The following is a 57,671-nucleotide window of genomic DNA, read 5'->3' as shown; positions in this document are numbered from 1 at the left end:
ACACGCAGCCGGGAGATGGCCGACAAGGCGGTTCATTAAGTCTTCGCTGCGCCCCGAACCAGAGGGAAGGAACCTCCATGAGCCGGCCGGACCGGTAAGTCATTTCGCGTCAGCGCAGGCGCGCCCGCGGGCTGGATTCCATCCCTGGTTGCCATGTTAACGCGACTAAGCGCAATTGCAAGAAAATTCAGACGCGACGCTGTCGATGTGCATCCCGCCCCGCCGCCAACACATCGCGACGATCGGCGGCTAGGGCGCCCTGATAACGCTGAAGCAACGCCGCTCCTTCGAAAAGCGGAACACACAATCCGCTGACAGCATCCGATTGCTGCCTCGTTCTTTGCCCTCAGAGCATCCCAGATTCAGACGCAAGGCCGCTCTCGTCCATTGATGCCGCTCTCCCGCGGCAGGCCCTTGGAACGGAGCCGGACGCGGCTAGGAAGCAACTTGCACGGCCACCGGCCGTTGGCGGCTTCGCGCTTGCTGTGATAGCCTTGGCTGGTACCAAATGGCGGCCCGGCGGAGCTCGCCGTTCGCCGCCAATAGCACGCAGGGGAGGCTCGGGGATGACGGCAACGGAGGCTCCGGTGCTGGTTGTGGGCGGGCGGACCACCGGCCTGATGATGGCCGCGGAACTCGCACGGCACGGCGCGCCGGTGCGCATCATCGACAAGTCGCCAGGCATTGACCCTCACTCGCGGGCGACCTACCTGCACTCGCGCACGCTCGAGATCCTCCACACCCTCGGCATCGCCGACGAGATCGTCGACCGGGGTCAGCCGCTCAAGGCGGTTAGCATCCACGCCAACGGGCGTCATGTAGTCACGACACCCGACCTGCCCGTCGACTCGCCCTTCCCGTGGGGAGCGGCGTTCGCGCAGTGCAAGACCGAAGCGATCCTCGAACGCCACCTCAACAACCTGGGCATCGAGGTCGAACGCAGCGTCGAGCTGCAGGCCTTCGAGCAATCGCCCGAGGGCGTGCGGGCCATGATCAGAGGCCAGGGCGGCGCCGAAGAGGTTGTCGACGCGTCGTACCTCATCGGCTGCGACGGCGCGCACAGCACGGTCCGGCGTGGTGTCGACGAAGCGTTCCCGGGCGCCGCCGATCCGATCCCGTACCAGACCGCCGATGTCCTGATCGACGGGCCGATCAAGCCCGAGGTCGCGTACCTCTGCTTGCACGATCAGGGGGACGTGTTCATCTTCCTGCTGGACGAGGGCCGGAGGCAGGTCATCGCGACGCTGCCCAAGGACAGCCCCCGCACCGAGCCGCCCACGCTTGAAGAGATGCAGCGCATCATCGATGAGCGGGGCTTCCCCGGCCTCCGCCTGTCCGACGCCCGCTGGCTCGCTATCTACCACACGCACTACCGGCTGGCGCCGCGGTACCGGCGGGGCCGCGTGTTCCTGGCCGGCGACGCCGCGCACATCCACAGCGTGATCGGCGGGCAGGGCATGAACACCGGCATCCAGGACGCCCACAACCTGGCCTGGAAGCTGGCCCTGGTGATGCGGGGCGTTACGCCATCGTGGTGGCTCGACACCTACGAGAGCGAGCGCCGCGGCGTCGCCGCCGACGTGATCGCCTGGACAAAGCGGGCGAATGACAGCCTGACCAGCTTCGCCGAGCTCAGCCCGGCGGAACGCGAACGGTTGCTCAAACACATGGTCGTGCCAGAGAGCGACCGCCTACAAGTCCGCGCCCACCAGGAGGAGATCGACCTCGACTACCGTTCCAGCCGGCTGTGCGTGGCTTCCTCTGACAATGACCCCGGGCCCGCGCCGGGAGCGAGGGCGCCGGACGCGGGACCGATCGTTGTCAACGGCGAGTCAACGACGCTGCTCAAGCGGCTCGGCGCGCCGCTCCACCAGCTGCTGCTCTTCGGACCGCCCGACGCAGGCGCGGGGCAACCTGAGCTCGCGGCCGCCCGGCGAGCGGTCGACGCCCACGGCGACTGGCTGCGTGTGCTGCTGGTCGACGCCAACCACGCACCGGCGCCCAACGGCGTCGTGTACGTGAGTGACGCAGCGGGCGCGCTGCGGCGGGCCTACGCGGGCGACGCGGTGCGGCTGTACCTGATCCGCCCCGACGGCTACATCGCCTACCGGAGCCGGTCGGTTGACCGGTTGGATGACTACGTTGAGCAGGTGCTGAACTGATGCATCGGGGCCGGTGGGGCTCCGGTCTCGGGCCTAGCCGCCACGCATTGCGGAAAATCCCGCCCGATTCTGGGCAACCAGAAGGTAGACGAATCCGCACCTGATGGCGAAAATATAAAAGAAGTTTAGCTGCCCGGCCTTTATCCCTGACGCGCCGGCGGCTGCCTCTCCTCTCGCGGGGCGTCTGCAGGCCGCTGGCTGCAACCCCACCTCCGTCCCGCGAAGACTTCGGAACCAGGCACAGATGAACTACCGGATTCTTGCTCCTTGCGTTGCGCTTTGCTGCGCTGCACTCGCGTGCGGCCGCGCCGACGCCCAGCTTACATTCTCGCTCGCCTGGGGCTGGCAGGGCGACGCCCGGCAGGACGCGGCGTGGACGGCGATGAACAACATCGTCAACCGCTACAACGCCTACGGCGACTTCACCGGCGGCAACGGCAGCCACGTCCAGGCGGCGTACAACCCCGGCGTGCCGACGGCGCAGGCCGGCTACGGCGGGTGGGGCGGCATCATCGAGTACGGCGGCACCTGGCCCAACGACCGCGTCACCATGCACGAGCTGGACCACTGGCTCGGCACCGGCACGTACTCCAACGCCCAGGGCCGGTCGTGGGACGGCCAGCGCGCTGTCAGCATCCTCGAGCAATTCGACGGCGTGGGCGCACGCGTCGGCACCGACGGCGTGCACTTCTGGCCGTACGGCATGAACTACGACAACGAGTGGAGCGAGCTCAACGCGCGGCGGAACGTGGCCCTGGTGTACGCGCTGCGCGCCGACTGGGGCATCGGCTCGACCGCCAACCCCACGGCGTGGAACGCCACCAGCGTCTCGCTGGCCGGCTCCGACCCGGTGGGCCGCTCCGGCTTCAACCACTACAGCTCCTGGAGCGACGGCGAGTTCGCCCACCCCAACGCCGACTACTCCACCGGCGCCCACGACCTCCGCACGCCCAACGGCTACCCCAGCTGGACCTTCGCGGGCCGGTCGCTGACGGTCAACCCGGGCGGGCGGCTGCTGTACAACGGCTGGGGCCACGACGGCCGCGTCACCTTCAAGAACCTGATTGTCGACAACGCCACCGTGCGGCACGACCAGTACGACCTCGACACGTTCCGCCTGGCGGGCGCCGTCACGCTGACGGGCGACGCGACCTTCGACGCGGGGCAGGGCGACATCTTCATCGAGGCCGCGGTCACCGGCGCCGGGTCGCTGGTCAAGACCGGCGCCCACGACCTCACGCTCCAGGCCTCCAACGACTACGCCGGCGCCACCACCATCAGCCGGGGCACGCTGCGGCTGGCGCCCACCAGGCTCGTCGCCGAGTACACGTTCGACAACGTGCGCGGCGACTCGGTGGTCAACCTCGGCGCCGGCGGCGCGCCGATGAACGGCGTGCTCGCCAACGGCGCGACCATCGTCCCCGCCGGCGGCGGCCGCGAGGGCAGCGCCGTCAGCCTGGCCAACGGCGCCTCGGTGAACATCAACAACGGCGTCACGGACCTGGCGCCCGACGGCAACTGGGCCGTCTCGACGTGGATCAAAACCGCCAGCGCCGGCGGCGCCCTCCTCAGCAAGACCAACGGCGGGTGGGAGTACGGCAACACCGCCTTCTTCCTGGGCGACGGCCTCGGCGCCGGCAGCGGCGGCCAGCCCGCCGGCGTCCGCTGGGCGGGCGGGTTCCTCCAGACCCGCGCCCGCGGCACGATCGTCACCGACGACCAGTGGCGCCAGGTGACCTACGTCAACAACGGCGGCGTCTACACCATCTACATCGACGGCGAGCCGCTGATGGCCACCAGGACCGACAGCGGCTTCAGCAATGCCGACATCGGTTCGATGGTGCAGCTGGGCGTGGCCAACAACCCCGGCGACGGCGCTCTGAACTTCAACGGGCTGATGGACTCGGTGCAGATCTATGGTCAGTCCCTCTCGGCCGCACAGGCGATGGCCCTGTACGAGGGGCAGCGGCTCGGCACGCTGCCCTCGACCACGACGGTTTCGGTCGCCAGCGGCGCGACGCTGGACGTCAACGGCGTGACGCAGGAGATCGCCGGCCTCGACGGCGCCGCCGGCTCGAGCGTGCTGCTGGGCAACCGCGGCCACCTGATCGTCAACAGCGCGGCCGACGCCGCCTTCGCCGGCGTGATCAGCGGCAGCGGCGCGGTCACCAAGTCGGGCGCCGGCACGCTGACCCTCGCTGGCGCCAACACCCTGAGCGGCATCACCACCGTGGCCGCCGGCGTGCTGGAGCTCGACGGTCGGATTGGTCCGACGAAGGTGGACGCCGGCGCCACGCTCCGCGGCGACGGCCAGGTCGTCGGCGGCCTGACCCTGGCGGCCGGGTCCACGCTGGCGGTCGACGTCGCCGCCAGTACCGACCTGCTCGCCGTGACCGGCGCCGCCACGCTCGACGGCGTGCTGGACGTCACCCTCGACGCCGGCTTCACGCCCACCCTGAACGACACCTTCACCGTGCTGACGGCGGCCAGCCTGGTCAACAACCTCACCCTCGGCGGGCCCGACGCGTCGCTCTTCAGCTTGATGGCGAGCACCGCCACCGAAGTGATCCTGACGGCCGTCAGCGGCCTGCCGGGCGACTACAACAACGACGGCCTGGTCGACGCCGCCGACTACACCGTGTGGCGCGACAACCAGGGCGCGGCCGAGTGGTCGCTGCCCAACGACTTCAACGGCGGGCCGATCGGCGCCGAGCAGTACGCCGCCTGGCGGTCCAACTTCGGCGCGAACGCCGCGTTCGATGCCGCCGCGGCTAGCGTGCCCGAGCCCACGGCGGCCGTCGCCGCGGCGCTCCTCGCGTGGCCACCCCGCCGGCGTCGCCCACACGCGACCTAGGCAACCGGTGCACTGCCGTTCGCCCTACAGCACACCCGCTCAGCACCTGTGCCGCCGCCAGGCCGATTGTCCCAATCGATTTGTCCAAAAACACGAGCGGAGGGGACAAAACCCAGGGCCTACCTCACCCTACGGTCGCCGTAAGTCCTTTCGCTTCCAACCATTGCGATAAAACCCTCCTGAAAGGCGGGCGGGGTTTTGTCCGATCGGGGGCGCCACAGCGGACCAAACGGACAAAACCTCTGCGGGGCCCGTCGAGCGCGCCACCCGCGCAGCAGCCACCGACCGCGCAGCGCTTCCGCGACGCGTCTGTAGAGGCTCACCGCTACCATTGGAGCACACCAGGTGGCCGGTTTCTACGAAGAACTGGCGAGCAGGCACCGAGCGCAGCGTTCCCGACAGGGCCCCAACCGGCCGTCACCGTAGCGGCCATCACCGGGCGACCAGCTCATCGATGACGCCGTAGCCCATCTCCATCGCCGCGGTCATGCCGGTCGCCAGGGCGGCGTCGCGTTCCTGTGGGGAGGCGTACTCGATCAACGTCACGACGTTGGTCCGCCCGTCCTGCTCTTCGAACGTGAGGGTGACGACCGACTCCCTGACCTCGTTGTCGTCGGGGACGGCGAGCGTGTGCCGCTCGTCCTGAACGATCCTGGCCAGCGGCTCGATCTCACGGAACTCGCCGAACAGCCCGAACTCCATCCCGTCCTCCTCGTTCCGGAACCGGTTCTCGTACCTGCCGCCAACGCGGAAGTCGAACTCGCAAACCGGCATCGACCAGCCGGGGGGTCCCAGCATCCAACGACAAACCATGTCGGGCTCGGTGAACGTCTTCCAAACCGACTCGACGGGCGCGTCGAAGCTGCGGGCGACCTCGACCGTTGTGCTGGAGGGGGTGTTCACGGCGGCGGGCTTCATGGCTTGCTCCTTGTGGTTCCTGCACGCGGACGCGTGCGGTGGTTGTTTCGATCAGCCGGGCGGCTCCGGACGCGCTGCGCTTACCGCTACGCCGCGGGCCGACCTAGAACACGAACTTTACAGGGGCCTCCTGACAGCGTATTGTCAGGAGGCTGTCAGGAATCGCCGCCCCCCCGCCACCACCGTCCGCTGGCACGCCTTATGCGCCGGGCCGACCGCCTGTTCCGAGTTGTCGAGTACTTCAAGGCGCGCCGCGAGGCGGTGACCGGCGAGGAGCTCGCCGCCGAGATGGAGATCGGCGTACGCACCATCTACCGCGACATCGCGGACCTGCGCTCTTCCGGCGTCCCCATCGTTGGCGAGGCGGGCGTCGGCTACCTGCTCAGCCGCGACTACCTGGTCAAGCCGCTCATGTTCGCTGTCGAGGAGCTCGACGCGTTGTCCCTCGGCGCCCAGATGGTCGAGAGCTGGGGCGATCCGGCCCTCGCCCGTTCGGCCCGGCAGGCGATCGACAAGATCGCGGCCGTGCTGCCGGAACAGCTGGCCACCGACGCGAGCCGTTCGGCGGCCTACGCGTGCGCCAGCCGGCGCAAGCCGCCGATCGGCATCGACCTCGCATCCCTGCGGCGGGCGATCCGCAGCAAGCACCGGGCGGAGATCCTCTACGCCGACGAGTCGGGCAAGCAGACCCAACGCCGCATCCGCCCGTTGTGCCTGGTCTTCATCGCGCCGGTCTGGCTGGTCGCCGCGTGGTGCGAGAACCGCCGCGACTTCCGCGAGTTCCGCGTGGACCGCATCCAGCGTTTGGAGATCACCGACGAGCGGTTCCGCGACGAAGCGGGCAAGACCCTCAACGACCTGCAGGAGCGGCGGCGGAAGCAAAGTCGTTAGCCGGGCGCGATGTCGCATTGCCGGCAAGCATGGCTAGCCGTTGTCGCGGGAAGACATGACGCCCGCCAACTAACCTGTGCTGGACGATGAAGTCGACGTGGCTTGGGCAGACGGCCTTCGGTGCCAAGGATGGTCACTCACTTGCACTTTCGAACAGGTTGAAACTGGGATGGGAAGTAGCGTGCAGCGGGGTGGTACAATGCAGGTCCGCGAGTAGAGGTCACCACCTACGCAGATCCGAATGGTACCACTAAGGCCAATGGACGACTTTGACGCCTTTATCGAGCTCGTTAATGACGTTTGTCGCCGTCCACGCATGTTGACCCTGAACGGGACCTTCGGCGAAGTCGCAGCGTTATTCACCGGAATCGAGATTGCCTCTCAAGCCTCTTCAGATGGCGACATCGAGAAACGAGCCATAAACGACTTCATCACTGCGAGGCTCTTGGTGCCATCCAAGCTTTGGTGGCCTGGTGCCGTCCGCATGGTCGCAGCAGATGACGAGGAAGCAATAGAGAAGGTTCGCGAACTTCTGACAGAGTTTGCGAACCTACGGAAATCTAAGTCGCGAAAGGAAGTAGTCGAAGAGGCTCAACTCGCAGCATCGAAGTACGTCGAACCTGAACCAGCGAAGGTCTGGAGGCGTTTTCTCGCCGCACGGTACACTGCCAATCAAGCAGAGATTGAACCACTCATAGTGCCGCACCCTAAAGCGAACGTATTCTGGGAGCGAGATGCCACTCCAGCTGATATAGCTGCTCAGCTGAACCTAATGTCGGACGCCTACATCGTTTCCGTATCCAGCGGTTCCGTCGAGTCAGGCCACGTGACGCTGATTACCGAGCTTGGGAAGTTCGATGCGTACTTGGTTGATAATGCCTGGCGAATTAATGCTGAGCCGTTGATTGAGAACGACAGAAAGAACCGCGAGCCGGGACCTCAGTAGCGGTGGGAGGCGGCATCGTTCTCAGGACGCAACGGTCGGCCTCCCGATTCACCAACCTGCACAGGTGGCGTCGACCCAAGCATTAAGGGGTTGGTGTCAAGAATGCCTCCGCCGGGCGCCACTGCCAGCTCGTCTGGCAGTGCGAAGTGGGGGCCTGGTTTCCACTGCCGGACAAGCCGGACAGTGGCGCACTTCCATCGTCGCTAGCGATCGGAATCTTTGTCGCTGGATTCTGCATCGGATTGAAACGCCGACGCGGGGCGCTATGCTCACACGCCGTAGCAGGTGAGCATGCTTTGCGTTGCATCGCCGCCACGCATGCCGAGCCGTTGTCGCGGGGAGACAAGACGTCCGCCACCCTAACCTGCGCTGGACGATAAATCCTGCGCACTTTCGATGATCCTGAAATTGACCGAGGTTGTGACAACCTCAGCGGGTTCGCTGCCGCCCTCCGGCGCCGTGGACGACGCAACCTCGCTCAGTTGTTCGATCCCCAAGAAATTGGCTCTGCTCTCGGACATGCGTCTTGCTAACGCCGCAAACACGCAAAGTCGACCAATCGCTTTCCAATCAAAAGCACCGGTATGAGGGAGAACTCTATCAGTGGCGTTGGAGACCCATGCGGGTACGCTCGTCGCGAAACCCCTGTTGTGGGCAAGATATCAAGTAGAATAGTGCGTGGCTGCGAGTGTCACGGTCCACAAGAGAAGCGTTTTGTGGGCGCGATCGCCCTCTCGCACAGCAATTGGTTTCTCGGGTCGTCTTAGTTCCCTACTGTGAGCGAGTTCAACATGCTCTACCTACGCGCCGTACTCGTTGTGGCGATTGTGACGCTGCTGACGCGCACCGCTTTATGCCTTCCACCTGAGGTCGGCGCTCAGGATACCAACGCTGAACGCATGTCTTGGTGGCTGGACGCGAAGTTTGGCATGTTCATTCACTGGGGCGTCTACTCTCAAGCGGGTGGCGAGTGGAACGGCGAGACCGGTCACCACGAATGGCTGCAGCTCACGGCAAAAATCCCGTTGGCGGAGTACACAGAGTTCGCAAGCTCGTTCAATCCTTCGAAGTTCGACGCCAACGAGTGGGTTACGATTGCCAAGCAAGCGGGGATGAAATACCTGGTGGTCACGGCGAAGCACCACGATGGGTTCGCGATGTACGACTCCCCGTCAAACGATCACAACATCGTCAAAGGAACCTCCTACGGCCGTGACCCGCTGAAGGACCTGGCGGAGGCGTGCCACAAGCACGGCGTCCGCTTCTGCGTCTACTATTCCCTGGGCCGCGATTGGGAGGACCCCGATGTGCCTACTGGATGGGGTGACCGACTCGGATGGCGAAGCAACCTCATCGACTATCCAGACGAGGAGAGCAAGGTCTTCCAGCGGTATTTCGACCGCAAAGTCAAGCCGCAGGTTCGCGAACTGCTCACCCAGTACGGGCCTATCGGCGTGATGTGGTTTGACACCTTCGAGCAGATCGAGCCGCACCAGAGCAAAGAGCTGATTGCGATGATCCGAGAGTTGCAGCCCAATTGCATCATTAACGACCGCGTCGGCCGGGGGCTGGGCGACTACAAGACGGCTGAGCAAGAGATCCCGTCCCGTTCTTCGAACATGCCGTGGGAAACGTGCATGACGATTAACGATCACTGGGGCTACAACAAGGCTGATGAGAATTGGAAGAGCGCCGAGAAGCTGCTTCGGAACATGATCGACGTCGTCAGCAAAGGAGGCAACTACCTACTCAATGTCGGCCCTACAGGAGAAGGCGTCATCCCCGAATCGAGCGTCGAGCGTCTCAGTGAAATGGGACGCTGGCTCGGAGTGAACGGTGAAGCGATCTACGGATGCGGCCCAACGCCGTTCGGTGAGGAGATCGCCTCATTCCAAGAACGCGTGAAGAACGAACGCGGCAAGCCACAGTCCAGAACTGGATGGCAGTGGCGAGCGACCACCAAACCGGGCAAACTCTACGTGCATGTATTTGAGTGGCCGATCGGTGTGATGAACCTCCCTGCAATCGACGAGAACGTGACGCGAACCTACCTGCTTGCCGATCCCAACGAGACAGCCCTTGCTTTCAAGCAATCTGCGAGCGGCGTCTCGATCACACTGCCCGAAACACCGCCGGACCAAATCGCAAGCGTGATATGCTTAGAGCTTGAGTGATCTGGTGCGATCTCTTGGCAGAACAAGAGGCTTGTCGAACCAATCTGTATCGGGGTCTTCTATGACGCGACTATTCCTGGTGGCCGGAGGCTTCCGCATTACGCGTTGAGTGACGCATAGTGAAATCCTGCCTCGCTCCATGTCGATTGGACGCCGCTGAGGAACAGCGGTGCTTACGCCCGCCAAGAGTCCCGAGAGGATCAAGTCTGCCGAGGTTGGACCAACCGCCCGGAGTTGCGCCCGGGGCTAATGCGCCGCGATGTGCTCAACCTCTGTCACCAGAGCGATCCTCTAGCTGCGGTCGGTGTACATCACCTCAGCGAGTTGAGCCGAACCCTCTTGACCACCGGCGTGAAACACCGACGCAGCTCCGATCGAACGTGCGACTAGGCTTCGGGCGCCATGCTCCTATTGCATCGCCGAGCCGCCCAGATGGTTCGCACCACCGCACTTACCCGCTTCGAGTTCCGGCATGGGTACGACCTTTGTAACGATCGACCAGTCAAGCGGCTTCTGGATGCAGGACAGCGTCCTCGAACTGTGGCTGCGACTGCTCGCTCTGAATGTCGAAGAATCGCCAGACGACGAATCCATCGGCCGCCGAATCCGAGACCAGTGGCTTCTTGCATCCAAAGGGTTTTTCGGTGGCCACGTCCCGCACGGCCTCGAATCGTTCGCAAGCACGGAGGACGGCCGCTGGGTTATTCGCGTCGCGATTGAATCGTTGATGTCCAGGCTGAGAGATGCCCCCCGAGAGCTCAACGGACCAACGCTGGACTTGCTCGGAGTTGACGGCGCGAGCTTTGTCGACCCGATTGAAACCCGGCGACTCGTCGAGGTGGGCAACGCGTTCCTACAGCTCATGGACGGCAAGATCACGTCCGATGCCAGCTCGACCGAGTTCATGCCGGGCTCTTCGAGGCATGAGGCTTAGCCGTTAACACACCATCCGAAGCGAGGAACCGGGGGCGAGTCACCACCATTTCGGGTAGTTGCGAAGCTGACGATACATATGCACGAGCTCAAGTGTGTAGGTGTTCATCGTGAACCGCAGTTTGCCCAGTTTGGTCGTGTCGGTGGCCGTGAAAATCAAAATGACGTTATCGCCATCAAGCGAAACTTCAAGTACGGGGTGATCGCTCATGTTCTTCAGTGATGCGAATCCGTGTGTCGAGTTCAACAGAGTTCCGAGCTGCGTTTCAAAAGCACGTAGTGATTGATTGAGAAACCAACACTTGCGGATTGCGAAGCGATGCTGCTGGAACGGCATGTTCCACACGAAGGAAATGTCAAATGCCACGGATTCGGGTGTATCTGCGGCGTCAACCGGATCGAGTTGGAGTTCTGCCTGACCGTCTTGGATTAGCGTCAGAGTCGAAGTACTTGTAGGTTCCTGGGGCATAGACAGCCGCCTGACTTTACTCTTGTGGACACGAGTCGGCATCGGCAAACGCTTGTGGTCTCAACTCAAGAGGATCGTATCACACAGACGCTTCGGACCCGTCTCACGTGTCTTTAGCGTCTCTGTCCTCCACGCCTCCCAAACCACCCTTCAAACGGTTCAATCTCTGCCCAAATTCAGATCTTGACTGTAAACCGCCACAGACAGCCCGCTTGGTTACTATCGGCGCTCCGCCCCAGCCCGGATTGATGCCCCGCAATCGTCACGGCTGTTTCGCAAAACCGCTCCGGCGTGAAACGCCGACGCAGCTCCAACTCAAGGTGCGAGTCGATGCCCCACCAACAAACAAGGCCCCGTGGAAACCACGGGGCCTTGGTGAGCATCGGTGTTCGCCGGCGGCGGGTTAGATCTCCAGCGAGATCTTCTCCTCCTTGGCCGCGGCGCGGAGCTTGTTGAGCGCCCGCACCTCGATCTGGCGGATCCGCTCCTTGGTGACGCCCATCTCGGCGCCGACCTCTTTGAGGGTGAGCGGCTCCTTCGAATGATCCAGGCCGAACCGCGAGCTGACGATCTGCTGCTCCCGCTCGTCCAGCTTCCGCAGCAGCCGCGTGATCTTGGCTTCCCGGTCCTTCTGGGCCGACTCGTGGATCAGCGGGTTGTCGCGCCGCTCCTCGGTAGCCGCGAACAGCTCGTCGTGGCTGGTGCGGAACCGGTCGCGGTGCTTGAACTCGCCAGGAATCGTGCGGGCGAAGTTCTTCATGATCGCCCAGCTGGCGTACGTGCTGAACTTGTTGCCGCGGGCGAAGTCGAACTTCTCGATCGCGCGAAGCAGTGACATGTTGCCGTCGGACACCAGCTCGAAGAAGTTCTGGTCCGCCGACACGTGCCGCTTGGCGATCGACACCACCAGCCGCAGGTTGCAGCGGGCGATCTGGTTCTTGACCTCCACCGCCTGCTCGGACATCTGCTCGATCTCGTCCATCAGGGCCGACTTGGGCCGCTCGACGTCCAGCTCCTCGCGGAGCTTGGCCGCCTTGTGCTTCAGGTAGTTGTACTTGCGGAACAGGTGGCCCTCCTGCTCGCGGGTCAGCAGCGGCATCTCGTACAGGCTGGCCAGGTACGGCGGCAGGTCCGAGGGCCGACGCACCTTCTTGGCGGGCTGGTCGGACTCGGGCATCTCGCCCAGGCACGCGTTGTCGGCGCCCTTGCGGGTGAACCGCGGGTTGGGGATGTAGTCGAGGTCGAGCTCCATGATCCGCTGCGCGCGGACCTCGTTGATCACCCGGTAGATGGTGGTCTTGGTGCGGCCGTACCGCTTGGTGAGCTTGTCGACCGACACGCCCCGCCGCGAGTCGCGGTAGATCTTCGCGCGCTGCGAGTCCTTCAGCGGGCCCTTCACGTCGGGGAAGATCGCCAGGTCGGGGTGCTTCTGGTCGAACTGCTTGAGCGCGGCGCGGATGGTCTCGACGCTGCGGCCGGAGCGCTTGGCGAGCTGGCGGGAGACCTCGGCCTGGCAGCTGCCGTCGCTGGCGAGCCGGCGGGCCTGCTCGAGCAGCTCGTTGCGCTGCTCGTCGGTCAGCTGGCTGAAGCGGGCGCCGCGTTCGACGCGGTCGCGGTTGGACTGCACAAAGCGGTCGACGCTGCTCCGCAGGAAGCCGACCCGCTTGCGGCCGTCGAACACGAACCGGCGGCTCACCAGGCCCTGCTCGCGCCAGCGGCTGATGGTCTTGGTCGAGACGTTGAACTGCTCGGCCAGCTGGTCCACGGTCAGCACCGGCTCGCCCATGGCGTCGGCCGGCAGGTCGGTGGCGTCGGACAGGTCCTCGATGAACAGCCGCAGGTCGTGCAGCAGGTCCTCGCCCTGGATCTTGAACAGGCTGTCCTCGGCGGGGCGGTAGCCGGTGATCCGGAAGAAGACGAAGTCGAACGGGTACTTCTTGTCGGGGTCGATCTCGGCGACCAGGCGCTCGGCGGCCTCGATCTGCTCGAGCCGCTTCTCGCGGGGCGCGTACCGCACCTGCTGGTCGCGGAATTGGTCCAGGATGGAATGGGTGTATGCGCGTTGCATGGCGTGGGCCTTCTCCTCTCCCTCAAGCGTGTAGTTCGCCGCGTCCCTCCTCTGCTTGCTACCAAGCAGCTAGCAATTCTCTTGCCGCTGCCCGTTTTGGGTTCCCTGCGGCCGCCGCGTCTGCCGGACGGGACGGGCCGCTCCTCCGCCGGGGCGCCGTTGCCCCTGGCGTTGAATAACGCAAGCTCAGCCGCCGCCCCCCAACGACTCGTGCGTTGGGCCCCGTAGCTGGCTAGCAAAGCGGGTCAAGCCTGCTAGCGGGGTAGGGCGGCATTTGTTGTACGCAGGTAAGTCGCTTGGGGTCGAGAGAAAGTTCACCGGTTCGCCAATCCGACGGCCTCCGAGCCGTGGTGATGGCGCCCATGGATTCCACTTAAACCCTAGCATATTCACGACTTAGTGGCATCCCCCCACTCCGCTAGACAGCTGGGGAAACCGCCAGAACCCCGCTGTTTCGGGGGGAATTCTCGCGGGCGTCCCGCCGCGGGGCGGCTTTGTCGTGAATTCTGCCGCCGCGGATGGACGATTCACGATAAGCAGCCCGGCTGCGCTAACCGCTACCGATTCTCATCGATCACGAGGTCTTCGATGTCTCGCTCCCTCTCCGCCGCCCTGGCGGCGTTTGTTGGTCTGTCCGCGGCCACCCTGAGCGCTGCCGACTACAACCTGACCGCCGCGCCGCCAGCCGACCAGGCCTTCCAGGTCGAGGTCCAGCTGAAGGTGGGCGGCGACATTACCATCCGCGACCCCGACGCCAAGCCGGCCGACAAGCCGCCCAAGGACGGGGAACCCGCGCAAGAGGCGGTCAAGAAGCTGCCGATGAGCGTCGAGGGCAAGCTGGCCTACGAGGAGGCGCCACTCGCCGATAAACAGTCCGCCCGCCACTACAGCGTGGCGATGGCCACGATCAAGGTCGGCCAGGGCGGCAAATCGCCGTCGCTGCCCGACGGGCGGCGGCTGCTGGTCGCCAACCACACCGAGCAGGGCGTGAAGCTCGCCAGCCCGGGCGGGCCGCTCACCCGCGAGCAGCTCGACCTGGTGGACGTGGTGGGCGGCACCCCGTTCCTGGACGGCCTGCTGCCCGGCGAGACCGTCGCCGAGGGCAAGGCCTGGAACGTCGGCGCCGAGGTGATGGGGCCGCTGCTGGGGCTCGACTCGGTCAGCGTGTGCGAGGTCTCGAACGTGGTGGACGAGGGCGCCGCCAGCTACGTCAAGTTCCAGGTGGCCGGCGTCGTGCACGGCGAGGTGGAGGGCGCCCCGACCGAGTTCGACATCCGCGGGCTGGGCCTGTTCGACCGCCGGATCAACCGCGTCACGCGGCTGAACCTGGCCGTCAAGGAGAAGCGCTCCCTCGGCCCGGCCACGCCCGGCTTCATCGGCGTGGCGAAGGTGAACATCAAGCGCGAGCCGATCACCAAGCCGGAGTTCCTCACCGCCCAGGCGATGCAGCAGGCCCGCGGCAATTCGCTGGACCTGCTGGTGCTGCCGTCCAAGGACCTGGGCTTCGAGTTCCACCACGACCGGGGCTGGTACCTGGCCTCGACGCAGGGCCCGCGGGTCTCGCTGCGGCGGGTGCACGAGGGGAACCTGGTCGCGCAGGCCACGCTGACGCGCATGCCGGCCAAGGCGGGCGTGAAGCCGTCGCTCGCCCAGTTTGAGCAGGACGTGCGGGCCAATATTGGCGCCGCGATGACCGAGATGGTCTCGTCGGGCGAGTGGGTCAACCAGGCCGGCTGCGGCTGCCTGGGCGTGATCGCCCGCACCAAGGTGGAAGACATCGAGCTGGAGCACCGGCACTACCTGGTGCGCTCGCCCGAGGACGGCAAGACGGTGTCGCTGGTCGTGACCCTAGCCGCCGGCGACATGGCCGCCGTCGCGGACGCCGACCGCCTGCTGGCCGACGCCGCCCGGCCGCTGGGAGCAAAGGTCGCCGTAAAGCCGACCACGAAGCCCGCCGCCAAGTAGCCGATTCTCGGTGCTCGGGCGATCCGGCAGGCGTTGAGGTCTACCACAGCGCATAAGAAAGGCCACCGAGTTGCGGGGACTCGGTGGCCTCGTCTGGGGCGGGAATCGAAAGGGTGGGAACTTGTCGTGTGGGGCGGATCGCTTACCGGGCCGCTTGGGTCCCGCCGGCGTCGGCCGCGTGGCCGCCCCTGATCTCTTCTACCGAAAAAACAGATATGCATCCGGTGTGCCAAACGGCTCTCGGCGTGCCGCGGCCCGGGGGGCCCTCGCTGCAAGTCGTTGCCGCAGTAGGGCTTTGTAGGTGGGTTCCCATCCCCGGGGCGAATCGGAAGAATGGTCGCACACGGTGCTAGCGTGTAAGGGAGGGAGCAGTGGTTTGTAGAACCTTCCAAACTGGCTCGAACTGAGCCACCCCGCGCGGCGTATGGTAGCACGGTCGCCGCCCGGCCTGCTGCTCCTCCCATCGAGTCCCCGGCGTGCCCACCCTCTCCGTCCGAGCCCGATCGCCGCGATGCTGACCCTCACCGACGTCAAGAAGTCGTACCGCGAGCCCGGCGGCGACCGCATGCCGATCCTCGACGTGCCCCACTTCGAGGTGCAGCAGGGGGAGCAGGTGGTGATCCGCGGCCGCAGCGGCTGCGGCAAGACCACGCTGCTCAACGCCATCAGCGGGCTGACCACCATCGACAGCGGCGCCATCACCATCGCCGGCGTGGAGGTCACACGGCTGCCCGAGTCCGGCCGCGACCGGTTCCGCGCCCGCAAGCTCGGCTTCGTGTTCCAGACCTTCAACCTGCTGCCCGCGTTCACCGCGGTGGAGAACGTGATGTTGGGCATGACGTTCACCGGCCAGCCCAAGGACCGGGGCAGGGCGGAGGAGCTGCTGGGGAAGGTCGGTCTGGGGCACCGGCTGCACCACAAGCCGCAGGCGATGAGCGTGGGCGAGCAGCAGCGGACCGCCGTGGCCCGCGCGCTGGCCAACAAGCCGATCCTGCTGCTGGCCGACGAGCCGACCGCCAACGTCGACCCGGCGCACCAGCAGCAGGTGGTCGACCTGCTCCGCGAGGTCTGCCGCGACGAGAACGTGGCGATGCTGCTGGTGACCCACTCGCCGGAGGTCTCCGACCAGTTCGACCGGGTCGAGCACCTCGAAGAAGTAAACCGCGTCGTCGCCGCCGTCAGCCACTAGCCGCCAACCACCAGCCACCCACTCCCCATGAGCTTCTGGACGATCGCCTGGCGTAACATGTGGCAGCGGGCGTTGGCGTCGTCGCTGACGGGGCTGTCGATGGCGCTCGGCGTGGCGGTGATGATCTGCGTGATCGTGATCCACAGCGTGGCGGTGCGGCAGTTCAGCCAGGACGCGGCCGGGTACCACCTGATCATCGGCAGCGGCAAGGGGAGCAAGACCGACCTGGTGCTGAGCACCGTGTTCCACGTCGGCACGCCGCTGTTCCCGGTGCCCTACGCCTACTACCGCGACTTCACCGACGGCAAGTACGCCGACGTCACCAAGGTGGCCATCCCGTACTGCCTGGGGGACAGCTACGAGGCGAACGGCAAGCTGTTCCGCGTGGTGGGCGTTACCCGTGACCTGTTCGACAAGATCCAGTTCGGCACCAACGCCGACGGCAGCCCCCGGGTGTACGAGTTCGCCGAGGGGCAGAACTTCAAGACCGACAAGCCGTTCCAGGCGGTGGTGGGGTCGATCGTCGCGCAGCAGGCGGGGCTCAAGGTCGGTTCCACGTTCAACCCGACGCACGGCATCAGCGCCGAGGGCGACAAGCACGAGGCGTTCGAGATTGTCGGCGTGCTGGAGCCGACCGGCACCGCCAACGACCGGGCCGTGTTCGTCAACATCGAGGGCTTCTACCTGCTGGCGGGGCACTCGCTTTCCAAGCCGCACGAGGGGATCGAGACCCCGCCCCCGCCCGCGGCCGACTCCGAGCTCAAGGGCGTAGTGTCGCAGACCAGGCTGTACGACAACGAGGGCGGCGAGGTCGAGCCGCTGCCGCCGGAGCTGCGGGAGGTGACCTCCATCCTGGTGCTGTGCAACAACGCGTTCGGGCCCAACAGCCTGATCTACTCCATCAACAAGGACGCCACCCGCAGCGCCCAGGCCGTGGCGCCGGGCGGCGTCGTGACAAAGCTGCTGGAAGAGATTGTCGGCCCGGTGCAGGTGGTGCTGCTGGTGCTGACCATCATGATCGTGGTCGTGGCGTCGATCAGCATCCTGGTGAGCATCTACAACTCGATGAGCGAGCGGAGCCACGACATCGCCGTAATGCGGGCGCTGGGCGCCAGCCGGGTGGCCGTGATGCTGATCGTGCTGTTCGAGTCGATCCTGCTGTCGGTCGCCGGCGGGCTGGCCGGAATCCTGCTGGGCCACCTGATCATCGGCGCCGCGGCGCCCTACGTGGTCGAGACCACCGGCGTGCGGCTGGCCGTGTGGGAGTTCGACCGGCTGGAGCTGATTATCATCCCCGCTTTGGTGGTGCTGGCGTCGCTGGCGGGATTCCTGCCGGCGCTCTCGGCCTACCGCACCGATGTCGCGCGGGCGCTGAGCGGGACACGCTAGCCGGCGAGCAACGCCGCGCTGGGGCAAGCCGCCTAGCAGCGGCACGGGCAAACAAACTCTAGCGGACAACCCAAGCCCTCCCCCACGGGGGAGGGCGGATCGATGCGGCTTGGGGTTCGGCTCCCCCTGCGCGTAGAATAAAGGCCCGCTGTAAGCAACGCGTCTACCCACACAGGTGACCCCATGCGTCGTCTCGCCGCACTGCTGCTGATCCTCGCCCTGCTGGCCGCGCCACACCGCGCAGCCCGCGCGTGCCCGTTCTGCTCGGCCGAACAGAGCACCCTGACCGAGGAGCTCGACGCCAGCGACGCCGCCGTGATCGCTCGGCTGGTCCGCGCGGCCGCGCCGATCGAGGCCGCCAACGGCCCGCTCGACCCCGACGCCGGCAAAGCGGGCTTCAAGGTGGACCACGTGTTGTTCGGCGACGGCCTGCAAGCCGGCCAGACCGAGATCGACGCGATCTACTTTGGCGAGCCCGACCAAGACGCCTCGTACCTGATCCGCGGGTCGGGCGAGCCGTACGAGTGGGCCATCCCGCTCAAGCTGACCGACACCGCCGTGGAGTACATCAAGCGGCTCCAGACGCTGCCCGAGGCGGGCGTCGAGCGGATGGCGTTCTTCCAGGACTACCTGCAGCACGAAGACACCATGCTCGCCCAGGACGCGTACGACGAGTTCGCCCGCGCGCCTTACCCGGTGGTCAAAGGGCTCAAGGACCAGATGAACCGCCAGCAGCTGCTGGCGTGGATCGAGGACCCCGCGGTGAGCCCGAGCCGCCGCCGGCTGTTCTTCACGATGCTGGGCGTCTGCGGGACCGACGATGACATCCCCCGCCTGGAAGCGATGCTGGTGTCGGACTCGCGGCGGCTGATCCCCGCCGCCGAGTCGGCGGCCGCGGCGTCGTTTGTCGCCGGCGGGCCGTTGGCCGGCGCGCTGTCGATCGAGGCGGTGCGGCTCGACGAGCGCCGCAAGAAGCTCGGCCTGGACGCCATGATCGCCTGCTACCTCACGCTCCGCGGACCCGAGGGACTCGACCTGATCGACGAGCGGTTCCTGTCGGGCGACAAGATCGGCGGCAAGTCGGCCGACTACTCGCACATCTACTCGGCGCTGATGGCGCTGAGGTTCCTGGCCGAGGAATCCGACCTCGTGCCGCAGGACCGCGTGATCGCTTCGGCCCGGCTGCTGCTGGACAACCCCGACTTCGCCGACCAGGTGATCCCCGACCTGGCCCGCTGGGAGGACTGGTCCGTGCTCGAGCGGCTCGCCGACATGTACCGTCAGGCCGGCGAGGAAGACTCCGGCGTTCAAAAGTACGTCCGCGAGCCGATTATCACGTACCTGGACGTCGCGGCCGAACAGGAAGGCGAGCTGGCCGAGCGGGCCAACGCCGCGCTGGCGTCGATCGAGGAGCTCGACCCGGCCGCCGTGAAGCGCGCCCGCAGCCTACGGGCGTTCGGTTTTCTCGCCCAGGCCCGCCCCAAAGTCGGCGCCGAAGCCGACGCCCGGCCCACCGGCCTGAGCAGCGTGGGCGACGAGCCGGTTGTGCTGGCCGAGGACGTGCCGACCGAGGATCTCGCAACCGATGAGACCGACGGCGACGACCTGCCGGACCCGGCCGCCTTCACCGCGGGCGCGCCCAGCAAGGAACCGTCCGCCCCGGAGCCCGACGCCGACGACCTGCAAGAAGTCATGCCCGCGGAACCCGCCGAAGGCGTGACCAAGAGCAAGGCCGCTGAGGAGAAGGCGCTGGCGGACACCGAACCGGTCCCCGACGAAGCGCCGGCCGAGCCCGCCGCCCAGGCGGTGGCGGACCTGGAGGAGCTGCCCGATCCCCCGAGCCGCACGCTGCTGATCGCCGCGCCGACCCTGGCCGGCGTGCTCTGCTTCGGTCTGTTCTGGGTGATCCTCCGCAGCGGGGAGTAGCGGCCACCGCAGGCGGCTACTTCCGGCGGGCCCGGAAGAAGTCTGTCAGCACCTGGCCGCACTCGGCGGCGAGCACCCCGCTGCTCACCTCGACACGGTGGTTGAGCCGGTCGTCGGTGAGGATCTGGTACAGGCTGTCCACCGCGCCGGCCTTCGGGTCGGCGGCGCCGTAGACCACGCGGGGGATGCGGGCCTGGACGATCGCGCCGGCGCACATCGGGCAGGGCTCCAGCGTGACGTACAGCGTGCAGCCCTCCAGCCGCCAGGCGTTCAGCGCCTGCGCCGCCTGGGTGATGGCGATCATCTCGGCGTGGGCGGTGGGATCGCGGAGCGACTCGCGTTCGTTGCGGGCCGCTGCCAGCACGCGGCCCTCTGCTATAATGATCGCTCCCACCGGGACCTCGCCGGCCGCCGCGGCTTCGGCCGCCTGGCGCAACGCCTCCCGCAGGTAGTGTTCGTCGGTCTGCTCGTGCACGCGCGGGCCTCTCCCTGTTGATTCCACCGCCACCGCTCCCCGCGACAGCCCGGCTACGCCAACCATCGTGACGCCCGCCTCCGATCTCCGCCGCCGCTGGGTCGCCACGCTCGAGAAGCACGCTCCGTGGCTGCTGGCAGTCTACCTGCTAGTCCTGTTCTCCGCGACGCACTACCCGCAGGACCTGCTGGCGGCCGCGCCCGTCAACGGAACGGACAAGATCCTCCACGTGCTCTCGTACGCGTTGACAGCCGCGCTGGTGACGATGCGTGTCCGCGGCTTGTCCCCGGGCGTGACTATTGTGGTCGCGACGCTCATCACCATCGCGATTGGGCTGTTCGACGAGGTCACCCAGCCGATCTTCAATCGCATGTACGACCCGCTCGACCTCGCGGCCGACCTGGTCGGCGCCGTGGTCGGGAGCTGGGCGTGGCTCTCGATCCGGCGGGCCGCAGCGGAAGCCCAGCAGGCCTAGATCGCGGCGGCGTCACGCCCTTCAGCTAGGGCTTCGAGTGGTGGACGTGGATCGTGCGCCCGGTCCACCACCGGTAGAGCACCTCGATCAAGAGCGCCGCCGCGACCAGGCCGCCCAGGATCGCCAGCTGCCGCAGGCTGTGGGGACCCTGCTCGATCTGGACGCACATCAGCGCCAGCGCCGCCGCGCAGCTCGCCGCACCCAGCATTGACACCCACCGCCGCGCGCCGGTCTGGCCCGCCAGCCGCACGCTCGCGACGTTCACCGCCAGGAAGATGAACAGGAACCCCGCGCTGCCCATCGTGGCGATCGCGTCCAGCGGGACGAGGTTCGCCAGCAACAGCCCTACCACCGCAAGCAGGAACGTGCCCTCCAATGGAAGTCCGCGGATCTGGCGTTCAAACTCCTGCGGCAGCTCGCCCGACCGGGCGACCGTGTAGGTCAGCCGGCCGGCGCTGTACAGCGTGGCGTTGATAGCCGACCCGCACGCCAGCACGGCGGCCAGGGCGATCAACGCGTGCCCGGTTGGGCCCATGATCTTCTCGGCCACGGCCGCCAGCGCGTGGTCGCCGGCTGCGGCGGCCTCGGCGTACGGCAGGTGGCCAACCGTCACGGCGACGATGAGCACGTAGAACACGATCGCCGCGGCCACGCCGCCCAGGTACGCGATCGGCAGCGACCGGCGGCGGTCCCGCACCTCGCCCGACGCGTTGGCGATCAGCTCGAAGCCCTCGTAGTTGAAGAACACGACCATCGCCCCCGAGACGACCGACAGCGGAGGCACGTAGTTCTCCGGCGCCAGCCGTTCCCACGCCATAGGCGTGGCCAGGCCGACCGCGACCAGCAACAACAGCAGGACCATCTTCGCCAGGTTGAGCGCGTTCTCCGACCGGATGACCACCGATCCTCCCAGCACGTTCGCGGCCGTCAGCGCCACCAGCGCGCCGCTGGCAATCACCCGCCGCCACAAACCGGCTTCGTCGGCCGGGAAGAAGCTGGCGCCGTAGCTGCCCAGCGCGTACGCGTAGATCGCCACCAGCACCATGTAGCTGAAGCAGAGCAGGATGTTCGACGCGCCGGTCAGCACGCCGGTCCCGAAGCCGCGGTTGAGGAACTCCACCGTCCCGCCCTCGCCGGGGAACGCGACAGAGAGCTTGAGGTACGAGTAGCTGGTCAGGAGCGCCACCACCCCGGCCGCCACGAACGCCAGCGGGACCGCGCCCTTGGTGAGCTGCACGGCGAGCCCGGTGGTGGCGAAGATGCCGCCGCCCACCATGCCGCCGATGCCGATCGACAGCGTCGAGAGCGTGCCGAGCTTGCCGGACCCGTCACTCATCCGATGCCCCAACTATTCCGACAACCGCGTGCTGGACTGCGCCCGCACCGAGACGCCTACCGCTCGGCCGGGAAGACCCGCGACCACGCGTCCTTCATCCCGACGACCACCCAGCCGTTCTTCTCCGCCTCGTCCATCAGCTCCTGGGGGAACGTGCCGATCTTGGAGTCGGGCAGGCCGCCGGCCGGGCCGTAGGCGTACTCGCGTTCGGCGTCGTTGTGGTAGACCAAGAGGCCCAGGCCGGGGCGGTCGCCGCCGGTGGCGTACTGCAGCATCTCGCGGTCGCCGCTGGAGTTGCCGAACGCCAGGATCGGCCGCTGGCCGATGTGCTGGTTGATGCCGACCGGCTTGCCGGCCTTGTCGTCGACAAAGTTGATCTCCGGCAGCCGCATGACAACGGGCCGCCCGTCCTTCATTTCAAACTTGGTCGCCACGCTCGAGCCAACCACCTGCGGCGGGGCGATGCCGTACACCCGTTCGGTCCAAGGGCGCATGAATTCAATGCCGCCGCCCGACACGATGAAGGTCTTGAACCCGCTGGAACGCAGGTACTCCAGCAGCTCGAGCTGCGGCTGGTAGACGCACTCGGTGTAGACCCGCTTGAACCGCGGGTGCTTGGCCTGTGCGATCCAGTCGCTGGCGGTCTGCGCGAACTCCTCGCTGGTCATGCCGGCGTGGGTCGCGGCGATGATCTCCAGCAGCGATTGCTTGGCGTCGGTCTTCAGCGCGGCGAGGTCGCCCTCCAGCACGGCCTTGAACGGCTGCGTGGTCTTCCACTCGGGGTGGTCGGGCGCGAGCGCCTTAATCCGGTCGAGGGCGAAGACGAGCTGCGTGTACATCGGCTGCTCGACCCACAGGGTGCCGTCGTTGTCGAAGGTGGCGATGCGGTCTTTGACTGGCACGAAGTCGGGCGAGGTCTCGTCGGTCACCTTGCCGACAAACTGGAGAATGGCCGACTTGGCCGGCCCCTCGTTCCAGGAGGGCAGGGGGGCGGGACCGGTTGCCAGGGCTTGGCGCCACCCGGCAGAGGCAGACAAGGCCGCCAGCACAAGACAGATACGGGCGTGGGTTCTCATGGCGACGTTCGGGCTCCGGATGGGTCGGGCGGAAAAAAACCGCGATTGGCCACGGCAGGTTGAAACGCGGCGGGCCCCTGCTGGCAGGGGCCCGCCGCTGACGGACGCGTTATGGGTCGACTCTCAACTGGCGGCTACTGGCCGGTGCGGTTGGCCAGGGCCTTCTCCACCTTGGTCTTGACCGCCTCAAGGTTGAAGCTTGCGCCGGGCTGCATCGGCGGGTAGTCCACGGCGGTCTTGGCCAGCTTTGCCACCTCTTGCTGCACAAACACGAACCGCCAGAACTCGTAGGTCCACCAGTTGGCGGCGTACATCGAATCGCCGATGTTCATCTTTTCAAACGGGTCGAGCCGCAGGTTGTAGATGCCCGGCCAGTCCAACTTGACCTTCGGGCCGAACCAGCCGCCGGGCTGATCGATGAACACGTACTTGTAGTCTCCGACCCGCGCGGCCGCGAGGGTCGACTCGGTGAAGTACCACAGCTCGTTGCGGGCCGATTCGCCGCCGTTGGTCAGCAGCTCGGTCTGGTCGTAGCCGTCCAGGTGGACCTTGTACTCTTTGCCGTTGAGCTTCTTGCCCTTCTTTAGGTCGGCGGCGATGTTGCCCTCGTAGTTGGCCGCGGCGACGAAGGTCGGGAACCAGTCCAGACCAGACATCATGCCGTTGATGACCTGTTGCGGCTTGACCTTGCCGGGCCAGCGGATCACACACGGCGAACGGAAGCCGCCCTCGGTGCCCATGCCCTTCCAGCCCTTGAATGGGGTGGTGCCGCCGTCGGGCCAGGTGAAACCCTCGGTGCCGTTGTCGGTCGTGACGACAATGATCGTGTTGTCTGCGACGCCCATCTCCTCAAGCTGCTTCATGACGTCGCCGATGATGTCATCGAACTGAGCCATGCCGGCTTCCTGGATGCTCCAGCCGTTCTCCGGCGTCTGCATCTTCTCGTACTTCTCAGACAGGTGCGTCTTGACGTGCATCCGAGTTGGGTTGAGCCAGATGAAGAAGGGTTTTTGGTCCTCCTTGGCCTTGTTCATGAAGTTGAACGCGTGGTCGCGGATAACGTCGTCGACGGTCTCCATGTTCAGGTCGATGCCGTCGATCGGGTGCGGCGGCAGGGGGCCCTTGTCCTCGATCTTCTGCTTGCCGACCTTGCCCCAGCGAGGGTCGACGGTGGCGTCTTCCTTGTCGGTCGCCCAGGTGTGCAGCACGTTCCGCGGCCCCACCCGGTCCTTCAGGTCCTGGGGGTAATTGGGGTGGAACGGGTCCTCCATCGCGTCGAGGTGGTAAAGATAGCCGAAGAACTCGTCGAAGCCGTGCAGCGTCGGCAAGAACTCGTTGCGGTCGCCCAGGTGGTTCTTGCCAAACTGACCGGTGGCGTAGCCGAGCTCCTTGAGCGCCGTGGCGATGGTCGGCGCCTTGGCCGGCATGCCGATCGTCGCCCCCGCCTGACCGACGGTGGTCAGGCCGGTGCGGATCGGCAGCTCGCCGGTGATGAAGTTCGCCCGGCCGGCGGTGCAGCTGGCCTCGGCGTAGTAGTCGGTAAAGATGGCGCCCTCGGCCGCCAGCTTGTCGATGTTGGGCGTCCGCCCGGCCATGAGGCCGCGGTGGTACGCCCCGATGTTCCACATGCCGATGTCGTCTCCCATGATGAAGACGATGTTGGGCTGTTTTGCCGCGTCCTCGGCGGCCGCCGTTCCCTCCGCCATTACGAAGGCTAACGCCGCGACCGCGGCGACCGCCGCTCCCCTACAAAACCTGCTACCGATGCCTGACAACACAACTGCCTCCTTCGTAAAGTGAATCCACACAAACTGCCTTCATGGGTGGGCGTTGGCCGGTGAAATGCCAAGCACTCGGAAAGCCTACCTCACCGCGGTTTACCGTTCAACGAACTCATAGGCAAATCTCTCGGGGTGCTCGCCTCGATCCCGGGACTCCGCCGGCTAATAAGATTCCAGTGGTTCTGCCGGTCGGAATGCCCCCGCAGGTTAAGAACGCGCGACCCCAGCAACTTGCCACATTCGCGGAAGAACATCGCGCGTCGGGCGCGCAGCAGCGGGTAGGATCCGCGACGCCTGACGCCAGCGAACCTCGCATCGCCACGGCTGCGAAGCAGGAAGCGCGGTTCAATGCTCAAGAGGAGGGCCGATCTCGCTACTTAAAACCGATGCTCGGTTCGTGAAGGGAGCGAGGGGCGCCTGGGGCGTAGCCGCCAATCAATAGTTAGGCGTCGGGGCGCGGAAGTCGTCGAGGTCAACCGATTGGAACCACTCAATCGTCTTGGTCAGGCCCTCGCGGAGCGCAATCTTGGGCTCCCAGCCGAGCTTCTCCTTGGCGAGCGTGATGTCCGGCTGGCGCTGGGTGGGGTCATCGGAGGGGAGCGGCTTGGTGACGAACTTAGACTTCGAGCCGGTCAGCTCGACGACCTGCTCGGCCAGTTCGCGGATGGTGAACTCTCCCGGGTTGCCGATGTTCACCGGCCCGATGAAGTCGTCCGGGCCGTTCATCATGCGGATGATGCCCTCGACCAGGTCGTCGCGGTAGCAGAACGAGCGGGTCTGGTTGCCCTCGCCGAAGATCGTAATGTCCTCGCCGTGTAGGGCCTGGCGGATGAAGTTCGAGACCACCCGGCCATCGTACGGGTGCATGCGGGGGCCGTAAGTATTGAAGATCCGCACCACTCGGATGTTCACTTTGTTTGATCGGTGGTAGTCCATGAACAGCGTCTCGGCGGCGCGCTTGCCCTCGTCGTAGCAGGCGCGGGTGCCGATGGGGTTCACGGCGCCGCGGTAGCTCTCGGGCTGGGGGTGCACCTCGGGGTCGCCGTAGACCTCGCTGGTGGACGCCTGCAGGATCTTGGCGTTGCAGCGTTTGGCCATGCCCAGCAGGTTGATGGCGCCCATGACGGACGTCTTCATCGTCTTGATCGGGTTGTACTGATAGTGCCCGGGCGCGGCGGGGCAGGCCAGGTTGTAGATCTCGTCGACCTCGAGGTAGATGTCGTGGGTGATGTCGTGCCGGATGAGCTCAAAGTTCGAGTGGTCCAGCAGGTGCGTGACGTTGCTCTTCTGGCTGGTGAAGAAGTTGTCCAGGCAGATGACGTCGTGGCCGTCGGCTACGAGCCGCTCGCAGATGTGGGAGCCGAGGAAGCCGGCGCCGCCGGTGACCAGGATACGCTTGATTTGAGACATCGTGTCGGGGGCGTGAGGTAAGAAGTGGTTGGATGCGGGCGGAGGGGAGAACCGCTAGTTTGATGGCGGTCCCGCGGGCCCGCAAGGTTGAGCGCGGCGGGCGGCGGTTAGGCGCTCTCGGCGGCGGCGTTCTGCAGCCGTTCGACGCGGACCCGCTCGACCCGGCGTTTGCTGGCGTCGACGACGGTCAGGTGGATCTGCTCCTCCCAGACGAAGGTCTCGCCCGGCACGGGGACCCGCCCCAGCTCGGAGAAGACAAACCCGCCGATGGTGTCGAAGTCCTGGTCCTCCGGCAGGTCGAAGCCCATCAGCTCGTTGATCTCGTCGACGTGGGCCCTGCCGATCGCCTCGCAGACGTCGTCGTTGATGCGCTGGACCTCCTGCTCGACCTCGGGGTCGTACTCGTCGACGATCTCGCCGACGATCTCCTCCAGCACGTCCTCGATGGTGACCAGCCCCGCCACGCCGCCGTACTCGTCCAGCACGATGGCGATGTGCGTCCGCATCTGCTGGAACATCTCCAGCAGGTCGTCGACGGCCTTGGTCTCGGGGACGAACACCGGCTTGCGGACCAGCTCGGCCAGCGGGGCGCGGGGCTCGGCGCCCGGCTTGGCGAGCTCCGGCAGCAGGTCCTTTACGTACAGCACGCCGAGGATGTCGTCGCGGTTGGCGCCGTAGACCGGGATGCGGGTGTGGCCCATCTTGATCACGTCGTCCAGGATATCCTCCCACGACGTGTCCGCCTGCAGCATGTGCATGTCGGTGCGGGGCGTCATGACGTGCGCGACGTCGGCGTCGCCGAGCTCGATCACGCCCTCGATCATGCCGCGGGCGTCCTCCTCCAGCAGGCCCTCGCGGTGCCCCTCGGAGACGATCGTGCGGATCTCTTCCTCGATGGTCTCACTGTCGAGGGTGATGGGGGTCTGCCCGACCATGCGGTGCAGGGTGGTGTCGAACACGTGGGCCGCCCACAGCAGGGGGGTCATCAGCCATGCCACGGCCTTCCAGATCGGCCAGGTGTAGTACAGGAACGACGACGCGCACAGCCGCGAAACGGACCACGGCAGCAGCATGCGCAGCGGGATAAACGCCATCCCCAGAGCCGCCGCGCCAACGGCCACCACGCCCCAGCTGGGGGTGACCTCCGAGTCGGCCAGCACCTCGCCGCCCCAGGTGAACAGCGCCCACAACGAGGCGGACGCCACGAACACCGCCGAGCTGATCACGGTCAGGATCTCGGCCGCCAGGGCGCTGCGGTCGTGGATCTTGAGCACCTCGCTGAAGCGGTCGAGCCGGTCGGTCTGCTGGCAGAGCTCCTGCAGGTCGTGCCGCGAGAACTCGCGCAGCGTGCGCGCCCCGATGGCGGTCAGGCAGCTGAGCGCGGCGGACGCGATGGCGAGCCACAGCAGGGCGTCGGGGGACACGGCTATCGGTCTCCTGGGGGAGTGGCGGGGCGCCCGCCCGGGAAGTACCGCTGCAGGCGGAGCTGCTCGGCCCGGCGCATCTCGGCCGCCTCCTCGTCGGACTTGTCGTTGTAGCCGACCAGGTGCAGCGTGCCGTGGATCACGTAGAGCAGCAACTCCTGCGCCGCCGGCACGCCATACTCCTGCGCGTTCGCGGCCGCCGTGTCGGCGCTGACGATCACCTCGCCCTCGAACCGGCCCGCGTCACCGAGGTCGAAGCTCAGCACGTCGGTGGGGTAGTCGTGGTCGAGGAACTCGCGGTTGAGCTTGTGGATCTGCTCGTCGTCCACGACCGCGATGCTGAGCGTGCCGTCCGTCAGGTCGGCCTCCGAAAGCACGTCCGACGCGGCGTCGATCAGCATCTGCTCGTTGACGGCGAGCGTGGCCTGCGAGTTGTTTACCGAGATCTGCATCCGCTGCGCCTAGGCCGTTTCCTGATCGGGGTACTTCACGCGACCGTGGTAGACCGCGGTCAGCGACTTCACCAGGCTGTCGCCAATCTTCCGCAGCTCCTGGAGCGTCAGGCCGCACTCGTCGAACTGGCCGTCGTCCAGCCGTTTGCGGGTGATGTCCTCCACCAGGCTCTCGATGCGGGCCGGGGTCGGCTCGACCAGCACGCGGCTGGCGCTCTCCACGGCGTCGGCCAGCATCAGCACGCCGGCCTCCTTGGTCTGGGGCTTGGGGCCCGGGTAGCGGAAGGACCGTTCGTCGACGTCCGCCGCGTCCGGGTCCTCGTTCTTTTTGTTGGCCGCCTGGCGGTAGAAATACTCCACCAGCGTGGTGCCGTGGTGCTGCTGGATGAAGTCGACGATGCACTCGGGCAGGTTGTTCTGCCGCGCGAGGTCGGCGCCGTCCTTCACGTGGGCGATGATCACCAGCGTGCTCATCGCCGGCACCAGCGTGTCGTGGCGGTTATCGCCGCGGGACTGGTTCTCGATGAAGTAGCCCGGCTTGAGCATCTTGCCGATGTCGTGGAAGTACGCGCCGACCCGGACCAGCAGCCCGCGGCCGCCGATCGACTCGGCCGCCGCCTGCGCCAGCGAGGCCACGGTGATCGAGTGGTTGTAGGTGCCCGGAGCACGGCGGATCAGCTCCTGCAGCAGCGGGTGGGCCGGGTCGCCCAGCTCGATCAGGCTGAGGTCGGTCTGCACGCCGTAGACCTTCTCGACCAGCGGCAGCAGGCAGGTCATGAGCGAGCCCGCGATCACGCACCACAGCGCCAGGTTCAACGCGATGCGGACGGTCGGGGCGATCTCGTGACCAGCCACCACGCCGGCGCCGATTGCGGTCAGCAGGCCGACCGCGGCCGCCAGGAACCCGACCACCAGCAGCTTGCTGCGGGTGCGGACGGAGTCGAGGGTGAGGATAGCGCCGGTGGCCGCCGCCTGCAGCACGATGGCGTCGACCAGGTCGTAGCCGACCGCCATCACGATGACCAGCGTCATCGCCGCGCTGAGCAACAGCGCCACGTCCTGGCGGCTCACCACGGCGATCGTCATGCCGAACAGCAGGAGCGGTATCGCCTCGGCGCGCCAGCCGTTGGCGTGGGTCAGCAGCATCACGCCGACCGTCGCCAGGATGGTGAGCAGCAGGGTCACCAGCCGCGGCAGCTCGGAAACGAACCCGCCGTCCAGCCGGTAGACAAAGAACCCACCGACCGTGAACAGCGCCACGTACATGCCGAGCACCGCCAGCGCCAGGCCAAGCCGCTGGCCGGCCGAGCGGTCGGCGATCTCCTGCTGGTACTCCAGCTCCAGCCGCGTGAGCTGCTCCTCGGTGAGCGGCTGGCCCGCGGGCGCGATGAGGTCGCCCCGCTGGAAGTGGCGTTGGACGAGCTCCACCTTGTCGACCGCCTCACGCTGCGCGGTGGAGGTCGCCTCGCGGTTGAGCTTGAGCGAGGTGGCCGCGGGGAGCCGGTCGCTGATCCGCGCGAACACGCGGTTGGCCACCTCCAGGCTGGGCACCTTCTGGGTGATCTGCCGCTGCAGCCGGTTGAGCACGTCTTCCAACCGCACCTCGCTCACCGGGAACGTGGCGTCGAAGCTGCCGGTGCTGCCCAGCGGGCGGACCTCGATCCGCTCCGGGTTGGCGTCGTGCTCGGCGGGCAGCTGGGCGATCACGCCGTGCTGCTCGAGCGGCAAGAACAGCTCGTCGATGGCGCCCTTGAGCGTGTCCATCGCGCCCTCCTGCGAGAGCGATTGCTTGAACCGCTGGAACTGCTGCTGCTGCTCCTCGAGGGTCGGCTCGGGCGTGCCCTCGGCCAGCGGCGGCGAGAAGCTCTCCCACAGGTCCTGGTTGACCGCCTCGAAGTTGTCGGCGCTGATCAGGGTGCTGAGGTCGTTCTTCAGCTCGCTCTTGAGCAGCGTGATCGACGCCGGGTTGTGGTCGTACACGGCCACCGCCAGGCGGCGGGCCTCGTCGCGGGCCTCGTCGGTCGCCTCGGGGTCGACCTCGTCGAACGGCGTGCGGACCGTGACCGCCCGCTCCGGGATGCGGTCCGGCCGGAAGTCGCGGGGCGGGTCCCAGCCGCGGGTCATGGCCAGGATGGCGAGCGCCGTGAGCATGCACAGCGCAATCCGCAGGAGCACGCGGCCCTTGCGCAGGTTGGCGGCCAATGCGGCGAAGCGTCCGCGGGGGAGCTCGACCGACGCCACCCGCTGGCTGCGTGTTCGCGTTTTCGCGCCGTTAGACATGCGGGATCATCAGCGGGCGTCCGGGCCCTCCTCGTAGGCGTTGACGATCTCCTGCACTAGGCGGTGCCGCACGATGTCTTCTTTAGACAGCTCCACCCACTCGGAGCCCTCGATGCCCAGCAGCCGGCGGCGGGCGTCGATCAGGCCGCTCATGGTGTGCGGCGGCAGGTCGACCTGGGTCGCGTCGCCGGTGACCACCACCTTGCTGTTGGCGCCCATGCGGGTGAGGAACATCTTCATCTGGCCGACGGTCGTGTTCTGCGCCTCGTCCATGATGATGAACGCGTTGTTCAGCGTGCGGCCGCGCATGTAGGCCAGCGGTGCGACCTCGATCACGTCCTCGGCCATGTACCGCTTGAGCTGGTCGAAGTCCATCATCTCGCCCAGCCCGTCCAGCAGCGGCCGCAGGTACGGGTTGATCTTGGCCCGCAGGTCGCCCGGCAGGTAGCCGAGGCTCTCGCCCGCTTCGACGGCGGGGCGGACCAGCACCACCTTGCGGACCTGGTTCTGCCGCAGGGCCTCGACCGCGGCGGCCACGGCCAGGTAGGTCTTGCCGGTGCCGGCGGGCCCGATGCAGAAGACCAGGTCGTTGGAACGGATGGCCTCGATGTACGCGCCCTGGCCGGCCGTGCGGGGGCGGATGCTCACGCCGGCCCGCTGCACGTCGACCTTCATCTCGACCGGGCCGGTCGCCTTGGAATCGGTGAGCCCGGCCAGCACCGTGTCGACAAACTCCGCGGAGATCACGCCGCCGACGCTGACCTCGTTCTTGAGCTGCTCGATGATAGCGGTCGCCTGCAGGACGGCCGCCTCGTCGCCGCTGACGCGGATCTTACCCTCCCGCGCGTGGATCTTAGCGGGGACGGCTTCGCGGATCCTGCGGAGGTGTTGATCGGAGGGGCCGAAGAGCTGGATGAGCTGGTCGGGACCACTGACCGGAATGAAAGCTTCGATCATGTTGGGGGCGTAGGGCTTCGCGCCGGCCTGGGCCGGCTCCCGATTTCCTACGCAACGCCTTCGGCCTGTGGAGGAAGAACCTGCGGCGGAAGAATGGTCACTCTCCTGGAACGACAACGGCGGCCGCAAGGCCGCCTCAACCGGCGGACATCCGCGCCCGCCACTGCTTCAAACTATACCTGATCCGCCAATCCCGACGCCAGGAGTTGGCGCCCCCACACGCGCAAGTATCGCCGGGGCAGCGGGTTGTGGCAATTGCCCCGTTTGTAGCGGGGCTGGCCTCCTGGCAGGCTACGGCCCCACCACCCCCAGCACCCAGAGGACATAGGCAATCGGGGCCGAGAAGATAATCGAATCCAGCAGGTCGAGCACCCCCCCAAACCCGGGGAGCCACGAGCTGGAATTCTTCAACCCGGCGTCCCGCTTGAGCAGCGAGATCGCCAGGTCGCCGCAGACGGCGGCCACCACCAGCACCGCGCTGTAGACGGCCACACCGGTCCACCAGGCGGCGCCCGACTTCCCCGAAACGCAGCCGCAATACTCGGCCACCGGTCCCAGCACCAGCAGCCCGCCCACCAGCCCCAGCGCCAGGCCGCCGGCGGCGCCCTCCCAGGTCTTCCCCGGGCTGAGGATGGGCGTCATCTTGTGCCGCCCGCAGATCCGGCCGGTGAAGTAGGCGCCGGTGTCGTTGCACTTGGTGATCGCCACCACGGACAGCAGGGCGATGAGCCCCCAGCGGCCGTCGTCGCCCCAGCGGTCGCCGCTGATCAGACGGAGCTGCACGACAAACCCCATCAGGCCGCCGCTGTAGGCGATTGCCAGCACCGCCTGCGAGAGCCGGATGGTCGCCACGCCCGGCTGCTGGTAGCGGAGCATCTCGACGACAATCGCCATCAGCACGCTCAGCGCCAGACCAATGGCGGTCCAGCCCGCGCTGGCGACCGCCTCGCCGCGGGTCGGGTAGAACAGCGGTGCGAAGCTGATCACCACGGTCAGCAGGGCGCCGGTCGCCACCACGTAGCGGGTCGGCGTGATGTGGCGCGGCTCGCCGGTGGCGGAGTCGCTCTCGTACAGCTTGGCGTTGCTCTCGAACAGCCGCACGAGCTCGCCCGCCCCCAGGAACGCCCCCAGGAATGCCAGCGGCGAGAGCCACAGGCCCGGCCTGGGCGAGTGGTAGTCGAGCCAGGCCAGCCCCCCCAGCACGCTCACCAGCACCGCTCCAACCAGTAGTCGCCAAATCAGCACAGGGGAGCCGGCCGGGGTGAAAGGTTGCGGGGGCGCGGGGGTTCAGACATTCAACCCGCCGTAACGGCGTTCGCGCCGGGCGAAGTCGTGGATCGCGTGGTGGAGCGTCTCTTCGGTAAAGTCGGGCCAGCACCGCTCGGTGACCCAGATCTCCGCGTAGCTAACCTGCCACAGCAGGAAGTTGCTGATCCGCAGCTCGCCCGCCGTGCGGATCAGCAGGTCCGGGTCGGGGAGGCCCGCCGTGTAGAGCCGGTCGGAGATCACCTGCTCGCTGACGTCGGCCGGCGAGAGGGCGCCGTCGGCCGCCTCGGCCGCGATCCGGGCGACCGCGTCGGTCAGCTCGGCGCGGCCGCCGTAGTTGATCGCCAGGTTGAGCCGCATGCCGGTGTTGGCCGCGCTCAGCTCGATGGTCTTATCGACCTCGGCGAGCACGTCGTCGGGCAGGCCGGCGCGGCGGCCAAGCATCGACACGCGGATGTTGTTGTCCATGATGGTCGGCCGCTCGTCGACCATGTACTGCGCGAGCAGCCGCATCAGGAAGTCGAGCTCCGCCTGCGGGCGTTTCCAGTTCTCGCTGCTCAGGCAGTAGAGGGTCAGGTCGCCGATGGCGCCCAGGCGGGCCGCCTCTTCGGTGACCCGGCGTACCGAGGTGACGCCGCGCTCGTGGCCCTGCATGCGGGGCAGCCCGCGGCGTTCGGCCCAGCGGCCGTTGCCGTCCATGATGATCGCGATGTGCCGGGGCCACCGCTCGGGGGGCAGTTCGGCGAGCGACGGGGGCGGGTCAACGCCGGCGGTCATGGCGGGCTGCGTAGGGGAGGTTGAGCTGCGTTCGTGGGGGCCGTGGTGGTTTCGTGGCGACGCGCCGGAGCTAGGCCCCCACCGCGGCCGCCGCCGCAATCGTCTGCTCGCGGCCCGGGCCGACCGACACGTACTCGACCGGGGCGCCTACCAGCTCGCTCACGCGTTTCAGGTAGCCCAGCGCCGCGGGCGGGAGCTGGTCCATCTCGCGGCAGCCGGTGATGTCCTCGTCCCAGCCGGGCAGGGTCTCGTAGACGGCCGTGACGCGGCGGAGGTCGTCGACGTGGCTGGGGTAGGTGTCGGTGGTGCGTCCGTCGAGCTCGTAGGCGGTGCAGATCTTGATCTCTTTGAGCCCGCTGAGCACGTCCATCAGCATCACGCTGATCGCGTCGACGCCGCTCAGCCGGGCCGTGTACCGCAGCGCGACCGCGTCCAGCCAGCCGCACCGGCGCGGGCGGCGGGTGACGGTGCCGTACTCGTTGCCCTGGTCGCGGAGGTGCTGGCCGTACTCGTTGTCCTGCTCGGTCGGGAACGGACCGCCGCCAACGCGGGTGGAGTACGCCTTGACGATGCCCAGCGTGTGGGTGATGTGCTTGGCCGGCACGCCCGACCCGTTGCACACACCCACGCCAGAGCTGTTGCTGCTGGTCACGTAGGGGTAGGTGCCGTGGTCGACGTCCAGCAGCGACCCCTGCGCGCCCTCGAACAAGAGCTGCTTGCCCTCTTCGGCGGCGGTCAGCAGCATCTCGGTGGTGTCGCAGACGTGGGCCTTGAGCTTCTCGGCGAAGCCGGAGTACTGCTCGATGACCGCGTCGGCGTCGATCCGGTCCTCGGCGGCCAGCAGCTCGTTCTTGGCCACGGCGATGTGCCGCACGCGCTCCGCGAACGAGTCGCGGTAGAGGTCGCCCATACGCACCGCGAACGACCGGCCCACCTTGTCGCGGTAGCAGGGGCCGATGCCGCGCTGCGTGGTGCCGATGTCCTCGCCGCCGGTGCTCTTGTCCAGCACCCGGTCTTCGGCGAAGTGCCACGGCATGATGACGTGCGCGCGGTCGCTGATCTTGAGGTTGTCCAGGTGGGTCATCCCCCGGCCCTTCAGCTCGTCCAGCTCCTCGATCGCCTTGGCAGGGTTGATCACCACCCCGCCGGCGATCACGCACGTGACGCCCGGCGTCAGCACGCCCGAGGGCAACAGCGACAGCTTGTAGGTCTGGTCGCCCACCACCACAGTGTGGCCGGCGTTGGCGCCGCCCTGGTAGCGGACCACGAAGTCGCTCTGCTGCGTCAGCAGGTCGACGATCTTGCCCTTCGCCTCGTCACCCCACTGGAGGCCAATCACACAAACGCCAGGCACGCGGGACCCCCGCTCATAGCAATGTGGGCAGTAAATACGACGGCAGAAAACGAGCCGGCGCTTGCCCAAGCCAACGCCGGCCGATCCCCCGGGCGTGATCCGCCCGGTGCAAACCCAGATTCTACGTCGGCCCGCGAGCGGGGGTCAACCGGCGGGACGCCAGCGTTGCGGGCATCGCCCCCGCGGCCGGCGGGCAGAATCGTTGACCTCCGCCCGGTTGGCCCGTAGTCTGCGTTCGCCCGATTCCCTTGAGGACGATCCCCCACGCAGGAGGCGGAAAATGCACCTACGGTTTGCCCTGGCCCCGGCGTTGGTCTTGGCGCTCGCCGCCCAGGCGGGCGCGGTCAATGTGGTGATCGACTACTCTTACGACTCCTACAACTTCTTCGGCGCCGGCAACCCGGACGGGCCCGCGGCCGGCGAGAAGGCCCGGGCCGCCCTGGACGAGGTAGCCCGCTACTACTCCGAGATCCTGCTCGACACGTTCTCCGAAATCCGAACCCCCAATCCGCTGGCCAGCTCGGCGTTCAACGGCGTTGCTACCTGGGCGTGGGACATGACCTTCACCCACCCGGCGACGGGGGGCTCCGTCACGCTGTCCGACCAGGTAATCGCCGCGGACGAGTACCGCATCTACGCGGGCGGGCGGTCCATCGCCGGCACGACCCTGGGCATTGGCGGCCCGGGCGGCTACGGGTGGAGCCAGGGTGGCAACGGCGGCTTCTTCACGTCCGCCGAGGTGGACCAGATCAACGCGATCAGCGACTCGTTCTCCCAGGCGGTGGAATCGCGTGGGGAGCCCGCCGGCCAGTTCGCCGCCTGGGGCGGCTCGGTCACCTTCGACTCCGACAGCAGCGCCGATTGGCACTGGGACTGGACCACCGACGTCGGCACGTTCAAAGACGACTTCTACTCGGTAGTGATCCACGAGGTCGGCCACGCGCTCGGCTTGGGCACGGCGTCGGAGTGGTACGCGTTGATCTCTGGCGGCAGCTTCCTCGGCAGCAACGCCTACGCGGCCAACGGAAACTCGTACCCCGCGGCGATCGGCGGCCACTGGGGCTACGGCGTCGATAGCACCATCCTCGGCACGTCGATCACGCAGGAGGCCTCGCTCGACCCGGACGTGACCAGCGGGACACGCAAGTACCTCACCGCGCTCGACGCGGCCGCGATGCAGGACATCGGCTGGGAGGTCGCCACGATTGCGCCGCCGATGGGGGGCGACCCGCTCCTAGGCGACTACAACAACGACGGCCTCGTCGACGCGGCCGACTACACCGTGTGGCGCGACAACGTCGGCCAGCCGGCGGGCACGCTGCCCAACGACGCCACCGGGGCCGCGGTCGGATCCGGCCAGTACCTGCTCTGGCGCGACAACTACGGGACTAGCGCCGGGCTGAGTCCATCGGCCGCGCCCGAGCCTTCCGCCGCCACATTCGCGGGGCTGCTCCTCGCGACGCTGCTCCGTACGCGTCGGGTTACTCAACCACGATCTCGACGGGCATAAACAGCCCCACGCGTTCCTTCTGCAGCAGCCGCTGCCAGACGCTGAACCGGCCGACCGCCTCACGCAGGCCGGCCGGCAGGGCCAGGCCCTCGACCCGCACCGACACCTCGCGCTGCTGCTTGCCGCCGCCGAACAGCTCCTCGAACAGGTCGGGCTGCTCGGGGAGCGTCATGATCCGGACCTTCTCGTCCGCTTTCAGGCCGGCCATCTTCTTGGCCTCGGCGACCGCGTCGTGCAGCGAGCCGAGCTCGTCGACCAGGCCGTTCTCCTTCGCCTGGCGGCCGGTGTAGACCTTGCCGCTGGCCAGCGAGAGCAGCTTGTCCTGCTCCATGTGGCGCCCCTCGGCGGCCTTGCTGGTGAACTGCCCGTAGACGTCCTCCATCATCCGCAGCATGGCCTGGCGTTCCCGCTCGGTGAACTTGTCGGTGCTGCTGAAGATGCCGCTGTTCTCGCCACGGCTGATCACGTCGACCGACAGCCCGACCTTCTTGTACAGGCCGGCCAGCGCCATCTTGCCGCTCACCACGCCGATCGAACCGGTCACGGTCTGCGGCTCCGCGATGATCTTGTCCGCGCCCATCGAGATGTAGTAGCCGCCGCTGGCCGCCACGTCGCCCATGCTGGCGATCACCGGCTTCTCGATCTGCTGGATCTTGCGCCAGATCAGGTCGCTGGCGATCGCCGAGCCGCCGGGGCTGTTCACCCGCAGCACGATCGCCACGACATCCTTGTCACGGTTGGCGGTGTCGAGCGCCTCGACCATGGAGGTCGAGCCGATGGTCGTGGCGCCGAACAGGTCCGACTCGCTCTTGCCGGTCATGATCGGGCCCACCGCGTACACCACCGCAACCTTCTTGCCACGCGCCGGACCGTCGTTGCCCGCGCCGGCCAGCACGCCCATCAGCTTGAAGAACCCCGCGGGGCCGGAGAAGTCGGTGTCGACCTTCTTCGCGCCGTAGTTCTCCACGTACACCAGCTTGTCGCCCTCGTGCTTACCGGCCAGCGTGGCGCGCACCTCGTCCGGGTACGCCACGCGGTCGATCAGCCCCAGCTTCAGCGCCTCGCCGGCGCTGATCACGCCCTGGTCCACCGCCTCGCGGGCCTGGGCTTCAGTGACCGGGCGGTCGAGGCCGATGGTCTCGTAGAGCTGCACGTAGAGGTCGTCGACCATCGCGGTCAGGTTCTTCTTGACCGGCTCGCTCCACTGGTCGCGGGTGTAGGTCTCGCCGGCGCCCTTGGCGTCGCCCATGTGGAGGAAGTCGGCCTCGATCCCCACCTTGGACAGCAGGCCCTTCATGAACAGGCCCTCGGCGCGCACGCCGGGCAGCACCAGCAGGCCGCTCTCGGGCATGATGATCTGGTCGCAGGCGCACGCGATGAGGTAGTCGCCGGGGGTGGCCATCTCGAGCTGGGCGTGCACCGTCTTGCCGGACTCTCGGAACCGCTTGATCGCGGCCCGCACCTCATCCACGCCCCCGCGGCCGAGCTGCGGGTTCTGCAGGTCGAGCACCATGCCCTCGATCGAGTCGTCGTCCGCGGCGCGGTCGATCTTCGCGACCAGCTTGGCGAGGCTGGTCTTCATCTCGGCGAACGGCCCGGCGCCGCCGGGGCCCTCCGGCACGGCGCCGCTGAGCACCAGGTTGGCGTATCGCACCTTCTTGGCGGTCTTCGAGGCCGCCGGCTTCTGCGCCACGCGGACGCCGTCGGTCGGCGTCGACTGGGCAACGGCAACAATAGGAGTCGCGGCCAGCAGGCAAGCCGCTAGCAGCGCGGCGTAGGGTCGGTGAAGGGAGGTCATAGGGTTCGGCCTGGACGGGTGTGCTGGGAAGGGGCGGGGATGATCACCTGGGGAGTTCGCCGCTTGGCGCCGGTTCTTGGGCCGGCGCGCTGAGCCCCGCCCCCCTATCTTACCGCAGCGACCAGCATCGGGCGGCGGAAAAAGGGGTGGGCCGGCCTGGATCCGATCCCGCCAATCCGCTAACGTCCCGGCCCCATCGCCCCTGATCCAAAGCGCCCTGTTAGGCACAACGGAGACAGTCCATGCTCGGACGCATGCTCAAACCGGCCCTCCTGCTCACCCTCGCCGCCGTGCTGGCGCCGGCCCCGCCGGCCGCCGCGCAGAACCTGTTCCGCCGTTTCGTGCCGGTGCAGCGGGTCGAGGCCGACCCCAGCGAGTCCTACTCGCTCGAGCAGACGCACGGGCCGTGGCTCATCATGGCCTCCACCTTCACCGGCGAGGGCGCCGAGCAGCAGGCCCGTCAGGTCGCCCTGGAGCTCCGCCAGCGGCTCAACGCCCGGTCCTACGTGCACGACCTCAAACTGGAGCTCGACACCGAGAACGTCGGCCGCGGTGTGGACAAGCACGGCAACCGGAAGCAGATGAAGTACCGCAGCGGCGACACCGTGCACGAGTGGGCCGTGCTGGTCGGCGACTTCCCCAACGTCGACGACCCCGAGGCCCAGCGCATGCTGGACAACATCAAGCGGTTCGAGCCCGACGCGCTGAAGATCGAAGAGGACAAGCCCACCTTCCAGACGCTGGCCTACATCCGCCGGCACCAGGAGCGGGTCATCCAGAAGGTGAGCAACGCCGAGCCCCACGGGCCGATGCGCACCGCGTTCATCACCCGCAACCCGCTGCTGCCCAAGGAGTACTTTGTGCCCAAGGGCGTGGACAAGTTCGTGGCCGACATGAACAAAGGGGTCAAGCACAGCCTGCTGGACATGAAGGGCCGCTACACGGTGAAGGTCGCCACGTTCGCCGGCAAGGCGCAGCTCCAGACCGCCTCGCTCGCCAGCACCCGCAGCCAGCGGAAGCCGGACGTCGACCCGCTGATCGAGGCCGCCGAAAACGCCCACCTGCTCGTCGAAGAGATGCGCCGCCTGAACATCGAGGCCTACGAGTTCCACGACCGCTACCAGAGCTACGTCACGGTCGGGTCGTACGACGAGGTCGCCCGGATCGACGACCAGGGCAACCTGCTCCCCACCGAACAGATGATGCCGGTCATCAAGGCGTTCGGCGCCGCGTACAACACGCCGTCCGACCCGCTGCAGCGCGCCACGTTGCCGTCGCAGGCCGCCAGCAAGGCCGCGCAGGTCGAGTCGCAGTTCAAGCAGGTGTTCCAGCAGAAGCACGGCCAGGTGGCCAGCGGCCTGAACCCCAAGTTCGCCCGCGTGCCGCCCAACAGCAAGAACGCGCGGGTCATCCCGTTCGACATCCACCCGCACGTCATCGAGGCGCCCAAGCGGAGCATCAGCGGCTCGTTCAGCCTGTTCCGCTAGGCCAGACTCCCTCCCCCCGCGGGGGAGGGCCGGGGTGGGGGTGAAGACGGCACACGGCTCGCCGATCCTCGCGTGCCCCCTACCTCCCCGGGAGTTTTGTCCGAGAACACGCGCGAAGCGGACAAAACTCCGGGCACAGCTCCGCACCGCTTTTCGCCTAAGCCGTTTTTGAGCAACGACTTGCAGCCCCCCCCGCGTCTCAGCGGCAGGGGGTTTTGTCCGTTCGTGCGCATCCCAGCGGACACAACCCAGTCCAAGGTCAGCCGCCCCGTTAGACTTAGACAGCGCCCCAGAACGGTCGCCACGGCATACCGGGCAACCGTTCATTAGATCGCGCAGGGTGGCCGGTTTCTATTGAAAACCACCTCGAGTCGGGCCGCTGAGGGATGAATCGTAGCTGCCTCTGCGGGGCGCGCGGATGGGCGGACTAGGTTGTGGACCAACTATGCGCGTCGGGGGATACGGGCATACTACGGATCTAGAGCCGGCGATGCTTTACAACTCGTCGATGGTGTGCCAAGAGTCGATAACCGATGCACCGCTGGCGTTCCAGAGAAGCCGTTACCCAAACGTCTCTGAGCAGGAGATATTGGTGTTCCTAGTAGAAGGTCTTTATCACCAGCGGAGCTAAGGGTGAGTAAGTCTGATTGCGATGACTACATTGGCTTTTCACTCTGTGGTAGTGAGGTCGTAGTAGGCGATCTAGTGAATGAGCCGGCGGTGTATCATGTCAGTTCGGATCTCTCTGGCCGATGTCGCCTTCCGGCCACTGCTATCAACGCAGCCGCAACTGATGAGGCGGGCGCGTTCGCGGTAGATGGAGGATGCTTCTTTATCGCTTCACGCCGAGCCTACGACGATTTGAAGTGCATCGCTTCTGATGGCAGTTTCATTACGACGCCTGAACGTGTTGAAATCGAGAGAGATCACGTTGGCGAAGACTTTGGGTTTGTGATCGCTGGGCAAGTCGACTCTTTGGCGTTTACAGGCGACGGCATCTATAAGCTGGACATCTCACAACTCGCTGGCTGTGCCAGTAGCCTCAATGGCGATCCTACGGACAAGTCATCGAGAAGTGTTCTCCAGAAAGCCCTTCGAATGATGGGGACTCTAGTTTGCACAAGTTGTTTCCAAAGCGAGTGTATGGAGCATCCAGATCTTGGGAGAGCGCCTCGTGATGCGCAAAGCAAGCAGCGTTGGGTGCTGATTATGGCAGCGCACGCAACCAATCAAGGGTGGCGTGGAACACCTGAACCGAGTGCGTTCGGTGGTTTCTCTATTCGCTGCCCCAAGTGCAGTCGATCGTAGTGGCGCCCGGCGGAGTAAGTACAGCGATCGCACTGCCGGACAAGCCGGACAGTGGAGCCCCAAACGGGCCACCCCGGCCGCCCGACTCGCCGATGAGATTCGCTGGAAACCCTCCCCATACGGGACAAGAACTGTTCAATCGTCTGTGACAGGCATTTCCTGAACGATGACCACCCCACGGAAGCCTTCCGCTTCGATTAACTCTTTGACGTCCTCTCGCAAGACCATAGTAGGGGTCCCGCCAATCACGAAGAGTCGCTCATCCGCGATTAAGCTGCGTCTTAGCCAAACTGGACCTCTTACTTCAAACATTCCGTTAGGACGCGGGGTCCAATCGTCATTGCGGACCTTGGTACGTTGCCTGTCGATGCAGTCCACGACCGTAAGCACATTGCCCAGGTACATTGTGCGGGCAGGAATCTTGGGCTTATCGGGGTCGTTCACAAGCCGAAACGGAAGGTACTGGAGATCGCCGGGGACTAGCCCCTCAACGAACTGCTTCATCCGTGCTGAGAAGATCGGCCAGGATCGACCGCTCGCGACGGTGAAGTCCACCACAAACGATGCATCTGGACACCGCCCTTCGGTTTGCCTGTTCCAGTCGCCTAACTCCTTAGGCCCTCTGAGCTTAACCATCCCTTCAACATCCGGCGGCTCAAATTTGACTCTCCATTCACGTCCCCAGTGCGCTTGCTTAGGCGGGTATCCATGCCAGAGATAGTAATACTTCATAGCCCAGTCCCATCAAGCTGGCCGACGCCGGGTGCCACTGCGCGCTCGCCCGCAGTGCGACGCCTGGGCATGGGCATGTCGCCCGGCCAACTCAAGTTAATCGATTCACTACGCCGCACGACTTGGGTAGAGCCATGATGAACACCACGTTTGCCGTGTGTTCTGCATGAACAGAACCGAATCAAACTCGGCGTCGATACCCAAGGATTGAACCAAGTGGTCCAACAGCGGGAAACGATAGGTGCAGCCGTGGCAGAAGTACATGTCCCACTCGGGGTAGTCGATCGGTTGAAACGACAGCCTGTCTTTGGCGAAGCTGTACCCGCAGCTCCCGTCGACGTTGAACACGAACTCGGTGGCGTCTTGGATGTCGGAGAAGACGGTCGTTTCCGGTCGTTCCTTTGACACCGAATCCATTTCGGCGCAAAGCTGGCCCCGAGCGAGCGGGTCGGGGTCGATGCACTGGAGGGAGTACTCGGCGCCGTTATCGACCCGCTGAAAGTCGGATACCCGTTTCCGGAAGTGGGAGAACCGCTGACCGAGGAACCCTAGCAGCCGCGACGACGAATTGGATCCGATGGTGTAGAACGCGCGGTGGCTGCGGCCGCCCTTGCGGATGCGGGCGCTGACGCGAAACAGCATGTCGTTGTTGCGGATCCGTGGAATCGGCAGCCATCCGAGGCGGTTCACCCAGAAGTCGCAGGCGCACATCCCGAACATCCCCAACCCCGTGCTGGGGATCTCGTCGGGTTCGATGGCGGCGTGCAGTAGCTTCCGAACCTGGTCGATCGGCGCGCGGAAGTTGACGGTGAATCGCTTGTTTGTGAACGAGTGAACGCTGACGGGCTGGTGGTTGACGCGGCCCAACCCATCTTGCAGCGATCGCAGATCAAACGGCGAGTGCAACGCGGTTCCGGCAATGGCCATGGCGGTGGCTCCGTAATCGGGCGGACGGGTTACAACGCCTGACAGTGCGGAGCGAGTACAGCGATCGCACAGCCGGACAAGCCGGCAGCGGCGCACTAATCGTTCCGCTAGCGGTTCATCATCGCCCGCAGCGCCACGAGGATCTCCCCCAGCTGCAGCTGCTGGTCGCCGCTGGCGTCGATGCTGGCGAAGTGCTTGGCCAGCAGGTCGCGGCCCTCGGCCTCCTCGCGGGTCAGCCCGCCGTTGTGGTCGGCGTCGGCCGCGTCGAAGATGCCGACCACGTCCAGCCCGGTGCGGACCGGCTTGGCGCCGGCGGGGCGGGCGTCGTCGCGCGGCAGGAGCACGTCGAAGTAGCCCAGCATCATCTCATCCCACGACTGGTCGCCCCAGCGGACGGTCTTGGTCGGGTCCGGGTTGGCCAGGTTGCCGTCGGAGTTGTCGAACGCCGCGCGGCAGTGGATCACCGAGCCGGCGGGCAGCTCGCGCGGCTCGCTCAGCACGTAGCGGGTCTGCCAGTTGAAGTCGTACGCGGGCACGTCGAGCAGCACCTCGCGCTCGCCGCCCGGCGTGGCGAGCTCGTACCGGAACGCCTTGCCGCGGAGGTGCATGTGCGGCGAGAGCGACAGCAGGGTCGCCGGCTTGGCGAGCGGCTGGCTGCTGGCGGTCACCACGTGGTTGGGGTCGTGCGGCGGGATCTTGAAGCCGGTGTTGCCGATCTCGGTCGTGACGACCTCCTGGTTGATCGCCTTGGGTTCCGCGAACAGCAGCCCCAGCCGGCTGGTGTCGGTCTGCTCAGAGCCGACCGGCGTGTAGTGCATCTCGAAGACAAAGTCCGACCCGGCGGGGACCTGCTTCGCCGCGCCGGCGGGCATCGGCTCGTGCCGCAGGCCGGGCACGTACGCGGTGAGGAAGATCCAGTCGCGGCGGCGATCGCCCCCGGGCGGCTCGGCGTAGACGATGATGTGGTGCACCACCTGGCGGTTGCCGGGCTGCACAACCGCGGCGTCGATCCAGCGGTCCTGCTCGAAACCAGACGGGACCTTGAAGTACTGGTAGGGCACGCCCGAGGGGCCGCCGTCGGCGGGAACCACAAACGGCTCGTCGGCCATGGCGAAGACCACGTCGGGCTCGCGGTCGGTGGGCCAGCCCTCGGTGTACTTAGGCGGCGCGGGCAGCTCGGCGGGGTCGCCTTCGGGGCAGCCATTCTCGACCCACTGGTAGATGAGCCGCTTCTCGTCTTCGGGCAGGCTGCGGTCGTTGGCGAACGAGCCGTGCTCCGGGTTGGCGTGCCAGGGGGGCATCCGCTGCTCGCGGACCACCTCGGTGATCATCTCCCCCCAGCCCGCCGCCTGCTCGTGCGTCAGCAGTGGGAACGGGCCGATCTCGCCCTCGCGGTGGCACTCGACGCAGCGCTGCTGGAAGATCGGCGCGATGTGCTTGCTGTAGGTGATGGGGCTGTCCTCGTTCACCTCGCGCGTGCGGCCGATCAGGCAGCCGAGCGCCTTGGTCTGCGGCCGCGACACCGGCTGGCCCGCCAGCAGCTCCTCGAGCGCCTCGCGCAGGTCCTCGCGGGTGGGCTCGTCGCGTTTCACGCCGACCACGTACTGGTCGTCGACGCGGCCCTGGTACCGCACCGCGCGTGACCGGTCGAGCACGAACACCTCGGGCGTCCGCGTGGCGCCCAGCAGGTCGGCCGCGCGGTTCGCCTGGTCCTTGAGCACCGGGTACTCGACCCCGTGCCGGCGGACGAATGAGGCGATCTCCGCCAGCGAGTCCTGCGAGTTCGAGTCGACCGCCAGGAACGCCACGCCCCGCGGGCCGAACTCGTCAGCCAGCCGCTGCAGCCGCGGCGCGTACAGCTTGGCCAGCGGGCACTCGGTCCCCAGGAACGCGACCACCACCAGCTCGCTCGCGGCGTGGTCCGACAACGCGTGCTCCTTGCCGAGGTGGTCGGGCAGCCTAAAGTCAGGCGTGGGGACGGCGTGGGCGGGCGGCGCCGCAAGAGCAGCCACACAGGTCAGCAGCAGCGAACGACGCACAACGGAGCGCAACATAATCGGCTTCTCGGCGGGTCGGTTTGGGCGGACGAGCGTGGTTCATTGTGCCGCATCCGCTCGGACAAGTGAAGCTTCCTTCTCCACTGGCGGGCCCCTGGCTTCCGCCGCCCACCGTGGCGGGGCCGGTGACACCGCACGCGGCGAGCGTTATCCTGACCCTCTCCTGGCGCTCCTCTCATTTTGGCCCCATACGACGCGGACCCACGCTGTGCGAATCGCGATCCCTAGAGAAATCACCGCCGGCGAACGCCGTGTCGCCGCGACGCCCGATTCGGTCCGCGCGCTGCTAAAACTGGGCCACGGGGTCGTGATTGAGGCCGGCGCCGGCGAGCAGGCGGGGTTCACCGACAACGCCTACCGCGACGCCGGCGCCGAGGTGACCGACCACACGCAGTCGCTGTGGTTCGACGCCGGGATGATCCTCAAGGTGCGGCCGCCCACAGACGAGGAGGTCGGGCGGCTGGAGAAGGGCGACATCCTGGCCTGCTACCTGCAGCCCGCCCAGCACGCCGAGCTGCTGACGAAGCTAGCGGACCGCGGCGTCACGGCGCTCGCGCTGGAGGCCGTGCCGCGGATCACCCGCGCGCAGTCCATGGACACGCTCAGCGCGATGGCCAACATCGCCGGCTACCGCGCCGTGATCGAGGCGGCCAATAACTTCGGGCGGTTCTTTGGCGGCCAGATGACCGCCGCCGGCATGCTGCCGCCGGCCAAGGTGCTGGTGATCGGCGCCGGCGTGGCCGGCCTGGCCGCGGTGGGCGCCGCCAAGGGCTTGGGCGCCGTGGTGCGGGCGTTCGACACCCGGCCGGCCACCAAGGAGCAGGTCGAGAGCCTGGGCGGCGAGTTCCTGACGGTCGAGATCGAGGAGTCGGGCGAGGGCGCCGGCGGCTACGCCAAGGAGGTGTCGCAGGCGTTCCTCGACGCCGAGTTCGCGTTGTTCCGCGAGCAGGCCAAGGAGGTCGACATCGTCATCACCACGGCGTTGATCCCGGGCAGGCCGGCGCCCAAGCTGTGGCTGAAAGACATGGTCGAGATGATGAAGCCCGGCTCGGTCGTGGTCGACCTGGCGGGCGAGCAGGGCGGCAACTGCGAGTACACCGAGCCCGGCGAGAAGGTCCAGACACACGGCGTCACGGTGATCGGCTACACCGACATGCCCAGCCGCATGGCCGACACCGCCAGCTCGCTGTACGCCAACGTGATGGTCAACCTGATCAAGCACCTGGGCGGGGCCGAGCCGAGGATCGACATGGAGGACGTCGTGACGCGGGCGATCACCGTCACGCACGACGGGCAGGTCACCTGGCCGCCGCCCGAGCTGCCGGCGCCCACGCCCCCCACCCCCAAGCCAACCAAGCCCACGCCGGCCAGGCAAGAGGAAGCCGATGCGCCGCGGGGCAAGTCGATGGACGCGGTGATGATCACGGCGGGCCTGCTGCTGGCGGCCGTGTGGGGCTACCTGCGTTTCCAAGCGGGCGGCGAGGCCGGCGCCGCGGGCGGCGAGGCCCAGGCCTTCGTGCAGCACCTGACCGTGTTCGTGATGGCGTGCATCGTCGGCTGGCACGTCATCTGGAACGTCTCGGCCGCGCTGCACACGCCGCTGATGGCGGTGACCAACGCGATCAGCGGCATCATCATCGTCGGCGGCCTGCTGACCGGCGGCGCGATCGGCGACGCCGGCGTCACCCCGGCGGTGGTGCTCGGCCTGGCGGCCATCCTGCTGGCGATGATCAACGTCGCCGGCGGGTTCCTGGTGACCCAACGCATGCTCAAGATGTTTAGGAAGGGATGAATCGATTGCGGATTGGGGACTTCGGATTGCGGATTGAACTCTCGCCAAATCGCAAGCGAACGGAATCCACAATCCCCAATCCGCAATCCCCAATCGCCCCACACTCCCCCTAACCACGCGATTCAACCTTGGACCAGGTCTTACTCTCCATCCCGTACCTCGTCGCGGCGGTGCTGTTCATCCTCAGCCTCAAGGGGCTCAGCAGCCAAGAGACCGCGCGCCGCGGCAACTTGTACGGCATCATCGGCATGGCGATCGCCGTGGGCGCGACGATGACCTCGCACGAGATCACCAGCCAGGGGCTGGTGTGGGTCGCGGTGGCGGTGGCGATCGGCGCCGTGGTGGGCGCCGTGATGGCCTCGCGGGTGGCGATGACCTCCATGCCGGAGATGGTCGCGCTGTTGCACAGCTTTGTCGGCGCCGCGGCGGTGCTGGTCGGCTTCGCGAGCTACTTCGGGCCCCACGGCGAGACCGTGGTCGGGCAGCGGATCCACCTGACCGAGATCTTCCTGGCGGTCTGGATCGGCGCGATCACGTTCACCGGCTCGGTGGTCGCGTTCCTGAAACTCTGCGGGAAGCTGTCCGGCAAGCCGCTGCTGCTGCCCGGCCGGCACTTGCTGAACCTGGCCGCGGTGGTGCTGAGCGCCGTGCTGGGCGTGATGTTCGTGCTGCACCTGGGCGGCGTCGCCCCGCTCGTGCTGCTGCTCCTCGCCACTGTGATCGCGCTGCTGCTGGGCGTGCACCTGGTGGCCGCCATCGGCGGCGCGGACATGCCGGTGGTGGTCTCGCTGCTCAACAGCTACTCCGGCTGGACCGCGGCGGCCGCCGGCTTCATGCTCTCCAATGACCTGCTGATCGTGACCGGCGCGCTGGTCGGCGCCAGCGGCGCCATCCTCAGCTACATCATGTGCCACGCGATGAACCGCTCGATCTGGAACGTCGTGTTCGGCGGGTTCGGCGCCGAGCCGAAGGCGGCCGCGGGCGGGGAGTCCTGCTCCATGGAGCAGGCCGGCACGGTCACCGAGACCAGCGTCAGCGACCTGGCCGACGAGCTGAAGCGGGCCGAGAACGTGATTATCGTGCCCGGCTACGGAATGGCCGTCGCACGGGCGCAGCACGCCGTCCGCGAGGTGGGCGACAAGCTCCGCGCCCAGGGCAAGAACGTGCGGTTCGCCATCCACCCGGTCGCCGGCCGCCTGCCCGGGCACATGAACGTGCTGCTGGCCGAGGCGAGCGTCCCGTACGACATCGTGCTGGAGATGGACGAGATCAACGCCGATTTCCCCGACACGGATGTCGTGCTGGTGATCGGCGCCAACGACATCGTGAACCCCAGCGCGCTGACCGACCCGGGCAGCCCGATCGCCGGCATGCCGGTGCTCGAGGTGTGGGAGGCCAAGCGGGTCGTGATGCTCAAGCGGGGCAGGGCGGCCGGCTACGCGGGCGTCGATAATCCGCTGTTCTACTACGACAACACCCACATGCTCTTCGGCGACGCGCACGACAGCATGAACGAGTTGGTGGGCGAACTCTCCTAAGGCGGGGCTGCCCCGGGCTCTCCGGCCGCTTGCCGCACAGCCTGGCCGCCGCGCGGCCACCCAGCCCCCGCAGGTCCGTGCCTCCGAGCCGCCGGCGCCCCATTTGCTTCCTTCTTTCAGCCCCCGCGTGTCGCTGCGCACCTGGCGCCGGCCGCGGGCGAATGCGAACCGACCCCGCCGCTGAAAGGAGATCCGCTGTGAACACCACCGAGATCAAGCACGCTGATATTTCGTCGCTGGCAAACCACTCCTCCAAGCCGTGCGTTTCGATCTACCTGCCGACCCACCGCAAGGGCCGTGAGGTTCAGCAAGACCCGATCCGCCTGAAGAACCTGTTGGCGGACGCCGAGAAGCAGCTCCAGCAGGCGGGGCACGACCGCGAGCTGCAGCTCCGCCTGCTGGCCCCCGCGCAGCAGCTTCCCGGCCGGCCCGAAGACGACTTCTGGCAGAACTCGACCGAGGGCCTGGCGATCCTGCTGTCGCCCGGCAGCGCGGTCGGCTACCGGCTCACCGCGGCGACGCCGGAGCTGGTCGTCGTGGCGGACGAGTACTACCTGCCGCCGCTCCTCCGCAGCCTGCAGGGCGACGGCCGCTGCTACGCGTTGGCGGTCAGCCAGAACCGTGTGCGTCTGTTCGAGGGCGACAAGCACGGGCTGTCGGAGGTCGAGCACGCCAACCTCCCGCAGGACCTGGTCGACGCGCTCAACATCGACGAGTACCAGTCCGCGCTGCAGTTCCACTCCCACGCGGCGGCCACTAGCAGCAGCGCCGGCGGCGACGCCATCTTCCACGGGCACGGCGGCGGCGAGGGCGAGGACCACAAGAAGGAGCTGCTGCAGTTTTTCCACCGGCTCAACGCGCCGCTGATGAAGTACCTGCCGGGCCAGCGCGCCCCGCTGGTGTTCTGCGGCGTGGAGTACCTGTTCCCGTTGTTCCGCGAGGCCTGCGATTATCAACGGCTGGTCGCGGAGCCGGTGCCGGGCAACCCGGACGACCTGTCCGCCGACGACCTGCACCCGCGGGTGTGGCAGCTGGTCGAGCCGCTGTTCGCGGCGGATCAGCGGGCGATTGCCGAGCGGCTGGGGCTGGCCGAGTCGCGGGACCAGGGCAGCCGCGACCTGGACGCCATCGCGTCGGCGGCCGAGCAGGGCCGCGTCGACACGCTGTACGTCCGAGCCGACCTGGCGGACGGCCCCGGACAGCAGCGTCAGCGGTGCGCCGGCGTGGTGTCACAGGTGCTCCGCACGGGCGGCGACGTGCTGGTCTGCGACGCGGAGCCGGACGCGAGCGACTCGGGCTGCGCAGCGGTGTACCGGTTCTGAGCCGGCGTCACCACCAGGTTTCGACCTGGCAGCCCATCGAGAACCCGTCCGTCGACATCGCGTAGGCGGGGCCGCCGACCAGCCCCTCGAACTGCTCGGGCCACACCGCGTAGGTGCAAAACGCCCGCAGCGAAGGGCGGGAGAAGAACTGGTTGCCGGCCCGCAGCTCGGGGGCGATGGTGAACTTCTGCAGGGTACCCGCGACGCCCAGGTTGTCGTTATCGACGTGGTCGGCGCCGTACTCGAATGCCAACGCCCAGTACTCGGTCAGGTGGAGGATCGGGCGGAGGCCGCCGGAGGTCCACACCACCCGCGAGTCGGGGATGCTGTCGTTCTCGACCGACCGCCACACGAACGCCATCTGCATGCTGAGCCAGTCGGCGGGCTGCACGGTCAGCACTTCGGCGGCCAGCGTCTGGCGGGTGGCGTCGAGCGTGGTGAACGGATCGGAGAGGCTCGTGGAGAAGCTGGCCGCGGCGTCTCGGCCGTGCAGCAGCGCCGCCTTGTTGAAGCCGCCCAGCACGTCCTCGACGATGTGGATCACCCCGCCCGCCGCCCCGCGCGAGTTCTCCACCCGGCGGGCGTCGGGCAGGTCGCCGCCGGGCCGGATCGCCAGGTCGAGCCACAGGATCGCCCTGCCGAACGGCGCCGGCACGTCCTGCAGGCGCATGTCGAGGTGGTGGCCGGTCAGCACGCCGCGGTGCGTGATCACGTCCTCGAGCGACCCGCCCAGGTACGCAATGTCGAGGGTACAGCAGCCGAGGTCGATCTCACGGACGCCGCCGCCGTAGCCGGACATGTCGAGGTAGAAGAAGTCGTTGATGTGGATGTCGTGCCGGTCGTAGTAGCGCTGCCCCGCCCACCAAACCCAGTCCGGTGCGATGGCGAAGTTCTTGGCCTCGACCATCGCCTCACGCACGAGGTAGACGTCGTTGTCGACGTCGAAGGTGTCATTCTGCCTGGTCTGGAACGCGATCATCACCTCGCCGCGGAACTGCGGCTTCTTGCGGTCCGGCGACCACTCCTTGTCGAAGATGATCTCGCCGTACGTATCGGCCTCGTTGCCGAGCCGGTACTTAGCCGGCGCGCCGGGCGCCTGGAACGGGTCCTGCCCGCCGCCGCGGCCGTTGGAGCCAAATCCCGACCGCAGGTAGCCGTGGAAGATGATGAGGTTCTCGAGCCGCTCGGTCAGGCTGAGCCCGTCGGCGAGCTCCTGCGCGGCCGATTGCGGCAGCGCGTCGTAGGACGGCACCCGCAGCTCGAGCTGGCGTTGCAGCTCGGCCTCGGTCCCCTCTAGCGACTCGATCCGGCTGAACGCCTCCTCGCCGCGCGTGCGGACCCGCTGCTCGAGGTCGGTCTGACGCGTCTCGATCGCGGTGCGGTCCCGCTCGACCTGCGCCCGCAACTGCTGCACCTCCTGCTGGAGCTCGCGCAGCAGGGTCTGCGTGTCGTCCTGCGCGCCGGCCGCCGCGCACACGCTTGCCGCGAGGCAGAGCGCAGACAGGCAGCGCCTGACGCCGGCCGGCAGTCGCAGGGCGGTTCGGAGCCGCATGGGGCAGGGCGTGACGAGTCGGATTGGGCGGACGAGAGGAGAGAATCGGCCGAACACTACAAGACACGCCGACGCCCGGCAAGATTGGGCCAGGGCGCCGTGCTAGCAGCCTACCCGCGTGCGCTGCGTCAGGCTAAACGAGATTGCCATGAGCGCTGTCAAACCGGCTGCCATTGGCTCCGGCGCGGCCTGCGCGGCGGCGCCGGCCGCGGTGAGCCCGTAGCTGTCCCGCCAGACCGCGTAGTCTTCCTGGGTAACCCGGCCGTCGCCGTTGCCGTCGGCCGAGGTGAACGGCGCCAGCCCTGTGGCGCCCAGGCTGTCGCGCCACACGGTGTAGTCGGCCGCGTCAGTGGCGCCGTCGTTGTTGTAGTCGCCCGGCGCCCGGGCGACGTAGACCACCTGGCCGGCGATCGCCTTGGCGCCTTGCAGGCCGAACTCGAAGATCAGGTCGCCCGGGGCGCCCGCGCCGAAGACCGACGGGTCGTACGCCGCGCCGAGCGGCAGCGGCGCGTCGCCCGCCACCGGCGATGTCCCCAGCAGGTACAGCTCGCCCAGCTCGGTCGGGTCGGACAGGTCCGCCTCCTCCCAGCCCTGGCCCGGGCCGGCGCCGGCCCCCAAGCCCTGATCGTCCAGGCTGACCCAGCCGGTGGTGCTCAGCGCGCCGGCCGCGCTCCTGACGGCATAGTAGTCGATGCTGACCGGGCTGGCGTCAGTGGTGGACAGGGTCAGGTCGCCCGAGATGGTGTTCACGTACAGCACCATCGACGCGACCGGGGTCGGGCCGGCCAGGAAATTCTGGTCGACCTCGCTCGCCGACAGCGCGTGGTCGTAGATGCGGAACTCGTCGATCGAGCCGTCGAAGAACGGGTCGTTCCCGACAAACGTCGACCGGCCCAAGAACGCGTTAGTGTCGATCACGTCGCTGAGCGATTTGTTGTGCGCGGTCGTCCCGGCCAGCACGCCGTTGAGGTACACCGAGAACTGATCCGCCCCGCCGTTGGCGTTGTCGTCGATGACAAACGCCAGGTGGTGCTGCACGCCGGTCGGCGGCGACGCCGACGTGATTGCCGTGATGTCGGCCTGGGTGGTGAACCGGGCCAGCGCGGGGTTGCCGCCCAGCCCGCTCTGCGGCGAGTAGTAGACGTAGCCCTCGTTGGCGACCGAGCGGTCGCCGTAGTCGAACAGCCGCGCCCAGGTCTGGTGGTTGTCGGCGGTGAACCAGGTCTCGATGGTCAGGTCGGTGTACGACGAGATGCCGATCTGCGACGCGTCGAACCCGACGTAGTCGCCCGAGCCGCCTGGCAAGCTCAACTTGCCCTGGCCGTCCACAGCCGCGGCGCCGAACGCCTGGCCGTCGACGCCGCCGACGCTATCGGTCAGCCCGCTGTTGAACGTGTACTGGTGGGTCAGCGCGGCCTCGGCGTCGCCGCCGGCCAGCCCGGCCACGCCGGCCGCCACGGCGAGCGTCAGCAAGCTAACAGGAGACGCGGAGCGTTGGCGCCGCCGGCGGGCGCACCCGAACGCCACCGCGACCGACGCCAGCAACGCGGCGCCCGGCTCGGGCGCCTGCAGCAGGCCGGCGAAGGCGGCGGCGCCGTTGGCGGCGGTGTAGTCGGCCTTGAACAGCAGGAAGTCGTCGTGGTCGTTGTCGCCGTCGCCGTCCAGGTCGCCTAGGCCGTAGGACTCGGCAACCGTCAGGCCGTCGAACTCGGAGAAGAAGTTGCTGCGGAACAGGTTCCAGTCGTCCGGGTCGAGCGCGCCGTCGAAGTCGAGGTCGCCCCGGTCAAACGGCGCGCCGCTGTTTCCCACGTAGGCGACCTGCGCCTGCACCGTGGCGCCGCCATCCAGGGTCACCTCTAGTATTAGGTCCTCGTAGATCGACTGCACCCAGCCGCCCGCCGGGCTGAGCGCGAACGACTGCCCCGCCGCCAGCGACGCAGCCGTCCCCGTGGAGGCCTCGCTGAACAGCGTGTTGTCGCCTTCGGCCGACGTGACCTCCCACGCGTTGACGCCGTCGACTTCACCGCTTCCCGTGCCGCTGTTGTCGAGCCGTCCGGTAATCGGCGTCAGCGCGTCGGGATTGAGGGCGCCGGCGCCGGAGGTGACCTGGTAGCCCAGGACGTCGACCGGCTCGCCCGCCTCGTTGCTGAACGTGAGCGCCCCGGTGACGCGGTCGACGGTAACGAATACCTGCAGGTTGGGCACGACGCGGAAGATCTGCCCGGTGGCGCCGCCGGGGTAGTCGTTGCCGAAGCCCGCGTTGCCGCGTTGGCCGCCCATGTCGATGATGTACAGGTTGCCCGCGTTGTCCTCGCCAAACGAAACCACGCGGCCGATGCCGAAGTCGTCGCCCAGGGCGGGGGTGTAGGTCGGGTCCTGGGGGTCGACCATCAGCGTGTGCCACAGCGAGTTGAGGTTGCGGTTGAGCACCACCTCGCGTGTGCCCAGCGAGGCAAGCATCACACTCCCGTTGTCGGTCGGGACCTCCACCAGGTTCTGGTTCGAGCCGCTGAAGTCCTCGATCGGCGTGCTCGTGTCGAAGTCGAGCGAGAAGATGTTGCCCTGCACAAAGTCGGAGTAGAAGTACTTGCCCTGCAGTTCCTGGATCGGGCCGCGATAGACGTAGCCGCCGATGTACGCGCTGCGCGGCGTGCTGCGGATCTCTTCATCGCCGGCGGTGGAGCCCACGTTCAGCTGACCGTGGGGGCCCTCCTGGATCGGGTTGACGCTGTCGACCGTCACCGAACCGCCGCCGGACAGGTCCCACTGGATGCTGGTGTCGCCGTTGGAGCGGTTCACGAACACGCCCGTCCCCTCCACCTGTGGGAAACCAAAGTCGTAGGGGACCTGCGAGCCGTCGTACGGGTCGGCGGGCAGGAAGTTGATCTCCTCGCGCTGGATCTCGCCGACGTCGCCGGACCAGAAGTCGCCGGTCTGGCGATCGATGCTCATGCGGAAGGTGTTCCGCGTGCCGGTGAAGTAGAGCTCAGGCAGCGCCGGCGAGTAGCTGACCGACTGGGTCGGGCCGGTGTAGTTGAGCGTGGTGCCGACCAGCTGGTTGTTGGCGTCGTGCGTGGCGTTCCACAGCGGGATCGGGTTGGTGTCCGGGATCGCGAAGTTCTTCTGCGGGTCGGCGGGGTAGAAGTCCGCCTTGTTCGGGTCGACGTCGATCCTCAGCAGCTTGCCCTGCACGATGTCCGACTTCTGCTCCGGGCGCTGGTCCGCTGGGCGGCCGTTGGAGCCGTCGCCGGCGGAGATGTACAGGTAGTTGCGCTCCGGCGACCCGATCGGCGCTTCGTACGCGCGGGGGTCGAAGCCTATCCAGTCGACCACGTGGTTGTTGTCGCCGAACACGTTGGTGTACTCCAGCAGCGTACGGCTGACGACCGGCAGCCCGCCGCCGCCCGTGGGGACCGTGCCGCCCGGCCCGCTGGCGGCGTACTCCTCCACGTAGTTGACCGGCCCGCCGGTGGCCGCCGACGACACGTAGATCTTCTGGTAGCCGTCCGTGCCCGGGTTGTTGAAGTCCGGGTGGAAGGCGAAGCCCTGCGGGCCGAGGTCGAGCGTCAGGCTGCGGTGGCTGAGGTTGAGGACCTCGGTGGCGGCCCTGGTGTTCATGTCGTACCGCCAGAGGCTGCCGTGCGTGCCGTTGCCGGCGTTCGCGCCGCCCATGGTGGTCCGCGTCATGTAGTAGATGATGTTGGACGGGTCGCCCGGCGCCTGGTCCATGTAGACCGGCTGCTGCAGGCCGGACGCGACCCGCTCGACACGGTAGCTCTGGCCGGCCGCGCGCTGCCCGGCCCAACAAACGCCGCCTACCGCCAACAACAAAGCCAACCTGTACCGGTACCGCATGATGGACCCCTGATCCTGGTGCTCATTCAGAAATCGTCGATCACCCACGCCAGAACTGGTGGGGAGACCGTCTCGGACGAGTCAATCGACGAGTGCCTCAACCAGTCATCCTAGCCGGGCGGCGGGCGTCTCTCCAGCTGTTCGCCACGCCAGGGTTGCGACCTATCTCGCAGAGGGGCGTTTCGCGAATAGAGGCCCCCAGAAAGCGAACGCAGAACCATCCGCGTGAAGAAGAAGTGAAGAACGCGTGAAGAACCAGTTCCCCACTGGATTCTTGCAACGACAGGCAACTCGTCCAAGGCGAAACGCTAGAAGCCGAGGATCTCGACGTTCGCCACCCGCTCGTACAGCCAGATCGCCGCCACGGTAGCAATCAGCACGGAACCGGCCCGTAGCACCACCCAGCGATAGAATTCCGTGTCGCGCAGCAGGTACGCGATCGGGAAGAAAACCAACACGATCGCAAGCTGGCCGAGCTCCACCCCTACGTTGAACCCGAGCAGCGCCACGGCCAAGGTTGCGCTCGACAGGCCCAGGTCGATCAGCACGTTGGCGAAGCCGAAGCCGTGCACCAGGCCGAACCCGAACGCGATCATCCACCCCGACAACGGCAGCACCGGCCACAGGTTGTTGATCGCGGTCACGATGATCGACAGCGCGATCGTCGCCTCAACCATGGCGCTGGGCAGCGTGACATACTCGGTCACCGCCAGCCACAGCGTGATGGAGTGCGCCAGCGTGAAGACCGTGACGATCTTCACGACCGAACGGCACGCCGGGCGGAACGAATCGACCGGCCGCCAACGGCGATCCTCGCGAACCAGCACGGCCGGCAGCAGGAGCGACAGCAGGAACAGGATGTGGTCGTACCCGATCCAGATGTGCCACACGCCCTCGCGGGTGTAGTCGACAAACGCGTCGAGCAGGCTGGCGTCGCCCGTGTGGAGGGAGAGCGTGGGCTCCTCCGGGCTGAGCACGTGGGTGCTGGTCGCGCCGCCGCCCTGGTAGAGCACCAGGCCGCGGTGGGTCGGGTCAACGTCGAACAGCAGGCTGTAGCGGATCTCGAGCTCCGCGGCGTCGCCCGGGGCGTCGGTCTCGATGGACAGCACGGCGTACGCGCCGTCGCTGTGGTGGTTGACCTGCAAGGTGCGGACCGCCAACTCGCACGCGTGTCCGTCGGCCGACAAGTTGAGACGGCTCAGCGCCCGGGCGGCGATGGCCGGCTGCTTCGCCTTGAGCTCTCCCCAGGTGATGTCGCCATCCTGGTTGTCGTCCAACCCGATCAGGAACTCGAGGTCCTTCAGGGCGATGTCCCACTCGACCTCCAGCCGCTCCCCACCGCCGGTCAGGCGCAGGTAGCTGTCGCTCGGCTTGTGGGCCAGCGCCGGGACGCAGGTCAGCAGGGCGGACGCGGCGATTGTGAACCGCAGCACCGAGTTGCGGAGGCTGGTCACTCGGCCGCCTCCAGTTGGTCGACCAGCCGCTGCAGGTCGACGTCTTGTGTGTTGTACCGCCTTAGGAACGCCAGCACGGGCGACGCGGCGGACGGGTCGTCGGCGGCGAGGGCCGCCTCCAGCACGTTGCGGCTGTCGCGAACCTCGCGCTGCTTTTGCCAGTTGGCCAGCGCCAGCCCGAGCGCCTGCTTCGGCTGCTTCTGGAGCTCCAACGCGTAGCGTGACTCGTACCGCCCGTGGGGCTCGCCGCCCCGCAGGCGGATCTCCTCGAAGCGGCTCTCTAGCTGCCCGCTCCAGTCCCTGGCCGCGTCCGCACGCCCCAGCCGGTCGGCGGCGATCGCCGCCCGCAGCAGCACGCCGGTGTCGCTGGTGTGGTCACGCAGCAGCGGCAGCACCTCGTCTTCGCGGCCCCGGTCCAGCAGGAAGTCGGCGTACGCCCGCAGCAGGTAGGTGTCGTCGGGGTGGAGTTCCAGCCCCTCGCGGTAGTGGCGTTGGGCCTCATCGTTCTTACCAAGCGCCCGCGCGACCTCCGCCTGCATGGTCAGCACCCACGGCAGCGCGTCGGTCCAGCGGTCGCGCGCCACCGGCAGGATGCGGCCGAGGGCGGCGTAGGCCTCCTCCGCCTGGCCGGTCGCCGCCTGCACCGGGACACCGCAAAACATAACGGACGCGGCGTCGGCGAAGCCGGATAGGTTCTCGCACGCCTGCCGCGCTTCATCGAGGCGGCCCTGCACGCGGTACAGGTTCGTCAGCTCCACCCACGCCTGGACGTTCCGCGGCGCGCCCTCCAGCAGCAGCCGCAGGTCGGCGATGGCGTCATCGTAGCGGTGGTCGCGTTCCTTAATCTTCGCCCGCAAGAGCAGCACGTCGGGCGGCGGGGCCTCCTGCGACCACCAGGGGGCGAGGGCGGCCTGGGCGTAGCCGTAGTAGCGGGGGTCGGACTGCTGCTTGCCCAGCGATACATACCGCTCGGCCACCTCGACCGCCAGCTCGCGGTCGCTGGGGTCGTCAGACAGCCGCCGGCGGAGCGCTGTCAGCGCGCCCTGCTCGGCGAGCAACGCCTTGGGGAGCGTCTCGAGCACCTGGCCGTCGCTCTCGGGCGTAAACGGTCGGCCCGCCAGCGCTCCGCTGGCGAGCAACCAGGCCAGCAGCCCGGCGGCGAACCGCGTCCGCGTTCGTGCCCACCCAACAGTTTCGTTCTCGATGCGCCGCAAGGCGTGCTCCCAATTGTGGCGTTCGCGGCCCCCGGCGTCGCGCAGCGGTAGCCCAGGCCGCGCGGAGGGCCGTTAGCTATGCGTCTGCGGCGCGGGGTTGGATCTCACCATTAGCGAATCATCCTCGAATTCGCCGGTTCGCCGAATCCGGGCCGCGTCGATGGCCGTAGATCCAGCG

At 67.2% G+C, this 57,671-nt stretch carries 39 protein-coding genes; 16 read left to right on the top strand and 23 right to left on the bottom strand.

What is annotated here, in order from left to right:
- Positions 1–566: 566 nt before the first annotated feature.
- Together KOR34_RS08870 and KOR34_RS08865 are read left to right on the top strand one after the other, a co-directional pair.
- Entirely contained in the window at positions 567–2,162 is a 1,596-nt protein-coding gene (locus KOR34_RS08870) for an FAD-dependent monooxygenase (RefSeq protein ID WP_146564125.1), read from the top strand.
- Positions 2,163–2,406: 244 nt separating this feature from the next.
- On the top strand, positions 2,407–5,016 hold the full coding sequence (locus tag KOR34_RS08865; protein WP_146564123.1) for a LamG domain-containing protein: 2,610 nt from the start codon (positions 2,407–2,409) through the stop codon (positions 5,014–5,016).
- A gap of 432 nt (positions 5,017–5,448) precedes the next feature.
- Here the strand turns inward: KOR34_RS08865 and KOR34_RS08860 are convergent, their stop codons facing one another.
- The gene (locus tag KOR34_RS08860) at positions 5,449–5,934 is read right to left on the bottom strand and encodes an SRPBCC domain-containing protein (protein WP_146564121.1); all 486 of its coding nucleotides are present in this window, start codon (positions 5,932–5,934) and stop codon (positions 5,449–5,451) included.
- A 201-nt stretch (positions 5,935–6,135) separates the two neighbouring features.
- On the opposite strand from KOR34_RS08860, the gene KOR34_RS08855 reads away from it, so the two are divergent.
- The 4 genes from KOR34_RS08855 to KOR34_RS08840 all read left to right on the top strand — a co-directional run bounded on the left by KOR34_RS08855 (position 6,136) and on the right by KOR34_RS08840 (position 10,879).
- On the top strand, positions 6,136–6,825 hold the full coding sequence (locus tag KOR34_RS08855) for a helix-turn-helix transcriptional regulator (RefSeq protein WP_146564119.1): 690 nt from the start codon (positions 6,136–6,138) through the stop codon (positions 6,823–6,825).
- 259 nt (positions 6,826–7,084) lie between these two features.
- A complete protein-coding gene (locus KOR34_RS08850; protein WP_146564117.1) occupies positions 7,085–7,771 on the top strand; it encodes a hypothetical protein in 687 nt (228 codons plus the stop codon).
- 776 nt (positions 7,772–8,547) lie between these two features.
- Positions 8,548–9,945 (top strand): alpha-L-fucosidase, encoded by a 1,398-nt coding sequence (locus KOR34_RS08845; protein ID WP_228714551.1) that lies wholly within the window; start codon positions 8,548–8,550, stop codon positions 9,943–9,945.
- A 472-nt stretch (positions 9,946–10,417) separates the two neighbouring features.
- Positions 10,418–10,879 carry a hypothetical protein gene (locus KOR34_RS08840; RefSeq protein WP_146564115.1) on the top strand — a complete coding sequence of 154 codons (462 nt, stop codon included), beginning with the start codon at positions 10,418–10,420 and terminating at the stop codon, positions 10,877–10,879.
- 39 nt (positions 10,880–10,918) lie between these two features.
- On the opposite strand, the gene KOR34_RS08835 is transcribed toward KOR34_RS08840, so the two are convergent.
- Both KOR34_RS08835 and KOR34_RS08830 read right to left on the bottom strand, forming a co-directional pair.
- Positions 10,919–11,347 carry a hypothetical protein gene (locus KOR34_RS08835; RefSeq protein WP_146564113.1) on the bottom strand — a complete coding sequence of 143 codons (429 nt, stop codon included), beginning with the start codon at positions 11,345–11,347 and terminating at the stop codon, positions 10,919–10,921.
- 403 nt (positions 11,348–11,750) lie between these two features.
- Positions 11,751–13,415: a sigma-70 family RNA polymerase sigma factor gene (locus KOR34_RS08830; protein ID WP_146564098.1), complete on the bottom strand. Its 1,665-nt coding sequence runs from the start codon at positions 13,413–13,415 to the stop codon at positions 11,751–11,753.
- A 588-nt stretch (positions 13,416–14,003) separates the two neighbouring features.
- Between KOR34_RS08830 and KOR34_RS08825 the strand changes: the two genes are divergently transcribed.
- From KOR34_RS08825 to KOR34_RS08810, 4 genes are all read left to right on the top strand, one after another.
- Positions 14,004–15,380 carry a hypothetical protein gene (locus KOR34_RS08825; RefSeq protein ID WP_146564096.1) on the top strand — a complete coding sequence of 459 codons (1,377 nt, stop codon included), beginning with the start codon at positions 14,004–14,006 and terminating at the stop codon, positions 15,378–15,380.
- Between the two features lie 511 nt (positions 15,381–15,891).
- Positions 15,892–16,569, top strand: a complete 678-nt coding sequence (locus KOR34_RS08820) for an ABC transporter ATP-binding protein (protein WP_146564094.1) — start codon at positions 15,892–15,894, stop codon at positions 16,567–16,569.
- A 27-nt stretch (positions 16,570–16,596) separates the two neighbouring features.
- The gene (locus tag KOR34_RS08815) at positions 16,597–17,958 is read left to right on the top strand and encodes an ABC transporter permease (protein WP_146564092.1); all 1,362 of its coding nucleotides are present in this window, start codon (positions 16,597–16,599) and stop codon (positions 17,956–17,958) included.
- Between the two features lie 183 nt (positions 17,959–18,141).
- On the top strand, positions 18,142–19,884 hold the full coding sequence (locus KOR34_RS08810; RefSeq protein WP_146564090.1) for a hypothetical protein: 1,743 nt from the start codon (positions 18,142–18,144) through the stop codon (positions 19,882–19,884).
- A 16-nt stretch (positions 19,885–19,900) separates the two neighbouring features.
- On the opposite strand, the gene tadA is transcribed toward KOR34_RS08810, so the two are convergent.
- Entirely contained in the window at positions 19,901–20,359 is a 459-nt protein-coding gene (gene tadA, locus KOR34_RS08805; protein WP_228714550.1) for a tRNA adenosine(34) deaminase TadA, read from the bottom strand.
- Between the two features lie 67 nt (positions 20,360–20,426).
- On the opposite strand from tadA, the gene KOR34_RS08800 reads away from it, so the two are divergent.
- Positions 20,427–20,834 carry a VanZ family protein gene (locus KOR34_RS08800; RefSeq protein WP_197531264.1) on the top strand — a complete coding sequence of 136 codons (408 nt, stop codon included), beginning with the start codon at positions 20,427–20,429 and terminating at the stop codon, positions 20,832–20,834.
- A gap of 25 nt (positions 20,835–20,859) precedes the next feature.
- Here KOR34_RS08800 and KOR34_RS08795 read toward each other — a convergent pair whose 3' ends face one another.
- The 11 genes from KOR34_RS08795 to KOR34_RS08745 form a co-directional block, all read right to left on the bottom strand.
- Complete coding sequence (locus KOR34_RS08795) at positions 20,860–22,170, bottom strand: APC family permease (protein ID WP_146564084.1); 1,311 nt, start codon at positions 22,168–22,170, stop codon at positions 20,860–20,862.
- Between the two features lie 56 nt (positions 22,171–22,226).
- The gene (locus KOR34_RS08790; protein ID WP_146564082.1) at positions 22,227–23,246 is read right to left on the bottom strand and encodes an HAD family hydrolase; all 1,020 of its coding nucleotides are present in this window, start codon (positions 23,244–23,246) and stop codon (positions 22,227–22,229) included.
- Positions 23,247–23,380: 134 nt separating this feature from the next.
- Positions 23,381–25,021, bottom strand: a complete 1,641-nt coding sequence (locus tag KOR34_RS08785; RefSeq protein ID WP_228714549.1) for an arylsulfatase — start codon at positions 25,019–25,021, stop codon at positions 23,381–23,383.
- Positions 25,022–25,462: 441 nt separating this feature from the next.
- Positions 25,463–26,437, bottom strand: coding sequence for a UDP-glucuronic acid decarboxylase family protein (locus KOR34_RS08780; protein WP_146564081.1), 975 nt, complete (start codon positions 26,435–26,437; stop codon positions 25,463–25,465).
- Positions 26,438–26,544: 107 nt separating this feature from the next.
- Positions 26,545–27,861, bottom strand: a complete 1,317-nt coding sequence (locus tag KOR34_RS08775) for a hemolysin family protein (protein ID WP_146564079.1) — start codon at positions 27,859–27,861, stop codon at positions 26,545–26,547.
- A gap of 2 nt (positions 27,862–27,863) precedes the next feature.
- On the bottom strand, positions 27,864–28,313 hold the full coding sequence (gene ybeY, locus KOR34_RS08770; RefSeq protein ID WP_146564077.1) for an rRNA maturation RNase YbeY: 450 nt from the start codon (positions 28,311–28,313) through the stop codon (positions 27,864–27,866).
- A 9-nt stretch (positions 28,314–28,322) separates the two neighbouring features.
- Entirely contained in the window at positions 28,323–30,593 is a 2,271-nt protein-coding gene (locus KOR34_RS08765) for an HD family phosphohydrolase (RefSeq protein WP_146564075.1), read from the bottom strand.
- A gap of 9 nt (positions 30,594–30,602) precedes the next feature.
- Complete coding sequence (locus KOR34_RS08760) at positions 30,603–31,550, bottom strand: PhoH family protein (RefSeq protein WP_146564073.1); 948 nt, start codon at positions 31,548–31,550, stop codon at positions 30,603–30,605.
- Between the two features lie 291 nt (positions 31,551–31,841).
- On the bottom strand, positions 31,842–32,795 hold the full coding sequence (locus tag KOR34_RS08755; protein ID WP_146564071.1) for a phosphatidate cytidylyltransferase: 954 nt from the start codon (positions 32,793–32,795) through the stop codon (positions 31,842–31,844).
- 42 nt (positions 32,796–32,837) lie between these two features.
- The gene (locus tag KOR34_RS08750) at positions 32,838–33,593 is read right to left on the bottom strand and encodes an isoprenyl transferase (RefSeq protein ID WP_146564069.1); all 756 of its coding nucleotides are present in this window, start codon (positions 33,591–33,593) and stop codon (positions 32,838–32,840) included.
- Positions 33,594–33,663: 70 nt separating this feature from the next.
- Positions 33,664–34,947, bottom strand: coding sequence for an adenylosuccinate synthase (locus KOR34_RS08745; protein WP_146564067.1), 1,284 nt, complete (start codon positions 34,945–34,947; stop codon positions 33,664–33,666).
- 280 nt (positions 34,948–35,227) lie between these two features.
- Here KOR34_RS08745 and KOR34_RS08740 point away from each other — a divergent pair, with 280 nt between their 5' ends.
- On the top strand, positions 35,228–36,457 hold the full coding sequence (locus KOR34_RS08740) for a hypothetical protein (RefSeq protein ID WP_146564065.1): 1,230 nt from the start codon (positions 35,228–35,230) through the stop codon (positions 36,455–36,457).
- Here KOR34_RS08740 and sppA read toward each other — a convergent pair.
- Entirely contained in the window at positions 36,429–38,255 is a 1,827-nt protein-coding gene (gene sppA / locus KOR34_RS08735; protein ID WP_146564063.1) for a signal peptide peptidase SppA, read from the bottom strand. The genes KOR34_RS08740 and sppA overlap by 29 nt on opposite strands.
- A gap of 242 nt (positions 38,256–38,497) precedes the next feature.
- On the opposite strand from sppA, the gene KOR34_RS08730 reads away from it, so the two are divergent.
- Positions 38,498–39,742 (top strand): hypothetical protein, encoded by a 1,245-nt coding sequence (locus KOR34_RS08730; RefSeq protein ID WP_146564061.1) that lies wholly within the window; start codon positions 38,498–38,500, stop codon positions 39,740–39,742.
- Positions 39,743–41,185: 1,443 nt separating this feature from the next.
- Here KOR34_RS08730 and KOR34_RS08725 read toward each other — a convergent pair.
- From KOR34_RS08725 to KOR34_RS08715, 3 genes are all read right to left on the bottom strand, one after another.
- Positions 41,186–41,782 carry an imm11 family protein gene (locus KOR34_RS08725; protein WP_146564059.1) on the bottom strand — a complete coding sequence of 199 codons (597 nt, stop codon included), beginning with the start codon at positions 41,780–41,782 and terminating at the stop codon, positions 41,186–41,188.
- 108 nt (positions 41,783–41,890) lie between these two features.
- A complete protein-coding gene (locus tag KOR34_RS08720; protein ID WP_146564057.1) occupies positions 41,891–42,709 on the bottom strand; it encodes a hypothetical protein in 819 nt (272 codons plus the stop codon).
- 107 nt (positions 42,710–42,816) lie between these two features.
- On the bottom strand, positions 42,817–44,763 hold the full coding sequence (locus KOR34_RS08715) for a redoxin domain-containing protein (protein WP_146564055.1): 1,947 nt from the start codon (positions 44,761–44,763) through the stop codon (positions 42,817–42,819).
- 211 nt (positions 44,764–44,974) lie between these two features.
- Here KOR34_RS08715 and KOR34_RS08710 point away from each other — a divergent pair, with 211 nt between their 5' ends.
- The 3 genes from KOR34_RS08710 to KOR34_RS08700 all read left to right on the top strand — a co-directional run bounded on the left by KOR34_RS08710 (position 44,975) and on the right by KOR34_RS08700 (position 49,418).
- A complete protein-coding gene (locus KOR34_RS08710) occupies positions 44,975–46,558 on the top strand; it encodes a Re/Si-specific NAD(P)(+) transhydrogenase subunit alpha (protein WP_197531262.1) in 1,584 nt (527 codons plus the stop codon).
- Positions 46,559–46,686: 128 nt separating this feature from the next.
- Positions 46,687–48,096: an NAD(P)(+) transhydrogenase (Re/Si-specific) subunit beta gene (locus KOR34_RS08705; protein ID WP_146564053.1), complete on the top strand. Its 1,410-nt coding sequence runs from the start codon at positions 46,687–46,689 to the stop codon at positions 48,094–48,096.
- Positions 48,097–48,293: 197 nt separating this feature from the next.
- Complete coding sequence (locus KOR34_RS08700; protein ID WP_146564051.1) at positions 48,294–49,418, top strand: baeRF7 domain-containing protein; 1,125 nt, start codon at positions 48,294–48,296, stop codon at positions 49,416–49,418.
- A 7-nt stretch (positions 49,419–49,425) separates the two neighbouring features.
- On the opposite strand, the gene KOR34_RS08695 is transcribed toward KOR34_RS08700, so the two are convergent.
- The 4 genes from KOR34_RS08695 to KOR34_RS08680 form a co-directional block, all read right to left on the bottom strand.
- Positions 49,426–50,970, bottom strand: coding sequence for a carbohydrate porin (locus tag KOR34_RS08695; RefSeq protein ID WP_146564049.1), 1,545 nt, complete (start codon positions 50,968–50,970; stop codon positions 49,426–49,428).
- A gap of 102 nt (positions 50,971–51,072) precedes the next feature.
- A complete protein-coding gene (locus tag KOR34_RS08690; protein WP_146564048.1) occupies positions 51,073–54,825 on the bottom strand; it encodes a LamG-like jellyroll fold domain-containing protein in 3,753 nt (1,250 codons plus the stop codon).
- A 308-nt stretch (positions 54,826–55,133) separates the two neighbouring features.
- Complete coding sequence (locus KOR34_RS08685) at positions 55,134–56,279, bottom strand: HupE/UreJ family protein (protein ID WP_197531261.1); 1,146 nt, start codon at positions 56,277–56,279, stop codon at positions 55,134–55,136.
- On the bottom strand, positions 56,276–57,493 hold the full coding sequence (locus tag KOR34_RS08680; protein ID WP_146564046.1) for a tetratricopeptide repeat protein: 1,218 nt from the start codon (positions 57,491–57,493) through the stop codon (positions 56,276–56,278). The genes KOR34_RS08685 and KOR34_RS08680 overlap by 4 nt, the downstream gene beginning before the upstream one ends.
- Positions 57,494–57,671 lie beyond the last annotated feature (178 nt).

The organism is Posidoniimonas corsicana (genome assembly GCF_007859765.1).
Taxonomy (GTDB): Bacteria; Planctomycetota; Planctomycetia; order Pirellulales; family Lacipirellulaceae; genus Posidoniimonas; species Posidoniimonas corsicana.
Note: the sequence above shows the minus strand (reverse complement) of the source record. Positions and strands in the feature narration are given on the sequence as shown.

Coding starts and splice junctions, on each gene's coding strand:
- KOR34_RS08860 (WP_146564121.1), bottom strand. CDS start 5,934: ATGAAGCCCGCCGCCGTGAACACCCCCTCCAGCACAACGGTCGAGGTC.
- KOR34_RS08765 (WP_146564075.1), bottom strand. CDS start 30,593: ATGTCTAACGGCGCGAAAACGCGAACACGCAGCCAGCGGGTGGCGTCG.
- KOR34_RS08720 (WP_146564057.1), bottom strand. CDS start 42,709: ATGGCCATTGCCGGAACCGCGTTGCACTCGCCGTTTGATCTGCGATCG.
- KOR34_RS08825 (WP_146564096.1), top strand. CDS start 14,004: ATGTCTCGCTCCCTCTCCGCCGCCCTGGCGGCGTTTGTTGGTCTGTCC.
- KOR34_RS08820 (WP_146564094.1), top strand. CDS start 15,892: ATGCTGACCCTCACCGACGTCAAGAAGTCGTACCGCGAGCCCGGCGGC.
- KOR34_RS08855 (WP_146564119.1), top strand. CDS start 6,136: ATGCGCCGGGCCGACCGCCTGTTCCGAGTTGTCGAGTACTTCAAGGCG.
- KOR34_RS08795 (WP_146564084.1), bottom strand. CDS start 22,170: ATGAGTGACGGGTCCGGCAAGCTCGGCACGCTCTCGACGCTGTCGATC.
- KOR34_RS08695 (WP_146564049.1), bottom strand. CDS start 50,970: ATGCGGCTCCGAACCGCCCTGCGACTGCCGGCCGGCGTCAGGCGCTGC.
- KOR34_RS08690 (WP_146564048.1), bottom strand. CDS start 54,825: ATGCGGTACCGGTACAGGTTGGCTTTGTTGTTGGCGGTAGGCGGCGTT.
- KOR34_RS08760 (WP_146564073.1), bottom strand. CDS start 31,550: ATGATCGAAGCTTTCATTCCGGTCAGTGGTCCCGACCAGCTCATCCAG.
- KOR34_RS08840 (WP_146564115.1), top strand. CDS start 10,418: ATGGGTACGACCTTTGTAACGATCGACCAGTCAAGCGGCTTCTGGATG.
- KOR34_RS08750 (WP_146564069.1), bottom strand. CDS start 33,593: ATGACCGCCGGCGTTGACCCGCCCCCGTCGCTCGCCGAACTGCCCCCC.
- KOR34_RS08780 (WP_146564081.1), bottom strand. CDS start 26,437: ATGTCTCAAATCAAGCGTATCCTGGTCACCGGCGGCGCCGGCTTCCTC.
- KOR34_RS08810 (WP_146564090.1), top strand. CDS start 18,142: ATGCGTCGTCTCGCCGCACTGCTGCTGATCCTCGCCCTGCTGGCCGCG.
- KOR34_RS08815 (WP_146564092.1), top strand. CDS start 16,597: ATGAGCTTCTGGACGATCGCCTGGCGTAACATGTGGCAGCGGGCGTTG.
- KOR34_RS08730 (WP_146564061.1), top strand. CDS start 38,498: ATGCTCGGACGCATGCTCAAACCGGCCCTCCTGCTCACCCTCGCCGCC.
- KOR34_RS08740 (WP_146564065.1), top strand. CDS start 35,228: ATGCACCTACGGTTTGCCCTGGCCCCGGCGTTGGTCTTGGCGCTCGCC.
- ybeY (WP_146564077.1), bottom strand. CDS start 28,313: ATGCAGATCTCGGTAAACAACTCGCAGGCCACGCTCGCCGTCAACGAG.
- KOR34_RS08865 (WP_146564123.1), top strand. CDS start 2,407: ATGAACTACCGGATTCTTGCTCCTTGCGTTGCGCTTTGCTGCGCTGCA.
- KOR34_RS08830 (WP_146564098.1), bottom strand. CDS start 13,415: ATGCAACGCGCATACACCCATTCCATCCTGGACCAATTCCGCGACCAG.
- KOR34_RS08835 (WP_146564113.1), bottom strand. CDS start 11,347: ATGCCCCAGGAACCTACAAGTACTTCGACTCTGACGCTAATCCAAGAC.
- KOR34_RS08715 (WP_146564055.1), bottom strand. CDS start 44,763: ATGTTGCGCTCCGTTGTGCGTCGTTCGCTGCTGCTGACCTGTGTGGCT.
- KOR34_RS08850 (WP_146564117.1), top strand. CDS start 7,085: ATGGACGACTTTGACGCCTTTATCGAGCTCGTTAATGACGTTTGTCGC.
- sppA (WP_146564063.1), bottom strand. CDS start 38,255: ATGACCTCCCTTCACCGACCCTACGCCGCGCTGCTAGCGGCTTGCCTG.
- KOR34_RS08870 (WP_146564125.1), top strand. CDS start 567: ATGACGGCAACGGAGGCTCCGGTGCTGGTTGTGGGCGGGCGGACCACC.
- KOR34_RS08725 (WP_146564059.1), bottom strand. CDS start 41,782: ATGAAGTATTACTATCTCTGGCATGGATACCCGCCTAAGCAAGCGCAC.
- KOR34_RS08790 (WP_146564082.1), bottom strand. CDS start 23,246: ATGAGAACCCACGCCCGTATCTGTCTTGTGCTGGCGGCCTTGTCTGCC.